This is a genomic window from Candidatus Auribacterota bacterium (genome assembly GCA_026392035.1).
Lineage (GTDB): Bacteria > Auribacterota > Tritonobacteria > UBA1439 > UBA1439 > JAPLCX01.
In genome coordinates this window covers 1-57,338 of sequence record JAPLCX010000054.1, presented here as the reverse complement: position 1 = coordinate 57,338, position 57,338 = coordinate 1, and the positions used below count along the sequence as shown (strand labels likewise).

At 56.2% G+C, this 57,338-nt stretch carries 50 protein-coding genes and 1 pseudogene; 9 read left to right on the top strand and 42 right to left on the bottom strand.

Annotation, left to right across the window (positions count from 1 at the left end):
* Window positions 1–155: 155 nt before the first annotated feature.
* The 14 genes from NTX71_05205 to NTX71_05140 form a co-directional block, all read right to left on the bottom strand.
* Window positions 156–1,058: an ABC transporter permease gene (locus NTX71_05205; GenBank protein MCX6339301.1), complete on the bottom strand. Its 903-nt coding sequence runs from the start codon at window positions 1,056–1,058 to the stop codon at window positions 156–158.
* 153 nt (window positions 1,059–1,211) lie between these two features.
* Window positions 1,212–1,985 (bottom strand): TatD family hydrolase, encoded by a 774-nt coding sequence (locus tag NTX71_05200; protein MCX6339300.1) that lies wholly within the window; start codon window positions 1,983–1,985, stop codon window positions 1,212–1,214.
* Window positions 1,986–2,090: 105 nt separating this feature from the next.
* A complete protein-coding gene (gene metG / locus NTX71_05195; protein ID MCX6339299.1) occupies window positions 2,091–3,620 on the bottom strand; it encodes a methionine--tRNA ligase in 1,530 nt (509 codons plus the stop codon).
* Entirely contained in the window at window positions 3,613–4,434 is an 822-nt protein-coding gene (locus NTX71_05190; GenBank protein MCX6339298.1) for a stage 0 sporulation family protein, read from the bottom strand. Before NTX71_05190 ends, metG begins: the two co-directional genes overlap by 8 nt.
* Window positions 4,435–4,712: 278 nt before the next feature.
* A complete protein-coding gene (holB, locus tag NTX71_05185) occupies window positions 4,713–5,870 on the bottom strand; it encodes a DNA polymerase III subunit delta' (protein ID MCX6339297.1) in 1,158 nt (385 codons plus the stop codon).
* Between the two features lie 23 nt (window positions 5,871–5,893).
* Window positions 5,894–6,544 (bottom strand): dTMP kinase, encoded by a 651-nt coding sequence (tmk, locus tag NTX71_05180; GenBank protein ID MCX6339296.1) that lies wholly within the window; start codon window positions 6,542–6,544, stop codon window positions 5,894–5,896.
* Window positions 6,545–6,682: 138 nt separating this feature from the next.
* Window positions 6,683–8,155, bottom strand: coding sequence for a cysteine--tRNA ligase (cysS, locus tag NTX71_05175; GenBank protein MCX6339295.1), 1,473 nt, complete (start codon window positions 8,153–8,155; stop codon window positions 6,683–6,685).
* A gap of 297 nt (window positions 8,156–8,452) precedes the next feature.
* On the bottom strand, window positions 8,453–8,935 hold the full coding sequence (gene ispF / locus NTX71_05170) for a 2-C-methyl-D-erythritol 2,4-cyclodiphosphate synthase (GenBank protein MCX6339294.1): 483 nt from the start codon (window positions 8,933–8,935) through the stop codon (window positions 8,453–8,455).
* Between the two features lie 100 nt (window positions 8,936–9,035).
* A complete protein-coding gene (gene ispD / locus NTX71_05165) occupies window positions 9,036–9,749 on the bottom strand; it encodes a 2-C-methyl-D-erythritol 4-phosphate cytidylyltransferase (protein MCX6339293.1) in 714 nt (237 codons plus the stop codon).
* Window positions 9,750–10,022: 273 nt separating this feature from the next.
* Window positions 10,023–11,399: a DNA repair protein RadA gene (gene radA, locus NTX71_05160; GenBank protein ID MCX6339292.1), complete on the bottom strand. Its 1,377-nt coding sequence runs from the start codon at window positions 11,397–11,399 to the stop codon at window positions 10,023–10,025.
* 371 nt (window positions 11,400–11,770) lie between these two features.
* Window positions 11,771–14,230: an ATP-dependent Clp protease ATP-binding subunit gene (locus NTX71_05155; protein MCX6339291.1), complete on the bottom strand. Its 2,460-nt coding sequence runs from the start codon at window positions 14,228–14,230 to the stop codon at window positions 11,771–11,773.
* A 78-nt stretch (window positions 14,231–14,308) separates the two neighbouring features.
* Window positions 14,309–15,397, bottom strand: coding sequence for a protein arginine kinase (locus NTX71_05150; GenBank protein ID MCX6339290.1), 1,089 nt, complete (start codon window positions 15,395–15,397; stop codon window positions 14,309–14,311).
* Between the two features lie 59 nt (window positions 15,398–15,456).
* Window positions 15,457–15,996, bottom strand: coding sequence for a UvrB/UvrC motif-containing protein (locus NTX71_05145; GenBank protein ID MCX6339289.1), 540 nt, complete (start codon window positions 15,994–15,996; stop codon window positions 15,457–15,459).
* A 300-nt stretch (window positions 15,997–16,296) separates the two neighbouring features.
* Window positions 16,297–16,701, bottom strand: coding sequence for a hypothetical protein (locus tag NTX71_05140; GenBank protein MCX6339288.1), 405 nt, complete (start codon window positions 16,699–16,701; stop codon window positions 16,297–16,299).
* On the opposite strand from NTX71_05140, the gene NTX71_05135 reads away from it, so the two are divergent.
* The gene (locus NTX71_05135; GenBank protein MCX6339287.1) at window positions 16,694–16,897 is read left to right on the top strand and encodes a hypothetical protein; all 204 of its coding nucleotides are present in this window, start codon (window positions 16,694–16,696) and stop codon (window positions 16,895–16,897) included. The two genes, NTX71_05140 and NTX71_05135, sit on opposite strands and share 8 nt — an antisense overlap.
* Window positions 16,898–16,964: 67 nt before the next feature.
* Here the strand turns inward: NTX71_05135 and NTX71_05130 are convergent, their stop codons facing one another.
* The 5 genes from NTX71_05130 to NTX71_05110 form a co-directional block, all read right to left on the bottom strand.
* Window positions 16,965–18,170 (bottom strand): ISL3 family transposase, encoded by a 1,206-nt coding sequence (locus tag NTX71_05130; GenBank protein MCX6339286.1) that lies wholly within the window; start codon window positions 18,168–18,170, stop codon window positions 16,965–16,967.
* Between the two features lie 218 nt (window positions 18,171–18,388).
* Window positions 18,389–18,625 (bottom strand): hypothetical protein, encoded by a 237-nt coding sequence (locus tag NTX71_05125; GenBank protein ID MCX6339285.1) that lies wholly within the window; start codon window positions 18,623–18,625, stop codon window positions 18,389–18,391.
* A gap of 184 nt (window positions 18,626–18,809) precedes the next feature.
* A complete protein-coding gene (locus tag NTX71_05120) occupies window positions 18,810–21,131 on the bottom strand; it encodes a molybdopterin-dependent oxidoreductase (GenBank protein ID MCX6339284.1) in 2,322 nt (773 codons plus the stop codon).
* Window positions 21,128–21,589 (bottom strand): (2Fe-2S)-binding protein, encoded by a 462-nt coding sequence (locus tag NTX71_05115; GenBank protein MCX6339283.1) that lies wholly within the window; start codon window positions 21,587–21,589, stop codon window positions 21,128–21,130. Before NTX71_05115 ends, NTX71_05120 begins: the two co-directional genes overlap by 4 nt.
* Window positions 21,586–22,452, bottom strand: a complete 867-nt coding sequence (locus NTX71_05110; GenBank protein MCX6339282.1) for an FAD binding domain-containing protein — start codon at window positions 22,450–22,452, stop codon at window positions 21,586–21,588. Before NTX71_05110 ends, NTX71_05115 begins: the two co-directional genes overlap by 4 nt.
* Window positions 22,453–23,808: 1,356 nt before the next feature.
* Here NTX71_05110 and NTX71_05105 point away from each other — a divergent pair.
* A complete protein-coding gene (locus tag NTX71_05105; protein MCX6339281.1) occupies window positions 23,809–24,819 on the top strand; it encodes a hypothetical protein in 1,011 nt (336 codons plus the stop codon).
* 7 nt (window positions 24,820–24,826) lie between these two features.
* Here NTX71_05105 and NTX71_05100 read toward each other — a convergent pair whose 3' ends face one another.
* On the bottom strand, window positions 24,827–25,402 hold the full coding sequence (locus NTX71_05100; GenBank protein ID MCX6339280.1) for a flavin reductase family protein: 576 nt from the start codon (window positions 25,400–25,402) through the stop codon (window positions 24,827–24,829).
* Window positions 25,403–25,597: 195 nt separating this feature from the next.
* Window positions 25,598–26,257 (bottom strand): HAD family hydrolase, encoded by a 660-nt coding sequence (locus tag NTX71_05095; protein MCX6339279.1) that lies wholly within the window; start codon window positions 26,255–26,257, stop codon window positions 25,598–25,600.
* A gap of 416 nt (window positions 26,258–26,673) precedes the next feature.
* Between NTX71_05095 and NTX71_05090 the strand changes: the two genes are divergently transcribed.
* Both NTX71_05090 and NTX71_05085 read left to right on the top strand, forming a co-directional pair.
* Window positions 26,674–26,988: a hypothetical protein gene (locus NTX71_05090; GenBank protein MCX6339278.1), complete on the top strand. Its 315-nt coding sequence runs from the start codon at window positions 26,674–26,676 to the stop codon at window positions 26,986–26,988.
* Window positions 26,989–27,076: 88 nt separating this feature from the next.
* On the top strand, window positions 27,077–28,528 hold the full coding sequence (locus NTX71_05085; protein ID MCX6339277.1) for a glycosyltransferase family 39 protein: 1,452 nt from the start codon (window positions 27,077–27,079) through the stop codon (window positions 28,526–28,528).
* Window positions 28,529–28,605: 77 nt separating this feature from the next.
* Here the strand turns inward: NTX71_05085 and NTX71_05080 are convergent, their stop codons facing one another.
* The 13 genes from NTX71_05080 to NTX71_05020 all read right to left on the bottom strand — a co-directional run bounded on the left by NTX71_05080 (window position 28,606) and on the right by NTX71_05020 (window position 43,820).
* Window positions 28,606–30,408, bottom strand: a complete 1,803-nt coding sequence (locus NTX71_05080; GenBank protein ID MCX6339276.1) for a hypothetical protein — start codon at window positions 30,406–30,408, stop codon at window positions 28,606–28,608.
* Window positions 30,409–30,850: 442 nt separating this feature from the next.
* Window positions 30,851–31,222, bottom strand: coding sequence for an EamA family transporter (locus NTX71_05075; protein ID MCX6339275.1), 372 nt, complete (start codon window positions 31,220–31,222; stop codon window positions 30,851–30,853).
* Window positions 31,223–31,242: 20 nt separating this feature from the next.
* Window positions 31,243–31,638 (bottom strand): EamA family transporter, encoded by a 396-nt coding sequence (locus NTX71_05070; protein MCX6339274.1) that lies wholly within the window; start codon window positions 31,636–31,638, stop codon window positions 31,243–31,245.
* Window positions 31,639–31,682: 44 nt separating this feature from the next.
* Window positions 31,683–32,552 carry an SPFH/Band 7/PHB domain protein gene (locus NTX71_05065; protein ID MCX6339273.1) on the bottom strand — a complete coding sequence of 290 codons (870 nt, stop codon included), beginning with the start codon at window positions 32,550–32,552 and terminating at the stop codon, window positions 31,683–31,685.
* Between the two features lie 150 nt (window positions 32,553–32,702).
* The gene (locus NTX71_05060) at window positions 32,703–33,044 is read right to left on the bottom strand and encodes a DMT family protein (protein MCX6339272.1); all 342 of its coding nucleotides are present in this window, start codon (window positions 33,042–33,044) and stop codon (window positions 32,703–32,705) included.
* 296 nt (window positions 33,045–33,340) lie between these two features.
* The gene (locus tag NTX71_05055; protein MCX6339271.1) at window positions 33,341–34,591 is read right to left on the bottom strand and encodes a M48 family metallopeptidase; all 1,251 of its coding nucleotides are present in this window, start codon (window positions 34,589–34,591) and stop codon (window positions 33,341–33,343) included.
* An 85-nt stretch (window positions 34,592–34,676) separates the two neighbouring features.
* Complete coding sequence (gene ssnA / locus NTX71_05050; protein ID MCX6339270.1) at window positions 34,677–36,026, bottom strand: putative aminohydrolase SsnA; 1,350 nt, start codon at window positions 36,024–36,026, stop codon at window positions 34,677–34,679.
* Between the two features lie 116 nt (window positions 36,027–36,142).
* Window positions 36,143–36,871: an isoprenylcysteine carboxylmethyltransferase family protein gene (locus NTX71_05045; protein ID MCX6339269.1), complete on the bottom strand. Its 729-nt coding sequence runs from the start codon at window positions 36,869–36,871 to the stop codon at window positions 36,143–36,145.
* Between the two features lie 57 nt (window positions 36,872–36,928).
* Window positions 36,929–39,454 (bottom strand): FAD-dependent oxidoreductase, encoded by a 2,526-nt coding sequence (locus NTX71_05040; GenBank protein MCX6339268.1) that lies wholly within the window; start codon window positions 39,452–39,454, stop codon window positions 36,929–36,931.
* A gap of 153 nt (window positions 39,455–39,607) precedes the next feature.
* The gene (locus NTX71_05035; GenBank protein MCX6339267.1) at window positions 39,608–40,459 is read right to left on the bottom strand and encodes a xanthine dehydrogenase family protein subunit M; all 852 of its coding nucleotides are present in this window, start codon (window positions 40,457–40,459) and stop codon (window positions 39,608–39,610) included.
* On the bottom strand, window positions 40,456–40,923 hold the full coding sequence (locus NTX71_05030) for a (2Fe-2S)-binding protein (GenBank protein ID MCX6339266.1): 468 nt from the start codon (window positions 40,921–40,923) through the stop codon (window positions 40,456–40,458). The genes NTX71_05035 and NTX71_05030 overlap by 4 nt, the downstream gene beginning before the upstream one ends.
* 298 nt (window positions 40,924–41,221) lie before the next feature.
* Window positions 41,222–43,498: a xanthine dehydrogenase family protein molybdopterin-binding subunit gene (locus NTX71_05025; protein ID MCX6339265.1), complete on the bottom strand. Its 2,277-nt coding sequence runs from the start codon at window positions 43,496–43,498 to the stop codon at window positions 41,222–41,224.
* 94 nt (window positions 43,499–43,592) lie between these two features.
* Window positions 43,593–43,820 (bottom strand): MoaD/ThiS family protein, encoded by a 228-nt coding sequence (locus tag NTX71_05020; protein MCX6339264.1) that lies wholly within the window; start codon window positions 43,818–43,820, stop codon window positions 43,593–43,595.
* Window positions 43,821–43,910: 90 nt separating this feature from the next.
* Here NTX71_05020 and NTX71_05015 point away from each other — a divergent pair, with 90 nt between their 5' ends.
* The 3 genes and pseudogenes from NTX71_05015 to NTX71_05005 all read left to right on the top strand — a co-directional run bounded on the left by NTX71_05015 (window position 43,911) and on the right by NTX71_05005 (window position 45,158).
* Window positions 43,911–44,741 (top strand): hypothetical protein, encoded by an 831-nt coding sequence (locus NTX71_05015; protein ID MCX6339263.1) that lies wholly within the window; start codon window positions 43,911–43,913, stop codon window positions 44,739–44,741.
* Window positions 44,742–44,936 (top strand): annotated as a pseudogene (locus tag NTX71_05010) (type II toxin-antitoxin system HicA family toxin).
* Between the two features lie 3 nt (window positions 44,937–44,939).
* The gene (locus tag NTX71_05005; protein MCX6339262.1) at window positions 44,940–45,158 is read left to right on the top strand and encodes a type II toxin-antitoxin system HicB family antitoxin; all 219 of its coding nucleotides are present in this window, start codon (window positions 44,940–44,942) and stop codon (window positions 45,156–45,158) included.
* 45 nt (window positions 45,159–45,203) lie between these two features.
* On the opposite strand, the gene NTX71_05000 is transcribed toward NTX71_05005, so the two are convergent.
* The 3 genes from NTX71_05000 to upp all read right to left on the bottom strand — a co-directional run bounded on the left by NTX71_05000 (window position 45,204) and on the right by upp (window position 47,603).
* The gene (locus NTX71_05000) at window positions 45,204–46,004 is read right to left on the bottom strand and encodes an XdhC/CoxI family protein (protein ID MCX6339261.1); all 801 of its coding nucleotides are present in this window, start codon (window positions 46,002–46,004) and stop codon (window positions 45,204–45,206) included.
* A 53-nt stretch (window positions 46,005–46,057) separates the two neighbouring features.
* A complete protein-coding gene (locus NTX71_04995) occupies window positions 46,058–46,642 on the bottom strand; it encodes a nucleotidyltransferase family protein (protein ID MCX6339260.1) in 585 nt (194 codons plus the stop codon).
* 292 nt (window positions 46,643–46,934) lie between these two features.
* A complete protein-coding gene (upp, locus tag NTX71_04990; protein MCX6339259.1) occupies window positions 46,935–47,603 on the bottom strand; it encodes a uracil phosphoribosyltransferase in 669 nt (222 codons plus the stop codon).
* Between the two features lie 196 nt (window positions 47,604–47,799).
* On the opposite strand from upp, the gene NTX71_04985 reads away from it, so the two are divergent.
* Window positions 47,800–48,909, top strand: coding sequence for an inositol-3-phosphate synthase (locus NTX71_04985; protein ID MCX6339258.1), 1,110 nt, complete (start codon window positions 47,800–47,802; stop codon window positions 48,907–48,909).
* A 36-nt stretch (window positions 48,910–48,945) separates the two neighbouring features.
* Here the strand turns inward: NTX71_04985 and NTX71_04980 are convergent, their stop codons facing one another.
* The 3 genes from NTX71_04980 to NTX71_04970 all read right to left on the bottom strand — a co-directional run bounded on the left by NTX71_04980 (window position 48,946) and on the right by NTX71_04970 (window position 52,538).
* Complete coding sequence (locus tag NTX71_04980; GenBank protein MCX6339257.1) at window positions 48,946–49,356, bottom strand: response regulator; 411 nt, start codon at window positions 49,354–49,356, stop codon at window positions 48,946–48,948.
* Window positions 49,357–49,395: 39 nt separating this feature from the next.
* Window positions 49,396–49,824, bottom strand: a complete 429-nt coding sequence (locus NTX71_04975; GenBank protein ID MCX6339256.1) for a response regulator — start codon at window positions 49,822–49,824, stop codon at window positions 49,396–49,398.
* A 185-nt stretch (window positions 49,825–50,009) separates the two neighbouring features.
* On the bottom strand, window positions 50,010–52,538 hold the full coding sequence (locus NTX71_04970) for an ATP-binding protein (protein MCX6339255.1): 2,529 nt from the start codon (window positions 52,536–52,538) through the stop codon (window positions 50,010–50,012).
* A 729-nt stretch (window positions 52,539–53,267) separates the two neighbouring features.
* Between NTX71_04970 and NTX71_04965 the strand changes: the two genes are divergently transcribed.
* Window positions 53,268–53,981 (top strand): CDP-alcohol phosphatidyltransferase family protein, encoded by a 714-nt coding sequence (locus tag NTX71_04965; protein ID MCX6339254.1) that lies wholly within the window; start codon window positions 53,268–53,270, stop codon window positions 53,979–53,981.
* Between the two features lie 667 nt (window positions 53,982–54,648).
* On the opposite strand, the gene NTX71_04960 is transcribed toward NTX71_04965, so the two are convergent.
* Together NTX71_04960 and NTX71_04955 are read right to left on the bottom strand one after the other, a co-directional pair.
* Window positions 54,649–55,698, bottom strand: coding sequence for a radical SAM protein (locus NTX71_04960; protein ID MCX6339253.1), 1,050 nt, complete (start codon window positions 55,696–55,698; stop codon window positions 54,649–54,651).
* 6 nt (window positions 55,699–55,704) lie between these two features.
* The gene (locus NTX71_04955) at window positions 55,705–57,312 is read right to left on the bottom strand and encodes a radical SAM protein (protein ID MCX6339252.1); all 1,608 of its coding nucleotides are present in this window, start codon (window positions 57,310–57,312) and stop codon (window positions 55,705–55,707) included.
* Between the last annotated feature and the right edge of the window lie 26 nt (window positions 57,313–57,338).

The window sequence follows — 57,338 nt, the reverse complement described above, 5'->3', positions numbered from 1 at the left end:
ACACAATAATTAGTACCAGTCAAGTTAGGCCGCGAGCCCCCATGGGGGCTCCTCTCTTCCCTCTGTCAAAGAACAGGATACTCCTTACACCAGTCCGGTTTTAATTGTTCCCACTGTCCGGTTTTAATTGTTCCGGAACAGCATTCTACATATTTTTACCTCAACTGCGGATCAATCGCATCGCGGAGGCCGTCGCCGAAAAAGTTGAGCGCGAGGAGCGTCAGGGCCATGGCGGCGCCCGGGAAGACGAGCAGCCACCAGTAGATTCGCAGCATGTTAATGCCGGAGGCGCCATCGGCGATGAGCGTTCCCCATGAGCTTGAGGGGGGCGGGACACCGAGGCCGAGGAAACTCAAAAACGCCTCCTGGAGCATCACGGCGGGGACCGTCAGCGTCATATAGACAACCACCGGGCCCAGCACATTCGGGAGGAGATGATTGACAATAATCCTGAGGTGCCCCGCTCCCACGGCGTGACTCGCCTGGATGAATTCCTTTTCCCTGATGGAGAGCACCTGGCCGCGCACGATTCGGGCGACCGTGAGCCACTGGACCGCCCCAAGCGCCAAGAAAAGGAGGAGGACGCTTCGCCCGAACACGGCGACGAGGATGATGACAAAGAACATGTACGGCAGCGAGTAGATAATGTCCACGATGCGCATCATGACGTTGTCAGCCTCACCGCCGGCATAGCCTGATACCGCTCCGTAGCCGACACCGATGACGACGCTCACAAGCGTCGCCACAAGGCCGATGCTCAGCGAGAGCCTCGCCCCGTACAGAACGCGCGTCAGGAGATCGCGTCCGTGAATGTCCGTTCCCATGAGGTGCTTCGCGGAGGGCGGCTGGAACTGCGCAGCGGAGGTCTCGTCGTAGCCATACGGAGAAAGCCAGGGCGCGGCGACGGCGAGCACGGCCATGGCAACAACCACAATCCCTCCGCCCACCGCCATTTTGTTTCTGAGGAGCCTGCGCCATGCCTGGTGCCAGAGGCTTCTTCCCCTGGGTGTACTATCTTCGTGTAGTATGACAAGTTGTTGTTTCTGTACGCGCATCATGATCGTACGCCTGAGAAATCAAAATCTCAAACTTCAAATCTCAAAATCCAAAATAAATCCAAAGCTCGAAACTTCGATATTGACCATGCGGCCTATATTCGTGATTTTGCATTCGTGATTTGGAATTTGTTTTGAATTTTGGCTTTTGAAGTTCTATTGCCTTATTTTGTTAAACAACTTAAGGGCATTTGACGTGGTGATCGATTCGATCTCCGCGACCGTACTACCGCGGAGCCGCGCCAGCCCCTCTACTACAAATGCCAGATACGCGGGCTCATTCCTTTTCCCGCGATGCCCCTGCGGCGGAAGATAGGGGCAGTCGGTCTCCACAAGAATGCGCTCCAGCGGCAAATGCCGCACAATGCTCCTCAGCAAGGCATTCCCCGGATAGGTCAACGGCCCGCCGACAGAAATATAATATCCCATCTCAAGGAGCGCGTCCGCATCCCCGCCGTTCCCCGAAAAGCAGTGGAGCACCCCCCGCACGCCCTCGCCACCGGCCTCTCTTAACAGAGCGATCACGTCTGCATAGGCATCACGGCAGTGCACGATCACCGGCAGCCCCTTCTCAATCGCAAGCTGCAGCAATCTCTTGAACAACTTCACCTGCGACTCGCCAGAGGCCGACCGGCGATAGTAATCGAGCCCCGTTTCGCCGATGGCAACAACCGTAAGATCATCTGCGAGACGCGCGATTCCCTCCAGGTCCGTCTCCGAAGCGCCCGCGGCGTGGTGGGGGTGGATTCCCACCGATGAAAAAATATTCCTGTGCTGTCCCGCGTGCGCGAGGCACCGGCGCGACGTGGCGAGGCTCTCCCCCACATCGATGATGGCGGAAACACCGTTCTCCTCCGCCCGGGCAATCACCTCGTTCAGATCGCCGCTGAACTTATTGTCAGTGAGGTGCGCGTGAGTATCAATGAGCATGGATAGCAACCAGGATTAAGGATTAAGCAGTAAGCAGTAAGCAGTAAGCAAATACATATATTCCATACCACGTATAGCTTAATCCTTACGGCTTAATCCTTACCGCTACTCTTTCCTGGGGAATATCGGCCTGACCTCCCCTATCTTCGCTCCCGGAGTGAGCATGCCCCAACGCCCCGCGTCGCTCCAAGCGCCCGCCGACGACGCCGGGAGGCCCAGCTGCGCCCTGATCGCCGCCGCCGCCATCGGCATAATGGGCTGGATAAGGATAGAGAGGATACGCAGCGACTCGCAGAGATTATACACTACCGCCGCGAATCGCGCCTGCTGCCCGGCATCCTTGCGGAGCCTCCAGGGGGCGGATTCATCTATATACCTGTTGCAGTGGGCCACGGCCGACCAGATCCTTTCAAGCGCCGCGCTGAAGCGGAGCCCCTCCATATCGCTGCAGAACGGTTCCCGAATGCCAGCGAGGACGCCCCGCAGCGCTCCGTCCGTATCCGCGACATCCGCCGAAGGCGCCGGTATCGCGCCGTCAAGGTATTTCATGACGAGTACGAGCGTCCTCTGGCAGAGATTGCCGAGATCATTCGCGAGGTCAGCCTGGTATCTCGTGAGGAACTTCTCCATCGTGAACTCACCGTCCCGGTCGAAGGGGACCTCCCTGAGGAGGAAATAGCGCAGCGCGTCGGCCCCGTACTCTCGCGCGATGTTCACCGGATCCACGGCGGTCCCCCTGGTTTTGCTCATCTTCTCACCGCCGAGACGCACAAAGCCGTGCCCCCAGACCGACTTCGGCAGGGGGAGGCCGGCGGCCATGAGCATCGCCGGCCAGATCAGACAGTGGAACCGGGTGATGTCCTTTCCTATGATGTGCACGTCCGCCGGCCAGCGATGCGCGTACGCCTCCGGTTCATCCAGATACCCCGCCCCAGAAACGTAGTTTATCAGGGCGTCAAACCAGACGTAGATCGCCTGCGATTCATCGAAGGGGCACCGGATGCCCCACGCCACCCCGGCGCGCGAGACGCTTATGTCCTCCAGCCCCTCCGAGAGGAAACGCACGATCTCATTCCTCCTGATTTCGGGGCGGATAAAGGAGGGGTGATCCTCAATGTGCTTCCTGAGCGCACCCTGATAGCGCGAGAGCGCAAAGAAATAGTTCTCCTCCTCGATCCACTGGGGCTTCTTTCCATGCGAGGGGCAGAGACCGTCGACAAGATCAGAATCCTTGAGGAACGCCTCACACGAGAGGCAATACCACCCGCGGTACATCCCCCGATAAATTTCGCCCTTTTCATATATCGTTTTAAAAATCGCTCTCACCGTTTCAACGTGAGTACGCTGGGAGGTTCTGATGAAACGGTCATACGATACCCCCAGCGCGCGCCAGACAGCCTCAAACTCCCCGCTCATCTCATCGCAATACGCCTGCGGCGACATACCCTTCTCGCGCGCCTGCCGCTCCACGTTGGCGCTGTGCTCGTCCACGCCCATGAGAAAATAGGTCTCGACGCCCTTGAGCCGCATGAAGCGCGCCAGCGCGTCCGCGCCTATCTTCTCATAGGCCGTCCCGACGTGGGGGAGGGCATTCACATAATCAATCGCCGTGGTGAGATAGAATGCCTTACTCATTCGTCCTGCTCTTCCCCTTGGGCCTGTCAACGCCCTTGACATCCACCTGGACGATGCGCCCGTTCTCCAGCTCGACCGACACGCTCTGCTTGAGAATGTTGATATCCGTAACCCGCCCCTCGCCGTACGCCGTGCTCACCGTCGTCCCCTCCTTCGGCATGGCGCGCTGCAGCTCCTTATAGACCTCAGACTCGTAACGAAGGCAGCAGAGGAGGCGTCCGCAGAGCCCCGAGATCTTGCTCGGGTTGAGGGGGAGCCGCTGCTCCTTTGCCATGCGGATATTGACCGCTTCGAAATCCTTGAGGAACGTGGCGCAGCAGAGCTGCCGCCCGCAGCAGCCGATGCCGCCGAGCATGCGCGCCTCATCCCGAACGCCGATCTGCCTGAGCTCGATGCGCACCTTGAAGCGGGATGCGAGATCCCTGACGAGGTCTCTGAAGTCAACCCGCCCCTCTGCGGTGAAATAGAAGATGATCTTTGCACGGTCGAACGAATACTCCACGTCGATGAGCTTCATCGGGAGCTTACGCTCAACGATCTTGCCGTTGCAGACCTCCATCGCGGTTTTGGCGTCCCTGCTGTTCTCCGTGATCTTTTGCTCGTCAGCGGGGGTGAGCCGCCGGATGATGTTCCGGAGGGGGTGCTCCACTTCGCTATCCAGGATCATCTCGGCTTCGGACATGACGAAGCCGTAGTCCTCACCGCGGTCCGCCTCCACGATCACATACTCGCCGACGGGATAGTTCTGTTGCCCGCAGTTGAAATAGTGCATCCTTCCTAATTCTCTGAGCCTCACCTCAACGACCTTATACACGATTGCCTCCCTATATTTATACCACTGAAGACACTGAATATACTGAGAACACTGAAAACATTGTCTATTCTTCGGTTTTCAGTAAATTCAGTGCCCTCAGTGGTTAAAACATTGAAATTCCCAGACATCAAGCTATCCCTTCGACTTCGCTCCCCTCGCAATGCTCGGGACAAGCAGGGCAAGCTCGCAATCGAGCACGTGAGTGATACGCTCACGCGCTGATCCCCCATTGAGCCCCTGCCTCCTTCACTCCTCACGGGCTGCGCATTGACGGGCCCTCACCGCATCGCCACCAACTGCACGAGAAGGTTCTCCACCGCTGTGCGGAAATCGGTATTGCCTCTCACGGAACGAAGGGCAGTCTCAATGAGCTGGATCGACTCCTGAATGCAACTGAGGTTCATGCCCCCTGCCGTGCGGGCCGCCCGAACAGCCCCTCCCGCGCCTACCAGCAGCTCTCCCGAGGCCGTGAGCTTCCAGACCATGAGATCCCTGTACCATGTGAGAAGCTCCTTCAATAATTCCTCCTGCCTGCGCCTCACCTCGCCCGCGGCGAACGCCTCGCGCTGCTCCTCGACATCTTCTCCCTCCTCTTCACGCGCGGCAGTCCTTTCTTCACTGCGCCGCGCCCGTATCCCCTTTTCCGCAAGCTCCCATTCAACGGCTTCTTCAGTGCGCATCACCGAACTGTCGATGACGCTGAGGAGTTTCGCAACCGTGCTCCAGTATCCCCTGTCCCCATCCGCCAGGCGCGCCGTCAGCTCTCTCGTCCCGCCGAGCCGTTCCTCGCGCAACGCCCTCACCGCCTCTCCCAGTCGCCCCTCCATGAGGCGGCTGAGATCTCCCGCCTCTGCCCGAGCGAGCGAATACTCGCTCCTGAGTATCCCCTCAAGGGTCTCCTGGGGCATGGCCTCGAACCGCACCGCCTGGCAGCGCGAGATGATCGTCGGGAGAAGCATGTCGGGACGCGAAGTAACAAGGATGAGCAGCGTGTGCGCGGGAGGCTCCTCGAGCGTTTTGAGCAGGGCTCCCGCAGCGTCTCTCTGCAATGCGTGGGCGTCAGTGAAAATTCCTACCTTCCATCTTCCCATGTACGGCTTCAGCGAGACGGTTCTCTGGAAATGCCTCACTGTACCTTTCTTAGGGTTGTCCGGGTCGCCTATGGGAATCACGCGGCCCTTCCCCTGTGGCCGCAGCCAGATGATGTCGGGATGGACGTGTTTCTCCGCGGCAACGCAGTCCTCACAGAAGTCGCACGCGTCGCCATGGCTCGGAGAGCGGCAGTTGAGCAGCTTTGCGAAGTTCTTCGCGGTGAGCTCCTTCCCGATACCCTCAGGCCCATAGAAAAGGTAGGCGTGCGCCAGCCGCCCTGCGGCGAGTCTCTTCTTCAAAAGACCCACTGCTCGCTCCTGCCCCTTGATCTCACTCAGTGCCATTCGAGTTATCCCTTGCTTAATCCTTACTGCGTAATCCTTACCACTGCATCCACTGCCTTCCTGATGGCGGCGCTCACCTCATCGATGGTCCCGCTCCCGCCTATTACCTTCACACGCTCCGGCTCCTTGTGCGCGAGATCCAGGTAGCCCTGTCTGACCCGTTCGTGGAATCCGATATCCTCGCTCTCGAGGCGGTCACCCTCGCCGCTCCTCGCCTCGGCTTTTTCCACGCCGAAGGCGCGTCGGAGGCCTGTGGTGACGTCGATGTCGATCACGAGCGTCAGATCAGGCGCCAATCCTCCCGTGGCAATTCTGTTGATCCTCTTCAGCAGATCGATGTCAAAACCACGCCCGCACCCCTGGTAGGCGATCGTGGCGTCGGAGAAGCGGGAACAGATCACCATCTTCCCTTCCTTGAGGCCGGGCCTGATCTTCTCAAGCACATGCTGGGAGCGGCTCGCCGCCATCAGCAGCAGCTCCGTGAGCGGTACCATCTCCTCATACTTCGCATCGAGCACGAGCGCCCTGATCACCTCCCCGATCCTCGTCCCACCAGGCTCGCGCGTAAGAATCACCTCATACCCCTGCTCCTTGATATGCTGGACTAGAATATTCGACTGTGTCGTCTTGCCGCACCCCTCGGGCCCCTCGATGGTAATAAATTTGCCCCTCATGGATCATCCCCCGTTTCTCGATCATCGGACTGGTTGATATCGTTTGAACCGTTTCAACTGTTCGAATCGTTTGAGCCGCCAGACGCACTACCATTAAACGGCTCAAACCGTTCAACCGGCTCACACAGCTCAAACGGTTCAAACCTTCCTTTTCATGCCCTTGCGTGCCATGCTCCCTTTCCCCTTATCGTCCCTCACCTCATATCCCATCGCCTGGACTCTCAGCCTGATCCGGTCAGCAAGAGAAAACTCCTTCCGGGCCCTCAGGGCGTTCCGTGCCTTCAGGAGCTTCTCGACTTCGGCCTGGCTGAGCGATTCCCGTCCGAGCAGACGCTCGATCCCTTCCCTGTCAAACGCCTCCTCCGCGGCGGTCACGCGCACGGCCTCGCCCGTGACCAATGGTATCCCCAGCACCTCGCAGCACTTACGAATATCCGCCGCGATCCTGCGGGCGCTCTCAGCCCAGCCGGTTCCCCTCCCGTCAAGTTCGACATGAGCCCTGCTCACCAAATTGAACACAACGCCGAGCGCCTCGGTCGTATTGAAATCCTCGTCCATCGCTGCGACGAACCGCTCCGGGCATGCTGCCGCCGGTTCGATCACCCCCCCCACGGCTTCCTGAGCGCGCGCAACGCACTCATCAAGGCGGCGGAGAGAAACGCGCGCCTCGGACAGGCTGCTCTCGGAAAAATCTATAGGGGTGCGATAGTGTTTGCTCAGGAGAAAATATCTGACCACGTGCGGGTCATATTTCTGGAACACTTCTTTTAGCGTAAAAAAATTACCGAGAGACTTTGACATCTTTGTCTCGTCCACCATCACAAGTGCGTTATGCAGCCAGTAACAAGCTAGGGGATTCCCCGTCGCGCCCTCGGACTGCGCGATTTCATTTTCGTGGTGCGGGAAAATGAGATCCTGGCCTCCTCCATGGATATCAAACGTCTTGCCAAGATACTTCGTTGACATGGTTGAGCACTCGATATGCCAGCCAGGCCTTCCGGGTCCCCACGGGCTGGGCCACTGCGGCTCGCCCGGTTTCGCGGACTTCCAGAGGACAAAATCAAGCGGGTTCTTCTTGCGCTCGTTAATCTCCACCCTGGCGCCAGCAAGCAACTCATCGGTATTTCTTCTTGAAAGTTTCCCGTAATTGGGGAACCGGCTCACATCATAGTACACATCGCCATTAGCCTCATAGGCGAAGCCCTTCTCCCAAAGTGCGGAAATCAGTTTTATCATCTCCTGGATGTGAGCCGTGGCCCTCGGCTCAACCGTCGGATTTCTCAATGCAAGCCTGTCCATATCCTTATGGAACTCTTCGAGATAATGCTCCGCAAGCTCCGAGCACGGCATTCCCCGTTCCGCAGCCCGCTTGATAATTTTGTCGTCGATATCAGTAATATTAAGCACATACTTTACCTTGAAGCCACGGTATTCAAGCCATCGGATGACCACCTCAAACGCCACCATCATCCTCGCATGCCCCATGTGGCAGTCATCGTACACTGTCGGCCCGCAAACGTACATCCCCACTTCTCGGGGTTTGAGAGAGTGGAACTCCTCCACGCGCCTCGTGGCGGTGTTGTACACCTTGAGCTTCGATTCCTGCTGCATCTGTTGTTTCCTACCTAATGCGTACTGCTTAATCCTTACCACTTACAGCTGAAATTGCTTTCTCAAGCCGTTGCAGGATTCTCTGCTTCCCCATCAGTTTCAGTATATCCTTGAGCTCCAGACCGCTCGTCTGACCGGTGAGTGCACACCGGAGAGGAGCATAGAACTGCGCTCCCCTTGTCTTTTTTGCTCTCGTCCCTCGTCATGCTCTTCAGACCCGGAAGGCTCACAAAAGGCTTGAACTGTTTGAGTCGTGTGAGCCGTTTGAACTGCAAGATATTATTGCTATTAAACGGCTCAAACTGTTTTTATCTTTTCCAGACAAACAACTGCCATCGCCGCAATGCCCTCGCCGCGGCCGCAAAACCCCATCCCCTCGGTGGTGGTCGCCTTGATCCCCACCTCATCCTCTGCGCACTCGAGCACTGCTGCGATATTCCGGCGCATCGCATTGACGTGCGGAGCCATCCTCGGCTCCTGCGCGATGATTGCCGCATCAATATTGCCCACGCGGTACCCTTTCCTCGAGACCATCTCTTTCACCTGGCGGAGGAGTTCGGTGCTCGCGATGTTCTTGAAACGCGCATCGCTGTCAGGAAAGTGAGCGCCGATATCTCCGAGGGCGAGCGCACCGAGCATCGCATCACAGATCGCGTGCAGGAGCACATCCGCATCAGAGTGCCCCTCCAGACCCTTCGGATGGGGGATGCGAACGCCGCCGATGACGAGCTGTCGCCCCTCGACAAAACGATGCGCATCAAAACCTATCCCGATTCTCATCTACCCCTCCATAATCGACTCTCAAATGATAACATAATCAACAGCAGCAGTAGGTCTTCGAACGCGGTAGATTGCAGGCAATTCGCTAATCCTGCTCCGCTCATCTTTGGGATTTGGGATTTGGGATTTGGGATTTTTGTTTTAGTATCTTCTCTGCCAATTCCAGATCGTCCCGCAGGGTGATCTTGATATTGGCGCGGCTCCCCTCAACCACGGCGACCTCATGCCCGATGAGCTCGACAAGCGCGGCATCGTCCGTGGCCGTGATCCCGGCTTTCTCCGCGTTGCGGTATGCCCGCCGCAGGAGCTCTGCGTCAAACACCTGGGGGGTCTGTACTGCCCGCAGCTTTCCCCTGTCGAGCGACCGGCCCACGATTCCTGAGTCTGTCATCTCCTTGATCGTATCCACAACCTCAATCGCCGGGATCGCCGCGCCCCTCACTCGGGCGGCGGCAATCAGCCTCTGCAGTAGCGCGCCCGTGATAAAAGGGCGTGCCGCATCGTGCACGGCGATCAGTGACACATCACCTGGAACAACGTTCAGCGCCGCGGCGACGGAGTCCTGCCTGCGCGCTCCGCCGGCGACCCAGGCGAAGATCTTCTCGAACGGCCACCGGATCGAGGATTCCTTTTTAAACGAGTCCATGAGCTCCGGTTGCACGACGACACATATGCCATCGATGAGGTCGGATTTTTGCAGCACCTCGAGTGAGTAGGTGAGGATCGGTTTGCCGCTGATGTCGAGGAGCGCCTTGCACAGGCTCCCCATCCTGCGGCCCGCTCCCGCCGCCACGACTATCGCCACTGTTTCCATGTAGTTATGTTTTTAAACCGCGGATTAAACGGATTCCGCGGATTTGGAAATAGAGAGAAGGATCTCCAGCACACCACACCTGACAGCTACTGGATTCCTGCCTGCCTGCGCGAAGCGCCCCGCCGCTAAAGCTCTGGAGCGTCGGCGACCGCTTCGGCTTAGGCAGGCTTCCACAGGAATGACACACTCCATCAGAACTTCTTACAGCCACGACAGCGCTTTTATTACTAATTCGTGTGCATCCGCGCTCATCCGCGGCAGAACATATTCCGCTCAATCTGCAGCGTTACTTGTTACCACCGCTTTTATTGCCTCCCCGACGGTTTCACACGGCACGAGTTTCAACCCGAAGCGCTCCATTCCCTCACCGGCGCTTGAGCGAGGGAGGATGGCGCGCCTGAAACCGAGCTTGCCCGCCTCACGCAGGCGACGCTCGGTATGCTGGCACCCCCTGAGCTCTCCGCCGAGGCCGACCTCCCCGATTGCGATCATATCCGGCGCGACCGATGCCCCCCTCAGACTCGACGCGAGGGCGAGCGCGATGGCGAGATCAATAGCCGTCTCTTCGACCGTCAGGCCTCCCGCGACGCTGACGAACACATCACGGTCGCGGAGGCTCAAACCCGCGCGCGTCTCAAGCACCGCGATCAGCATGCAGAGCCTGTTGTAATCAACTCCCAGGCTCCTCCGCTGGGGGACGCCGAAGCTGCGAGCCCCGACGAGCGCCTGGATCTCCACCATGATGGGACGGGTCCCCTCCATGGCGGGTGTCACCACGCTCCCCGCATTTTCCGGCCTCCGCTCCTGCAAGAACAGTCTGGAGGGATCACCGACCTCTTTCAGCCCTCCGGGCCCCATGGAAAATATACCCACCTCCTCCGTGGAGCCGAAGCGGTTTTTCCGAGTCCTCAACACGCGGTACGCCTGGTGCCGATCACCTTCGAAGTAGAGGACTGTGTCAACCATATGCTCCAGCATGCGCGGGCCGGCAATATCGCCTGATTTTGTCACATGCCCCACGATAAAGATGCTGATGCCCTGGCTCTTCGCCGTCCGCATGAGCGCGGCCGCGCACCCCCTCACCTGATTCACGCTCCCCGGGCCGGAGGGGATCTCAGGATGATACACGATCTGGATGGAATCAACGACCACGATTGACACATCCGTTTTTTTCGCCTCCGCGATGACAGCCTCTATATCTGCTTCGCATAAAATGAATAGCGTCTCCGCCTCTGCCCCTATCCGCTGGGCGCGCAACTTCGTTTGCGGGAAAGATTCCTCAGCGCTCACGTAGAGCACGCGCGCGCCCCCTTTCGCAAGGGCGGCCGCGACCTGGAGCATCAGCGTTGACTTCCCGATCCCCGGCTCACCGCCGATGAGGATGAACGAGCCCCGCACAATCCCGCCACCCAGGAGCCCATCAAATTCAGCGATACCGGTGCTCGTCCGCTCCTGTTTCGACTCATCGAGGTCTCCGATTCTCCTCGCCGGCTCCCCTGAAGCGGGCGGATGGCCCTTTCCCTCCTTCCGCGCCGCCTCTTCCTCGAGTGAATTCCAGGCTCCGCAGCCGGGGCATTTCCCGACCCACCGCGCTGATTCATGGCCGCAGGCCTGGCACACAAACACGGATCTTGCTTTTGAGTTTTTCATCACAGGTAGAATCTTCTATGGAAATACGAGCAGGGGGGACATACGTCCCCCCCGCCTGAATCGTCGTATTGTGCCTCGGGGCGTCATGAGGTGCTGCCGATGGAGCCCCCACGCACATCACCGTGATATTCCGCCGAACGGATTGGAAACTAACTACAACCAACATAGAAGATCGACATATAAAAACCACGGTTTAATATAACTAGCCACAGATGAACACGGATGAACACAGATTGCAAAACAGCAAAAAGCCCAAGGCATAAAGTATGAGACGCGCGCTCCTTTTTACACTTTTGACCTTACACCTTTAACTGTAGCGCACAATCTGTGTTTATCCGTGATTACAAATTAATTTACGTGTTCGGTGGAAGTTAGTTCAGGTCCGGGAATAGCAGCTCCTTCCCGTCAGAGCTGACCGCCACGTTCGATCCCCTCTTGATCCTCCCCCTGAGTATCTCTTCCGCGAGCTTGTCTTCGATGCCTCGCTCGATCGCTCTCCTGAGCGGCCTCGCGCCGAATTGGGGGTTATACCCCTTCTCGATGAGGTAGTCCCTGGCCTTATCATCGAGCGTGATGTGCACACCCTGATTCTGCAGGCGCTCCTCCACCTTCCGCGTCTCAATGTCCACGATCTTCATCAGATCATCCCTGTTGAGCGCCCTGAAGACGACCATGTCATCAACACGGTTGAGGAACTCCGGCTTGAATATTTTCTTGACCTCACCCATGATTTTGTCTTTCATCCCCCTATAATCAGAGGCCTCATCCGCCGCGCCGAACCCGACGGTGCTCTGCTTCTTGAGGAGCTCCGCGCCTATGTTGGAGGTCATGATCACCGCGGTATTCCTGAAATTCACCGTGCGACCGAGGCTGTCGGTAAGCTTGCCCTCCTCGAGGATCTGGAGCAGCACGTGCATGACATCGGGGTGAGCCTTCTCGATCTCGTCGAAGAGCACGATGGAATAGGGCCGCCGGCGCACCTGCTCGGTGAGCTGCCCGCCCTCCTCGTAGCCAACGTACCCCGGCGGCGACCCCATGAGCCGCGACGCGGAGAATTTTTCAGCGTATTCGGACATATCGAGCTGGATGAGGGCGTCCTCGTCGCCGAACATGAATTCCGCCATCGCTTTCGCGAGGAGCGTTTTGCCCACTCCCGTCGGCCCCAGAAAAATGAACGAGCCGATGGGGCGCCGGGGGTCTTTGAGCTGCGCGCGAGAGCGTCTCAGCGCCTTGGATATCGTGCTCACCCCCTCACCCTGGCCCACGACGATTTTCTGGAGCTCCTGCTCCATGCGCAGCAGCTTTTCGGTCTCCGCCTCCTCGAGCCGCGAGACCGGGACACCGGTCCACTTCGAGACGATCTGGGCGATATCATCCTCCGCCACCTTCACCACCCTGTTGACCTGTTCTTCGCGCCACTTCGTGAGGACGGTCTGGAGGCTGCCCCGCTTCTTCTTTTCCTGGTCTCTCAGGCTCGCGGCTTTCTCGAAGTTCTGATCTTTGATCATCTCCTCCTTACTCTTTCTCAACAGCTCGATCTCCCCCTCGGTCTCCTTAAGATCGGGCGGGCGGGTCATCACGGAGATCCGCGCCTTGGCGCCGGCCTCATCGATAAGATCAATCGCCTTGTCGGGGAGGAAGCGGCCGGTCACGTAGCGATCCGAGAGCTCGGCGGCGGCGCTCAGCGCCTCATCCGTGTACACGACCTTGTGGTACTCCTCGTATTTCCGGCGGAGCCCCTTCAGGATATCCACCGTCTGAGCTACCGTGGGGGGGTCAACAATGATCGTCTGGAAGCGCCTCTCCAGGGCGGCATCCTTCTCGATGTATTTCCGATACTCATTCATGGTGGTCGCGCCCACGCATTGGAGCTCGCCGCGCGAGAGCGCCGGTTTGAGGATATTCGACGCGTCGATGGCGCCCTCGGCCGCCCCCGCGCCCACGATCGTGTGCAGCTCGTCGATGAAGAGAATGACATTCTGCGCCTTCCTCATCTCATCCATGACCGCCTTGATCCTCTCCTCGAACTGCCCGCGGTATTTTGTCCCCGCCACCATCAGCGCGAGGTCAAGCGTGATGAGCTCCTTGTCCCGAAGGAGCTCGGGAACCTCTCCGCAGACGATCCTCTGCGCCAGGCCCTCCACGATCGCCGTTTTCCCCACCCCCGCTTCGCCGAGCAGCACGGGGTTGTTCTTCCTCCGCCGGCATAAGACCTGCACAACCCGCTCTATCTCCATCTGCCGCCCGATGATCGGGTCGAGCTTTCCGGCTCTCGCGAGCTCGGTGAGGTTTCGGCCGAACGCCTTGAGGGCGGGGGACTTGCTCTTGGTTGCCGGCTGCGCCTGATCTTCTCCCTCGGTGCCCCTTTCTTCCTCCTCTCCCTGCTGCCCCATCGTTGACTGGAGTTCCCTCAGGACATCCTGCCGCGTCTTCTCAAGATCAACATTGAGGCTGCGGAGAATTTTCGAGGCCACGCCCTCCCCCTCCTGCAGGAGTCCCAGGAGGAGGTGCTCGGTGCCGATATACGTGTGGTTGAGATTCCTGGCCTCCTCGACGGCGAGCTCGATCACCTTCTTGGCCCTGGCGGTGAGCGGGATGTCCCCGATGACCTTGGTCTCCGGCCCGCTTCCCACCGCCTTCTCCACTTCTATGCGAATCGTCTCGAAGTCAATGCCCATGCCTCGCAGGACATTCACCGCCACGCCCTGGCCGAGGCGAATCAGGCCGAGAAGGAGGTGCTCGGTGCCGATGTAGTTGTGATTGAACCGGTCCGCTTCCTTGCGGGCAAGGATGATCACCCGCCGCGCCCTGTCGGTAAAACGGTCAAACATTGGTTACTCCTTCATTATAAGCCCTAAGGATTAAGCATTAAGCGGTAAGCTTATTACTCATCGCTTAATCCTTAGTGCTTAATCCTTACTACTGGGGTTTTGAGATTTGCCTCTCTTCCCCTTTTCTCCGAGCCTCGCGCGGATCAGGTCCGCGCGAACGACATCACGCTCCTCCGGTTTCAAGTCCCTCCCCGCCAGTTTCTGGAGGTGCGCCGGCTGGGTGACGATAAAGAGCTCATTGATCGTGCCCAGATCGATATCAACAATATGAAAGTCGATTCCCATCTTGAGCGCAGAGAGCAGATCGATCGTTTCCTTGGAGGTGATAATCCGGGCGCCGGTCAGCATGCCGTAGGCCCTGCATACCCGGTCTTCGAGCGCTTTGAAGTTCTTTCTGAAAAGCGCCTGCTGAGCCTTTTTCTCGTGTTCCACGATCTGGTTGATGACCTTTTCCAGGTTCTCGACGATATCCTTCTCCGCCATGCCGAGGGTGATCTGGTTGGATATCTGGAAGAGATTTCCCGATGCCTCTGTCCCCTCTCCATAGAGGCCTCTCACCGCCAGCCCCAGCTTCGCGATCGCCTGCACCACCTGATTGATCTGATTTGCCACCACCAGGCCGGGGAGATGGAGCATCACCGACGCCCTCATGCCGGTACCCACATTCGTGGGGCAGGAGGTTAGATACCCGACGGTCGGGAGGAAGGCGTATTCGATGGACTTCTCCAATTCGTCATCCATCTCATTGATCTCCGCGAGGGCTTCCTTGAGCTGGAATCCTGACCGGAGAATCTGAAGGCGGAGGTGGTCCTCCTCGTTGACCATCAGGCTCATGATCTCTTTATCGCCGATCGCCAGCGCGCTCCCCTCGTCGCCCCTCGCGTGTTCACGGCTTATCAGATGACGCTCGACCAGGAATTGCCTGTCCAGTTCCCCGAGCTCATCAAGGCGCACCGAGAGAGACCCCTGCATGAGCCTGGAACGCTCGATGCTCTCCTCGATGAGTTCCCGGACCCTGTTTCGCGTCTCGGTGTCCGCGCGGCCTGGAAATACGAAGCCGCGCACATTCCTCGCGAACCGCACACGGCTGCTCACCACGATCTTGGCATCAGGGCCTCCGCCCATCAGCCATTCAGCCTCCCGGTTCAAAAGTATTTCAATGCTCATTGTTCCTGCTGCTCTTTCAGGCCGCACCTATCTTATCTGTTCCGGCACGAGGCATGTCCCTATCGCTCTTTTGCATCCCTTGTCCGCTCCCGCTTTGGCATCCTGCCTCCGCCCCGAACCTCTTTTTTCAGCGCCTGGAGCTTATCCCTGATACTCGCGGCCTTCTCGAACTCCTCCTTCTCCACCGCCGCGCACAGCTTCGCTTCCAGGTCCTTCAGCATGGTCAACTCATTGATCTCCATGCGCGCCCGCGAGGGGACCTTGCCCACGTGCGTTGTGCTTCTATGAATCGTTTCCAGCAGCCCCTGGAGGCTCTTCTCGAACGCCTTATAGCAGCCATCACAGCCCAGCCGCCCCGTCTTCCGGAAGTCAATGTAGGAGAGTCCGCAACCCGGGCACACCTTTTTCAGATCTTCTTCGGCGCGCAACCCGAGATCAGCCAGCCCTGAGAGCAGGTCAGCGATCGTGAACGGGGACTGGATGGTCACACCCTTCTTCTTGGCGCACTCCTCGCAGAGGTTCATTTTGATGATCTTCTTGTTTACCACCTCGGTATAGCGCACCGTCGCTTCGTTTTTTTTGCACATCTCGCAGTTCATTTATCTCACCGTCCTGCCTGCGCACATGGCAGCAGACGAAATTATATCAAATGAGAGGGATAAATCTATCCAAAATCAGGGGTTTCGGATACCGGTTTTTGCTGAGCATTTAGGCCGGTTGCATTTTCTACGTGGTAACTTCGATAAGATCTGGTGGCGCGAAAACAAAATGGCCGTATTCCATTCCACAACAGCTTGTTATGACAGGCGAAGAACAGGGGCGCGCTACGGCGCGTCTCTCGGCGGGAAATGGATTGAACCAGTTTTAACTTGCGTTTCAGACCAAGCTAATTGTAGCCACTAATTCACTATGGCCGGCTTCTTGTCCAACATAATCACATACTGCGTATCGGGCGTGAGATCCGAAAGTTTCTTCACCGGAGGCATCTTGCCTGCCTCAACCACAACGGCGTAGAAGGTGATCGTCTTCCCCTTCATGGATGCGGGGATTCTGACCGCAGGGCGAACTGTCTTGGAAAACCCCGCACGAAGCTGGGGCACGCTCTTGTAGAGCGGCATGATCCCCTTCTTGATCTTGCCGTTCAAATAAATCGTGTAGACTCCGGCAGGAGTCTCGGCGAGGAGATAGAAGTCGAATGGCCTGGTGATATTCTCATTTGATGCGATGCCAATCGTGAAGGGCTGCCCTGCCGTCAGCAGCCCTGGATCAACGACCAGCGGCGGTATCGATGTGGCAGTGGGCATCGGCGTGAAGGTTGTCGTTGGTGTAGGCGTAATCGTGGGGGTCGCCGAAGGTGTCGCGGTCGGCGTTATCGTGGGCGTATTCGTTATAGTTGGAGTGGATGTGATCGTGGGTGTACTTGTAGTAGTCGGAGTTTCAGTGGGAGTAGGTGTAACTGTTGCGGTCGGCGTCAAGGTTGGGGTTGCCGTATTAGCATAAATGGCATATAGAGTGTCATCCAACCATGGGTTAATATAAATGGTTCTCTTCCGTTTTGTGTGGGTAATTATTCAAAGCATAGTTTACCTGCCACCAGGTAAACAACCGTTTTTAAGTAGCTCGGCTCTTTGAAACCATAGGCACGCTTCATGGCGGTCTTGATCTTTGAATGGAGGCCTTCCACCACGCCATTGGTAATATGTGAACGGGTGTAATTGATCACCCCATACCAGTAGCGTTTGATGGTTCTTGCTACTTGCATGATCGGTTCAAGCCGGCTGTGTGTTGCCCAGTAGTACCACTTTCTGAGATATTGCTCTGCTGTTTTCAGGGATGTGATATCCCAGAAGCGCGACAACGCCAGCTTAAGCTGATATGCCCTAGCAGTTTTTAGATCAAGCTTTGTAAGTTGCATAAGCCAGTCACTTTGTCTGCCGGTCAGATGAATCGGGTTTTTTAACCAGATAAATCGGCTGTTTTTCAGGCCGGGAACATGTTGCTGTTCCTCCCGGCGCACGTTATCAACCGCTTCGTTCATTTGTTTCATGATATGAAAACGATCAAAGATCACACTTGCATGAGGAAGATGCATGCCGATACCGTTCAGATAAGGATCCCACATGTCGCAGCAGATGAGGTCAATGGCCCGAGGATCGTAGCCGCGAGACAACAGATCCTCAGTAAACTCTCCAATGACCTCTTTTCTACGGGTTTCCGTGACATATACGACGCGAGCGGCATCGATGTCGCTGAAGGAAGTCATATACGTATGCCCTTTGCAGAGAGAGAATTCATCAATGCCAAGAGTATGGAACCCGGAGAGATCGGCTGCTCGGCGGGCACGGGCAACATAGTGCTGAAGTATACGCCATATACGGTTGGATCGAGCGTGAACAGTGCTTGCCACCGCATCAACGGCCATCTCCCGACTTAGCTGGAGCACGAGCATTTCAAAGAGCAAGGTAAAACCACTTCCTGGGCGGGCCCAGGGAACTTCAACTTGTTTGATGCCGCAGTCGCCACAGTTAATCCGTGGGACGCGGCCATGTATATATGTCTCGTACTGAAAGAAATTGAGATGCCTCCAGGTGCGCTCCTTTGTATCATGAAGCGGGCACTCGCCTTTGCCACACGTGGGGCAGAGGAACGTGGCACCACGGAGAAAGTCTATTTTAAGATCGAGTCGTCCAGATTCTTTTGAGAATACAACATTAACAACGTTCCAGGGCTTCGTAAGCCCCAATGCCTGGGTAAAAAGGGTTAGTTCGTCCATCGGGCAACCTCCTGTGGTTGATGGTAACCACCGGATGGTACCTTGTCTCGATGGCCTTATAAACCCCTTTTACCCACACAAAACGGAAGAGAACCATATAAATAGTACCATCTGAATCTATCGCCGGGGATGAATGTATATTGCTATTTGTTACGAAACTCCAGAGCATGCTCCCATTCGAGTTTAGACAGATAGGGTCAAACCCGAAGTTCTAAGCATTACCCACCTCCAATAATCATCATGATTTTGAGCGCACATCCATCTTCAAGAACCGCGGATGGCTTCACGGGTTTTCCGTTGATGCAGTAGGAGAGTAATCTCACGTGACTGGGATTATAGCCGAGCTTCCCCACCATAAACCGCTCAATGGTGGTCCCCTCCCCTACTTCCACATCAACCGGCCCCTGCCCCAGGGGCTTCTTCATGGCCCCGAGCATCTCAAGAGTGATTTTCATGGTTCACAATTATTTGCCGCAGTGCAGAGGCAGTATAGCGTTTTAGCCGCGGATTGACGCAGATGAGCACGGATTGAATTACACTAAAACCAAAGTATGAGAGCAGGTTGTATCAGCGTACATCCGCGTAAATCCGTGGCAAAAAATATACAGTTAGTCTCTGTTCTCTCTACGGTAAAAATAATTACTCTTTTTTACTTTTCAACGTTTTGTATACAACCTCAGGAGAGTACGGCGGCTTGCGGTGGCGAATCCCCACCGCGTCGAAGATGGCGTTTGATATGGCGGGGCATGGGCCGTTGATGCAGACCTCGGCGATGGACTTCGCGCCGAACGGCCCCGTGGGCTCGTAAGTGGGGACAAGGAACGTACATATCTCCGGCAGGTCACGCATGAAGAAAACGCCGTAGGTGCCGAAGGAGGGATTGAGCAACCTCCCCTTTTCGTTGTAGATGTAGCGCTCGGTGAGGGCGTAACTGATTCCGTTGAGCAGGGCGCCCTCGACCTGCCCCTCCGCGAGCAGCGGGTTGATGGCGACACCGCAATCCGTGGCGGTGATGTATCTCACCACCGTGACCTTCCCGGTTTCAGTATCCACCTCGACCTCGGCCACATGGGCGGAGAACGGCGGAGGCGACTGGTCTGAATAGGCGGACGCGAACGCGGCTATCTGGTGCTGGTCCTTCTCGTAGAGGCTTCGCGTCCCGACCTGTGCGAGGGTCACCTCGCCCCTCGCGCCGATCGCCTTGCCTGCGTCAAACCTGATCCGCGCCGCATCCTCCTCCAGCATCTCCGCCGCAACTTCTCTGACCTGGTCCGCAATACTTTCGGCGCACCTCTTGGCTGCCATGCCCGACAGGTACGTAGTGCTCGAGGCGTATGCGCCCACATCAAAGGGAGTGAGATCGGTATCGGAGGAGTAGACGATGATGTCGTTCGTCCGCACACCCAGAACTTCGGCCGCGATCTTCGCCATCACGGTATCGGAGCCGGTCCCGATATCAGTCGCGCCGCAGAGGAGGTTGAACGAACCATCCTCATTCATCTTCATCGAGCAGGAGGCCATGTCAATTTTCGGTATCGAGGAGCCCTGCATCATCACGGCCATGCCGAGGCCACGGCGGATAATTCCCGTGCCCGGTTTATTCCGCTTCTCGGCCCACCCGCTCTCCCTGACGACGATATCGATGCACTCGCTGAGGCCGCAGGAATTAATGGTCATGGCGTGCCCCTCGGCCCCTTCTCCCAGTGCCGCAAACACCGGCGAGCCCTCCCCCTGGCGGATATGGAGCTTTTTGTAAAGGTCGGGCGGGTCCATCCCGATCGCGCGCGCCATCTCGTCCATCTGAATGTTCACCGCAAGGCCGGACTGTGTGCCGCCGTAACCGCGGTAGGCGCCGCCCTGCGAGAGGTTGGTGTACACGGACCACGCGTTGAATCTCACGTTGGAGCACCTGAAGAGCGGGAGTATTTTTGAACCGGTGTTCGTGAGCACCGTGAGTCCATGAGTCCCATACGGCCCCGCGTTCTGGAGACACTCCATCTCTATGGCGGTCAGCGTCCCGTCTTTTTTTATTCCGGTCTTCAGCCTCGTGATGGTCTGGTGGCGTGTGCGGGATGAGGTAAATACTTCCTCCCGGGTGAGCTGGAGCCTCACCACCCTCCCGGTCGCGAGGGTGAGCGCGGCGCAGAGCGGCTCCGTGACGATGTCCTGCTTCGATCCGAATCCCCCGCCGATGCGCGGCTTGATGACCCTGATGCGCTTCACGGGCAGCTCGAGCGCGCGCGCCACGATCCTGCGGACGTGGAACGGCACCTGCGTGGAGGAAATGATCACAAGCCTGTTATCGGGATCAAGATAGCTTATCGTGGTGTGCGGCTCGTTGGTGACGTGCTGGGCGTAGTGGTTCTCGTATTCGTTTTCGAACACCAGGTCCGCATCGGCAAACCCCTTACCCATGTCGCCGATGGTCACATCCGCCCGCCCGCAGAGATTCTTCTTCGGGTCCATCTCGACGGGGATGGGGATCAGCCACTCCGGCTCGTCGTGTATCACGGGCGCGCCCGCCCTCATCGACTCCCGCGGGTCGAAGATCGGCGGCAGCGGCTCGTAGTGAACCTCGATGAGCGTGAGCGCCCTCTCCGCGATCTCCGTCGTCTCGGCGGCGACCACCGCCACCTCGTCGCCCACGAAACGCACCTTGTTGTCGAGGATGAACTTGTCGTAGGGGGATGGCTCGGGGAAACCCTGCCCCGCCTCGGTGATGATCACTCTCGGCACATCTTTCCAGGTGAGCACCGCGCGGACACCATCGAGCGCCCGTGCCTTTGAAACGTTTATTGATTTGATGCGGGCGTGGGCGTGCGAGCTGCGGAGCACCTTCGCGGAGAGCACCCCGGGCATGTCATAGTCATCGGTGAAGAGCGCCCTCCCCGTCACGAGACCGATGCCGTCCACCCTCCGGCGGACCTGGTTGACCTCGTTGAACTTCTTCCCGGTGCTCATCTCCTCATCCTCTTCGCCGCCAGTTTCACCGCATCCACAATCTTCACGTAGCCCGTGCACCTGCAGTAGTTTCCATCGAGCGCCTGCTTTATTTGGCTATCCGTCGGGTTCGGTTTCTCATCGAGAAGTGCCTTCGTCGCGAGTATGAAACCGGGGGTGCAGTATCCGCACTGGACAGCCCCTGCATCGAGGTACGCCTCCTGTATCGGATGCAGCCTGTCCACAGCCCCCACCCCCTCTATTGTGGTGATATCCCTGCCTTCTACGAGCCCCACGAGCAGGAGGCATGAGTTCACCGGCTCGTTGTCCAGAAGAACGGTGCAGGCGCCGCAGAAGCCATACCCGCACCCGAACTTCGCGCCCTTGTAACCTTCTCGCCGGAGCACGTGGAGCAACACCTCGCCCGGCTCCGCCTCCACTATTTTCTCCGTACCGTTTATTTTCAACATGAGCTTCATTTCTTACCACCTGCCAGACGAAATGCGTTCTCAAGAACCCTGCGGGCGACGGTCGATGCGAGCTCCTTCTTATACTCGTCGCTGACCCTGATATCCCTGACCACTTTCACCGCCCCCACTGTCGCCGCGGCTGCCTTCTGTATAAGTTCTGGTGAGGCAATGTGTCCCTCAAGGATGCGCGCTGCCTCTCCGGATACCCTCGGCAATAACCGGAGCCCTCCGATGACAAGCCTCGCCGAAGCGCACCTCCCCGAGCTGCCGAGCGTCACGCACGCCGCCGCTGAGACAAACGCGAACGTGTTTGACGTCTCCGAAAACTTCTCAAATGCGCCCCCTGAACGATGATCGGCGGCGGGAATGATTATCTCCTCAAGGAACTCCGTGTGCTTCAGGACAGTGAGCGGCTGGGCTGCGTAGAACTCATCGCAGGAGATTTTCCTCATGCCTTTCGTGCCTCTCACCTTGAACACCGCTCCCATGGCGCAATAGACGGAGGGGAGATCGGACCAGATGAAAAGGCGGATGGCATTCCCGCCCACGGTGATAAGATTCCTGTTGGTAGTCGCGGCCACCCGTGAAGCGGCAGTAGCGAGCAGGCCATTCCTGAAGCGTGCCGCATCCGGCGAGGCCGCCAGCTGTGCGATGGTCACCATGGCGCCCAGCCGGAGGCCATTTTGGCCACGGACAATCCTGTCCAGCCCGAGAGACCTGAGGCTTGCGAGCTCAACAATCTTCGGCGGGGAAGAAAAAGAAAACGACACGCCCCCACCTACCGGGGCGATGCGGCCCTTGCCCTTGTCAAGGAGGGCGGTGAGTTCCCTTGCGCTCCGCGGGTAGTGGATCATCTTGATTCTGGTCGCCATGTCGTTTTCCAAGAGAAAAGTATGGGGAGCCCGTAAAAAAATCGAGCCGGCAGAGACCCAACCTTTACACTGGAGGCAACTCTAGCAAATGAATGCCGAGGTTGCAAGGCGAATGAGGCATTTGCGCAATGGCATACGCTGCAAAGAGATACAATGTAAAGAGAGATTCGGCGACTGCTCACTATTGTGAAACATGGCTGAGGCAATAAGGCAAAAGGAATCCGATCCCAAATTTGACGTCCTGAAATTTGACAAACACAGAAAATCATGCTAATATTACGTAGGAGTTAGGGAGGTTAAATATGCTTATAAGGGTGGCGTCTCAACTGGCTAAGTTTGTTCCTCCGACTCTCCTCATCATCCTGGCATTTATAGTCAGGGATTACCATATGTTCCGATGTTATGACAACTAAATCATACGTAAAAATAGCATCATCTCTTCTCACCGTAGTCATTATACTATGCTCGGCTCGCGCAGTCATACCGAGCGACAATGGCCATTCCGCCCTTTCTTTACACATCAATAAAAACGATATTTACCCCGAGGAACCGTTGATGCTGTCATTCGACATCAGCGCCGTTCCTCTACGCGTATCCGGATACATAGTTTTTGTTACGCCCGGCGGCGAAACATATTCATTGCGTGGTGACGGTTCATTTGCTCAAGGGATTCATCCTATTATCACGGGTGCGGGTCCGATAGACCGACCTCTTACAATAGATATCCTTGCCCTACCTCCCTGCACGATCTCCGCCGGTTCCTATAAAGTTTATGCGGCGCTCGTCGCATACCCAAGCGAATTATCGAGGAGCGGATATCTTGGCTTCGACTCGGCTGAATTCAATGTAACAGAAAAATCTACTGCCGCAGAAGCGGCGCGTGGATCCTCCAACATACTGACTATTCTTACCTATGGTCAGGGTTATTATGAGGGCCATCTAATTACCTTTCCTGATTCGACAACAATGTCGATCGATTGCGCGAGTGGGACCATCACTACTAAATCTCATTTCCACACCGATCATTGTGCCGCTTGCGGCTCCGGAAATTATAATAGAAATAACGTTTACCCCGGGCAAGTCATCTACAACAAGGACGGTGTAACAGTGACCGTCGTTGCCGCCAACGGCATGGTCATTGGACAGGGGTCGGTGAATGTGGCATGCCCTGCGGACGACGAAAATCAAATGAGCATGGCTCTGTGGGTCAAATATGGAGGATTCGACTATTTAACTACAGGTGACCTGTATGGTTCCGTTGAAGTCCCTCTGGGTTCTGCGCTTGTGGCGTTACACGTAAATGTGGATGTTCTTAAGGTAAGCCATCACGGAACTAGCACTAACTCAAGCTCAAGCTTGAGTTACCTCCAAAATATCTCGCCCGAGTACGCCGTCATCTCTGGTACTGCGACATCCCCTAAATCAACGACATTAAGCAATTTAGTATCCGCAGGGGTAAATACAATCTATTACGCCGATAACTATTCTTTGGATGTCCCCGAGGTCTACAGGGCGAATGGCAACATCGTGATCACCACTGATGGCTCTACGTATTCCTTTTCGGGAGGGAATCCTTCTTTTAGCCATGGCCCCTTTCAGGTAGATGAAGTTGTCGGGCCAACGTCAACTCCGACATCCACCCCCACTCCAACCCGGACGCCGACGTCAACGCCCACGCAGACACCCACACGGACGCCCACTTCAGTACCAACCCAGACACCGACGCCGATACCACCGGCAACACCAACGCGGACACCCACCTCAGTACCAACCCAGACACCGACGCCGATACCGCCAGCGACACCCACCCGGACGCCCACTTCAATACCAGCTCAGACACCCACGCCCGCACCCACATCTGCCCCGACAGTTGCCCCCACATCCGCTCCTACAGACGTGGTCACACCCGCCCCTCCTCCCACGGCGACACCACTGCCTGATGTCTCACCAACTCCTGCACCCCCGGCCCCGGAACCGATGACGCCGATTCCTGAACCATTCCTCGTCGTCGTTAAATTGAATCGGGAAAGCGCTCTGCCAGGTGGGGCACTCAGTGTTCTCGCAGTCATCCAGCCCGTTGATCAATTGGTAGATGCTTATCTTGCCTTCAGGTCACCCGATGGTATGTTCTATTTCTGCAGCGCCAGCGGGATCAGTACAGAACCGAAAGCATACCTGGGCGGTGTCCGCTTCCCGCAAGGATGGTCAGGGAAAATTCTCGATATGCGCATTCCTGATGGCGTCTCTCCCGGCGTGTATACCTGCTACGGCGCCCTGTTCCCCCCGGGACAGCCGCCCCGGCTGAATGGTGGTGCGATAGGTGGGATTGCGCCATCGTATTGCGAAGTGAAGCGTGCTTCGCCCTGAAGGCCCGTTATTTTTTTTGGATGTCTCGTCCGATAAAAAACGCTCTCCCGATCTCCTCTCCGATCCCGCGATAGCGATGGTGCTCCGGCAAAAAAATAAACGGCCGCACTCGTGCAATGTCGGGAAGACCATCGCCGCCCATGCAATTGTCATCCACCTTCACATCCATTATTTCCCCGATGAACTGCGTGTGCAAACCGATCTCAATGGTGTGGAGCACCCTGCACTCCAAAACGAGTGGAAATTCTTTCACATAGGGAGCGTTTACCAGGTCGCTTTTCACCGGCGTGAGCCCTGTACGAGCGAATTTATCTTCGTCTCTCCCGGATGCGATCCCGAAGTAATCCGCTTCCTTCACATAATCCTCGGAGGGGATACTGATGGTGAAGGCCTCCTGTTCGATAATGTTTCCATAGGAATAGGTCGCCTTCCTGAGGGATATCGCCACGCAGGGCGGCTTCGAACAGCAGATTCCTCCCCACGCGACCGCCATCGCATTCGGCTTCCCCCCTCTATCATACGTGCCGACGACAAATACCGGAGTGGGATACACCAGCGTTATCGCGCCAAGAGACTTTTTCATGGGCCCTCCCTGTTTTGAGCTTTAACTATCATCACAGATGTGCACAGATATACACAGATGCCCACCACAGTTCAAAGCGTAAAGCTGAAAGTTGAAAGAATGCTTCGTGCCTTATACTTTACACCTTTTACTTTAAGCTTGCGGCTGTGGCACGCATCTGTGGTTATCCCTAGCCGTGGTCAGAGCGTTTTCACATCACTTATTAAATAGCGTAAGAACTCCCGTGACGTCGTCGAAGATATAGTCCGCCCCCGCCGCCCTGAGGTCGCGCTCCGTGCCGCTCCCCGTCAGGACGCCCGCCGTCCTCATGCCGAACTGCCTGCCTGTCTGAATGTCGAGGGGATGATCTCCCACCATGAGCCCCCGGGGAGGTTCTGATCCGAGGATCTCAAAGCACCTCTCGAGATGCGCGGGATGGGGCTTCACATGCGCCACCGCTTCACGCGGCAGAAAGACATCACAGGCATCGTCTATCCCGTCGAAGGCTATCCGCGCGGCGGCCCCTGAGTTGCGCGTCACTATTGCCACGGCGACTGCGCGGGAACGTAAATCCGCGAGCATTAAAGGGACACCGCTGATGAGCTTCGCGCGCCGCGCCGCCTCTTGTTCAATTGACTCGATAGCCTCATACGCCTCCGCACGCATCTGTGACGCCGCTCCCCCGCGCTTCTCCAGACAAATGGCGGCCTCATTCACCAGCTCCCAGACGCGGAGACTGAAGAGGGCTGGATCGTCCACGCCGTGTGAGCGCACGATGGCGATCATCTCATCCCGCATCCTGCCAAAATCGATCGCCAGGTGGACGAGTGTGCCGTCGAAATCAAATATCACCACTTCAATGGGGACACTCTTCATAATATCCTCATGTCCAGCCGGAGCGCAGCTACACAGTATCATCATCATGGCAACTGTACAACGCGATTCCGCGGGATAAGGTAACCCCTCAGTTATAGTGGGGAAACAGTATGGACGATCATCCACTGATTTCACGGATGAGCGCGGATTTTATTAATGGGAGTGCCTAATCTTTTACCCATCCACGCGCTGTCATTGCGATCCCGCAAAGCGGGAGAAGCAATCTCTTGCCCCTCAATAAGTTGACAGATTGCTTCGTCGTCCCGCTTAGCGGGACTCCTCGCAATGACGTGTCAAACATTTATAGTCCAGCGGATATGCCCTTTGTCTCCGTGCCCAGATTATGCTATCGTCAATGGAGGTGGTGGTCTTCTACATCCTCTTCTAAGCCTGCCTCAATGAAAGGAGCGGCCGTTATGAAATTGACTTTCTCCCTCGCCTGTTTCGTGATCATCTTTTCCTGGAACGTCGCCGCACTGCTCGCCGGCGACAAGGAGTACGGCTTTGCTGTCTCGAGCGACGGATTCCTTCCGCCGGCCAGGCACGACGCCTACGGCCCCGGCATAGAAGCCGACGCCTCGGGGAGACCTTTCTTCTGGTCGCCGAAGACCGAGGGATTGAACGCACCCCCCGCATCCCCCGACGCAACGCTCCGCGTCAAGCCCGACGCCTACGGCCCCGGCCTGGGCGCGGACCAGTACGGCAGGCCGGTGGAGAGGAAACGGTTCTAAACCCTATGTATCCATTCACATGAATGCCCCACGGATGACCGCCCGCCAGACATCACTTTTCACACTAGCTGCCCTGGGCATTAGTGCAATGGGAATATTGCTCAGGCTTTATGGTCTGGGGTACAGGTCGCTCTGGTTTGACGAAGCACGCCTTGCCAATGGCATTATTCACCACAGCCTGGGAACAATCCTCACCTACCCCTATCAGGCCAAACCTCCCTTTATGTTCGCTGTAGCCGCCCGGTGGCTTGTTGTCGTCTTAGGCCATTCCGAAATCGTACTGCGCCTTCTTCCCGTACTCATGGGGATTGGCACGATACTTCTCATCTATTGCCCGATCAGAAAAATCTTCGGTCCCGATCTTGCTCTCTATGCTTCTGCCCTCGTTGCCTTTTCCCCTTCTCTGATATACTACAGCAAGGAGTTCAAGCAGTACTCCGGCGAGGCATTTTTCACCGTGGCACTTTTCCTCGCAGGCCTCACAGTTCTGAGGCACAGAGAACGCCCCGGCGCATACTTTTTATATACCATCCTCGGCACCCTCGTCATTGGTTTCTCATACAGCGCCGTCTTCACCCTCTTAGGAGTAAATATCGCCCTCCTCACAAGCATATTTCTGTGCGGAGGAATGTTTCCCCTCAGGCGGCTAGGCGCTGCAAACGTATGTGTCATTACCGCCTGGCTTTTAATGTTCACGCTGTACGCATCCAAAAACGCCACCCCAGTACTCGCCGAGTATTGGGCCAAGGACTTCGCGGATACACAGTCGCTTGGTGGTTTTGCGCAGTGGAACTGGGAAAAACTTAAAGACATGAGCCAGTTCTTCGTCCCCGTCAAAGCAGGCGGGATATTTTTAGCCACGTCACTCGTCTTCGGTTTAGCGGTGTGGAAGCCACAAGAATATTGCTACCTCAACGTGTGTTTCCTGGCGACGCTCTTCTTGATCCTTGCGGCATCGGCGATGAAAGCATATCCCGCCGGGAACAGACTCATGCTATTTATCGGCCCCCTCCTCTATCTCGTCATGGCAAAAGGTGTGGCGACCGCAACACGACTCATCAAAAAATCCAAACGACGCGCCCTCGTGTACTTCGTCGCCGCTCTCGTCCCCATCCTTATGTTGTCTTATGCGGTTGAAAATAACATACTGCGCCCCCAGGAACGTGAAGAAATGAGGCCAGTGGTGAGGTATCTTCAAAAAAATATGCGCCAGGGCGACAGGGTCTACGTCTACTATGGCGCCGCACCGGCATTCACATATTACTATTCCGGCACTGACACAAACGTGACTACCTGTCCGCCGCCCCGCAATGATCCAGAAATATACATTGATGACCTGGATATATTTCTCAGAGACCAGAGTGCTGACCGCTTCTGGATTGTTTTTTCGCACTGCAGGGGAAAGGTGAATGAGCGCTCACTCATTCTCAAGAACGTAAAAAAGAAATACACGCTGGTTGATAAGTATGCGAGGAAGGGGGCATACCTTTACTATTTTAAAATCGGGGGCGGAAATGAGAACAGTCTTAAAAGGAAATAGCACGCGCCCAGGGCGCGGACATGAAGGCATCAGAGGCAACTAGATACATGCGAGGCCGTAAGGGCGGGGCGGCGCTCTTATTTCACCGAGAGATGCTCGACATCGTATGCGAAGGCGCTGGCCGGGCCTCTCACCTTGCCTCCGGCGTCCACGAGACCGGCGACAACCCGGTAGTCGCCCGACACACCCTGCGGTACGGTCATGTTCAGCAGCACCCCCGAATAGCCCTGCGGCAGCGCTGGGATATCCCGGACGATGGGAATGATCCACCGCCGCAGGTGGTTTCCGGATTGAATTGAAAATGTCCCTGCCTTGCCGGCAATCACCGCGTATGCGTCGAACGGCCTGCCGGTGACAGGCTGTACCACCACGCTCACGGTGAGCATCTCACCCGCTGCGAGGTTTGACGAACTGAGAACCAGCTCGACCAGCGGCGGCGTGGGCGGCGGCGGCGGGATCGGTGTAGGTTCCGGCGGAGGTGTGCCCTCGGAATTGGTCGGAGATATCTGCCAATCCGCCTTGCTGTTTGTGTCTATCTTAGTGATGCGCTGGGCGTAGCCGTCCCTGATATTGCCTACGGCAGGCCCCTCGTTGGTGGTCGAAAAGGAGCCGCTGCCGGCTGTCGGATCGCCCCAGTGATACGCCCCGATCAGATAGTTTCCGTTGGCAACCTGATCGGCAAGCATCGAACCATCGTCGTTTGACCATACCACCGCGTCAATAATGGTCTCCGGGGCTGGTTTTATTGATTTCTGTGAGCAGATGGCAAACTGATCGTCGTAGGCATTCCATGTCCCGCTCCAGGGGTTCTCAACATAGATATCCCACCATCCGTTTGACCGCTTGCCGGTCGTATCGTTCTCGCTCGGGCCGGGTGCATCGTGGAGGATCACCACATCTCCCGGCATGATGGTCACGGTGCTTGTTGCCGCGCGCTGTACCTCGTCGAGATCCGTCCAGTAGAGATCGCTGAGTTTGATAGAGCTGGCATCCAGAGGCAAATACAGCTCGATCCAATCGTGGTTCTCTGGGGCTTGGTGCGTACCAAGCGCAACCTCGGTAATTAGCAGATGAGGGGGGATCACGTCGGGAGGGACATATTCATCTACCTGAAAGGGGCCATCGTTAAAATTCGGCGCGGAAAAGGAATACGTGGAGCCATTGGTACTGATCGTGATGTCGCCGCCCGAGTACTTGAACTGGGGGTCATTTTGATCGTTATAGGTGTCATAGATTATTTTTACCCCTGCGTTTTTTAATCTGGCCAATGTATCAGATTTAAGGTTTGACGCATGACCAGAGACAACGGCGTACTCGGGCGAGATGTTTTGGAGGAAACTCGAACTTGAGCTACCGCTACTTCCGTGATGGTGTACCTTAAGAACATCTATTTTTACGCCTCTCGCCGCAAGCGCAGAACCCAGACGGTCTTCAGGGGAAGCTGTCAGGTCACCTCCACTTAAATAGTCGAATCCCTTATATTTGACCCACAGGACCATGCTACATGCATTTTCGTCGTTCGAAGTGCAGCTACCGTCCGCATCTCCGATTTTCCTGCCGTTGGTGGCAACGACGGTCACTGTCACTGCGCCGTCAGCACTTGTGTAGATGACCTGGCCGAGGGAAACGTTATCTCTGTTGTACTGTTGGTTGCCGCTACAATGATCATCGTGGTAATGGGATAAAGTAGTAATGATCCCGGTCCCGCAATCGATTCCCATTGTTGTCGAATCGGGAAAGGTAATTACATGGCCCTCATTACCTCCCGTATAGGTAGTAATAGTCAGTTTGTTGGAGGATTCACGCGCCGCTTCTGCGGCACTGGATTTTTCTGTTACATTGAATTCAGCGGCGTCGAAGCCGAAACAGGCGCGCGGCACAAAGGCACCCGTCCAGGGCAACGCGAAGCATAGAGAAATGATTACTACTCGCGTTATTAGAAAAAAGCCCTTAGTTATCAGTCTGATATTCATATGCCCCCTTATTGATCATGGAGGTAGTTTCAACGCATATTGTAGCACATTAAAAGAGGCAGTAGTCAATTAATATTTCCACCCATCAGCCCTCAATTCGCCTTGCCCTATATCAAGGACCAGCGCCTATTTTCCTGATAAATCGTCTCATATTGCCGGGTGGGAATTGTCAGGAAAATGTAAAAAGAATGTAATATCCGCGCCCATCCCACTCAGCAGGGCGCACAAGCTCTTGCGTTCAGCCACCGCTCAAGCGGCGGGCTACGAAAATATTACATTCTGTAGTCCACGGCTTGAGCCGTGGCTGGTATGGCACGAGAAAAGAGGAACGCGCACCTGAAAACTACGCTCAGCTCACCGTGATTAGGACTATCCCCGCGATCACAAAGAGCGTGCCGGCGAGTTTCATCGCGTCTATCCTCTCATGCAGGAATAGCCTCGCGGCAATGAGTATCAGGATGTACTGCGCGCTTTTGATAGGGAAGGCGAGGCTGAGCTCCGTCTGGGCGAGGGCCATGAGCCATACCACCATGCCCACCGCAATACAACAAAACCCGAGCCAGATCTTGGGAGTCTTGAAAATACACCGCACGAAATTCAAATACGAGGCCGCGCACCGCAGCCTCGGCGGATCGAGCGAGTTCACGCTCTTTTTGAAAAGAATCTGGCCGGCGACGCCCCATAACTCCGCAACGAGAATCAACAGCAGTGGTTTCAGCATGATCTGTCCCGAATGGCCGTTTAACTCCTCGCGCTCCGGGAGAGGAAGTGGATCCCCGCAATGATCAGCGCCACCCCGGCCCACCTGACGAGACTCACGTGCTCATTGAGGAATATCACCGAAAGGATTGGGACAAAGAGGTAACTGGTGCTCGCCACCGGCAACGCGATGCTCAAATCGACTCGCGAGAGCGCGGCAATCCAGATGAGAAAGTTCACCACGTACACCGCGACCCCGCACCAGATCAAGCACGAGGAGGCATTGCGCGCGACGAATTCCAGGAGGTTGTCGAGGCTCACCGAAAGGATGCCGGTGTGCAGGAGCCCCTTCTTCAGCAACAGCTCCGCGATGCTCTCCCCGATGTCGGTCATGATGAGCATGACAAAGACAACGAAGGTGAGTCTGTTTTTCCTCATCTGGTTCTACCGGGGAGCGCCTGATCAAGAGTCGTCACGCTCGCCTACTTCTCCTGCCGCTGCTCCCGTTTGAGCGGGATCACCCCGGCGAGCTCGCCGATCACATTGATGAGCTCCGTGTCGGAGGGGAGCACCACCTTGGCATTGTTCTGGAGCGACTTCTCCACGGCCTCGAGCTGCCTCAGGACCTGGGCGTTCCCGACAAAGTATTTTTGCGCGGCTTCATTGACCAACCTGATGGCTTCGGCTTCCCCTTCCGCCTTCAGTATCATGGCCTGCTTGATGCCCTCGGCCTGCTTGATCTGCGCTCTCTTCTGGCCATCGGCCGCCGTCTCGGTCGCCGTGGCATAATCTATCGCGGCGATCTTTTCGTTCTCGGCCTTCACCACCTTGTTCATCGTCTCCTGCACGTCCTTGGGCGGGTCTATCTCCTTCAACTCCGTCCTCACAATATCGATGCCCCAGTTATGCGTCTCCTCGCACAGCGTTTTGTGGAGTTCCTCGTTGATCTTGCCCCGCTCGCTATTGGCTGATTTCAGGGTCAGGGTGCCGATGATGTTCCTCAACGTCGTTCTGGCCAGATTCACGATCTGCCACTTGTAATTGTTCACGTTGTATTGGGAACTCTTCACGTTCTCTTCGTCTAACTTCACCTTGAAATACACCTGGGCATCCACGCGCGCGTTCAGGTTGTCGTTGGTGATGATCTCCTGCGGCTGCGCGTCAACCATCTGCTCGGTGGTGTTCACCTGATACATCCGGTCGATCAAGGGAATGATCCAGTGGAACCCAGGCATGGCGAATCTGTGATACTTGCCGAGCCTCTCGATGAGGCCGCGGTGCGTCGGCCTCACAATCCTGATCCCTGCAAAAAATATGACTATAATTGCGACAACCAGCGTGTGGATGCCCATAGCGCTCCTCCTTTTCAGCGGGCAGAATAGCGCATTCTGCTCATAAAATTCGCCATCAGCCCTTCTCTAAAACACGATAGCGCTCGCCAATCCGATTGTCAACCGCAAAGCACGATCGTGAAAAATCCTCTTGTAATCATATCGCAAGACCTAACCGCGGAATATGAAATAGACCGCCCCCATCAGGCACAGGCCGGCCCAGGCATAGTTCAGCTTCACCGGCTGGTTCATGTAGAGGAGGGCGAACGGCACGAAAACCGAGAGGGTGATAACCTCCTGGATAATCTTGAGCTGCGGGAGGTTCAAAACGCCATACCCGATCCGGTTCGCCGGAACCTGGAGGAGATATTCGAAGAGCGCGATCCCCCAGCTCGCGATTGCGGCGATGAACCATTTCTTGTCGTAGAGATTCCTGAGGTGGGCGTACCAGGCGAAGGTCATGAAGACGTTCGAGAGGACAAGAAGCACAATTGTTTTTACGATAGTGGGCATGGCAAACTCCTTCGTTTTTTTCCCGTGACCCGGCGAGGAACGCCCCTCCCTCCGGGGGGTGGATAGTATAGCGCACTGCCCGGAATCCGCAATGGGATCTCTGCGGATGGCGATGAGGGATAGTATATGCAGTAGTGTGAACTTTGTACGTGAACATGTCATTGCGAGGGAGTGGAACGACCTAAGCAATCCCACAATGCAATCACTCTGATTATAGAGATCGATTGGTTCATCACCGCGCTGCACGCAATGACGTAGAGGCGCTCTCAGCTCCCGTGATGATTATCATGAACGCCTCACTCGGCACGCACCGAGGAGTACTTTTGCAGGGCGGCAATCCGCTGGAGCACGGGGGGATGGCTGTAGTCCAGAAACACCTTGAACGGATGGGGCGTCAGATTAGAGAGATTGTCGACACTCAACTTCTTCAGGGCAGAAATCATCGCTCCCGGCTTTCCATAGGTCATTGCTGCGTATGCGTCGGCTTTATATTCATGCCGCCGAGAGAGGATCTCGCCGAATATGGAGAGTGCCGTTTGTATCGGAATAAAGAGGAAACCGAAAAAGAAGATGCTCGCATAAATGGAGATATGACTCATCCCGAAGGCTTCAAAAAGCCCTCTATTATTAATGAAGAGGGAAAGGATGAAGAACATGAGGCCTGTGGTCAGCACCATGAAAAGAGTGGATGTGAGCACATGCCGCTTTTTGTAGTGACCCATTTCATGCGCGAGGACAGAAACAAGCTCGTCCACTGTGTGTTTCTGAATTAACGTGTCGAACAACACGATCCTCCGCAGCTTTCCAAAGCCGGTGAAAAAGGCGTTCGATTTGCTGGAGCGCCTGGAGGCGTCCATTCTGAATACGCCTTTCATTTTGAAGTTTTGAGATCCGGCGTAGCCCTCGATGGCGGTCTTAAGTTCTCCGTCCTCCAGCGGTGTGAATTTGTTAAAAATGGGCATGATGACCGCGGGTGCTATAAAAATGATGCCGAGCTGAAACAGCGCTACAACACCCCAGCAGTAGAGCCACGCCAATGGGCCGGCCGCGCGGAAGATCCAGATGACAGCTGAAAACAGAATGCCCCCCAGGAGTGCGCCGAGAAGCCATTTCTTAAGAATATCCGTGATAAAAGTTCCGGGAGTGGTTTTGTTGAACCCGAACTTCTCCTCGATGACAAAGGTGTGGTATGCGTCAAATGGAACATGGCATAACTGAGATAAGAGCATCACCCCCCCGGCAAATATAAGGCCGGTGGAGATCCGGCCGAGGCCGAAACTCCTGGCGAAGCGGTCAACGCTGTCGAAGCCGCCGAACAGGATAAATCCTATCGTGAGCGCCGTCATCAGACCGTCGGCCATGAGCGAGAGCTTTGTGTTTTCTCTGAGGTAATCCTGCGATTTTCCGTACTTTAACGGATCGTATACGTCCTTGAATTCATTTGGCAGGCAAGGGTCGATATGCCGGAGGTTCAAGAGATCGGCAATCAGATCCAGGAGGTAGCTCCCAATAAGAATGGCCAGAATCGCCACGAGATAGATATTCATATCATATTGATCTGCAAAGGATTAAGGAGCTATCCACAGCCGTAGCCGACACTTAAGTGTCGGCTACGGGGAGGAAGGCGGATCCTTAGAATCGCCGCCAGAATGCCTGGGCGAGTGCGCGGGACTTCGCGCAGATCTTCTCCTCGTCCACGGTGAGCAGATCCCCTCCGCGCATGAGGACTTTCCCGTTCACTATGGTCGTATCAACCCTCGCCCCGCAGAGCCCGAAGAGGAAGTGGCCGAGAAACGTGCCCTCATTGAGAGGAGTGGGCGGATCGTAGTCAAGAATGATCAGATCGGCGTATGCCCCCTTTGTGAGCGAGCCCACCGGCTTTGCGAAGTGGCGGCGCGCGATTGCCGCGTTGTTCCGGAGAAGAAGCGCGCAGGATTCGACGAAGAAGACGCGCGGATCCCTCGCGGCAAGCTTGTGGAGAATGTTCGCCACGCGCACCTCATCGCGCATATTTGCGGTCATCCCGTCGGTCCCGAGGCCCACCAGGACGCCCTTCGCGAGCATTTTTATGACAGGCGCCACCCCCACCGCGTTGTTCATGTTGGACTGCGGGTTGTGCACCACGGGAGTCTTGGTGTTCCTCAAAATATCCATCTCAGCGGAGTTCACGTGCACGCAGTGGACGGCGAGCGATTTCGGGCCGAGGCCGCCCGCCCTGTTCAGGCGGCGCACCACGCGCTGGCTGTACTTTTTCTCATTGACTGCCTGGTCGGCGGCGTCCTCGGCCACATGGACGTGGATGCCGACGCCAAGGTCGTCCGCCGCGGCCACAGACTCCGCGAGCGTGCCCTCCCCCACCGTGAATAGTGCGTGGAGGCCGAACATGGCCGACACCAGCTCATTTCCATTCTTTTGCTTCTTCTGGATATTTTTTATAAAGCGGATGTTCTCTTCAATCCCCTCCTTCCCCCTGCCATAGCGGTCGGAGACGCCGAGGCAGAGGCAGCCGCGCACTCCTGTTTTTCGCAGGGCGTCCTCGATCGGGTCGAGGCAGCCCTTCTGATACCCCTGGCTCTCGTGGTGGTCGAGGATGGTCGTGGCGCCGCTCCGGATGCACTCGATGAGGGGGATGAGAGCGCTGTAGAAAATATCTTCTTTATTCAGCGCCTTGTCGAGAGGCCACCAAAGCCGCTCCAGTATCTGCACGAAGTTCGCCGGGGGCGGCTGCTTGGGTAACAGTCCCCTCGCGAACGTCGAGTAGAGGTGCATGTGCGCGTTGATCATCCCGGGCATGACGACCTTGCCCTTGGCGTCGATGAACACCGCCCCGGCCGCCTTTTGCCTGAGCGCAGCGGTCTTCCCCACTGCCTCTATGACTTCTCCCCTTATCCACACCGCTCCGTCATGTATAACCTTATTGTTCTCGCCAAGCGTAATGACGATGCCGTTCCCTATAAGCATCTCCCCGGTTTTACCTGTCATACTATCCTCCCCTGGAATTAGTTACAAAATTATTCAGATCCGCAGGGAACCCTTAAGCGTTCCCTGCACTACGCACGCCTCATCCCTTTTCTGGTAGCAAATTAGTAGCCCTCACCTTACTGTAGGTATGACTTCTTTTTCAGGCTTCTCAGAACTATGTATACAATCAAACCCATCACAAAGATCACAGCCCACACGGGATCGAGCACAAACCTGCCCTCTGCATAGATATCACCGATAATCTCCAGCAGTGTGAAAGATGTGATAATGGCAAAAAAGGCTGAATATTCACGCCTCATTGCCTTCCTCCATGAGAATGGCATACTCGGCGGGCGCCAATTTTTGAGCCGTGGAATGAAAAGCGGAGTATTCGCCGCCCATTCTAAATAAACCGTTCCGAACTTCCTCCGCAGGAATTCTTCTTCCGCAAACATTATTCCCTCATAATAGATGAAGAACAAGAGGACAACCGTCAGCGTCATCCACCATGACCGCATAAATAATAAAATCCCGAGCACGATGAAAAAATTTCCCAGATAGAGCGGGTTTCTCACCACAGAATACATCCCGCTGGTATTGAGCGCATCGGCGACTTGCCCTGATATGGTATTTCTTCCAGATGTGCGCTTCGGCGTCGAACCTATGGTGACGACCCTGATGCCCAATCCGAAAAAGGATATCGCCAGACAGAAGATTTCCCAGCACTGATCCCAGAATTCACTATTCCATGGATATCGAAAATGTTTCAATTCGAAAAAAAACAAGGCAATGAGCAAAAGGGGCACGTAGCTGCGCCACCTGAACAGCCAATTGCCGAATTTCTCATATTCTTCCCGCAGCGCCATTGCTGCTCCTCCTCGCGTGATGCGAGATGTCCCACACATCTATGCGTCCACCATGCCTTATTTTCCGGCCGCCTTCTTCTCCCTCGGCGTGCGCTTTCTGAGAGAGAGGGCTCCGACAAAGCACTGTAGCACGCAGAGGCCGCAGCCGACGCACTTCTCGGCATCGGTGACCGGGTGCTTATCCTTGTCGAGCGTGATCGCCATGTAGGGGCAGCGCGTGCAGTTCCCGCAGCTCACGCAGAGGTCTGGATTGGTTTCTGAAACCTTCTTCTCCGCACCCAGCGCCATGAAGTCCCTGATCGGCCTTGTCTGCGCGATTCCCACGAGCTCGCGAACGGACTGTATACCGCGTGCCGCCATCAGGTGGCTCAACCCCGATTTCAGTTCGTCAATGATACCGTAGCCATACTTCTCGACGATCGTGCAGAACTGCACCGTCCCTGTGCCGAGCGCGAGGAAATCAGCGGCCGCCCTGTAGTCCATTGGGCCGGCGTTCCCCGAGATGGGGACGCCCATCCGGCCCGCGCTGGCGAGACAGAGATAACTGATCGGCGTCACTCCCGCCCCGCTCATGCCGACGACAATGCCTTCCTCCCACTCCTTCTTCTCCCCCGGTTTGAAGGCGAGCGTTGGAAACGTGTTCGCAAGGGTTACCCCCGCCTTTTTGTGCGGATATTTGTCCAGCACCTTCTTGACCTCCCTGAGGATTACCTTGATGTCGGTGACTGCGCTGGTGAGCTTGAAGAGCTTGGGGATCTCCGGTTTCCCCATCTCCGTCACCCAGTCGATGATCTTCGCAGTGAGCGCGGCGTTCTGCGATACAATGTCGCCCTCGGCTCCCTCTCCCCCCTGGGGGCAGGATAGGCTGTACTCGATGAACCTCGCCCCCGCATTCTCCAGTTTCCTGGTGTTGTTCTGCCATGATCTTTTATCTGCCACGTCATTTCCGGTGACAGTTCCCCCCGTGGAAGCACCCGTGAGCCTGTCAGGATACATTTTGATGAGCTTTTTAATCTCCGTGCAAACCCTGTCCAGCGTGTGCTCTGAAACGTTATCGCAGTTGCCCCAGGTCTTCTCGGTGAAGCAGTTCATGTACTCTGCGGGGATGTGGATCGGCAGGTTGTCAAACGCGGTCTTCAGTATCGCCCCCGGCCAGCCCGCGTCGTAACCAGCCTTCACCTGCTCGAATCCGTCCGTCGCGGGCGATGCCGACAGGAGGAACGGCGAGCTGAGCTTCATCCCGAAGAAATCAGTCTCGAGTGGGACAGGTTCAAAGTCATAACCCGGCACCGCAACCGGGCTTTTCATGGGCTTCGCGACCCTTGGTTTCTTGCCTCCGGTCAGGAAGAAGTCCACATCAGCGGCGGCGTTCTTGCCTGATGCTGTCGCCTCAACAACCGTGGAGGGGCCGTTGACCACATCGCCGGCATGGAATATCGCGCGATGTTTTATCCGCTTCACCTCCGGACGCGCCCCTATCGCGATCACCACATGCTCGATATCGCTGCGCTCCTGCTCAGTCCCCGGTGCTTTCTTGATGTCCCTGAGGTTGAATTTCTTCCCCGGCGGGAGCGCTACTTTGATAGTCGAGAGACCCGCGATCTTTTTCCCCTTGACCCTTATCGCCGTCACGCGCGTGCGACCGCTCACATCGATTCCGTGCTCGAGGAGTTCCTGGCGTTCCCTCGGAGTGAGCGGCATCTCGCCGACACTCTCACATGCGAACATCTCAACCCTCGTCGCGCCCTGCCGCTTCGCCGTCACCGCGCAGTCAAGCGCGCTCGCCCCACCCCCGATCACCGCCACGTGGCCCCTCAGCCGATAGCTCCCAGGCCTTTTAAGGTAGTCAAGGCCGAAGATTGCTTTCTCCTCGTTCGGTATCCCCATCCTGACAGGCGCCCAGAGCCCCGTCGCCACCACTACTGCATCATATCCCCTGGGGAGTAGTTTTTCCGGATCAGTGATTTTCCTCCCCGTGCGCAGTTTTATATGCTCCATGGAGAACACAAACTTGAGGTCCCCTTCCAGCACCATCTTGGGCAGGCGGTACTCGGGTATGCACGAGCACATCCCGCCGGCCTGGCGCTCGCTCTCAAAGATATCCACCGCGTACCCCTCTTGGGCGAGTACGATAGCCGCACCAAGACCCGCAGGCCCGGCCCCGATAACCGCCACCTTTTTACCTTTGAGGGGCGCTCGTTCAAACTTCGGCATCACGCCCATTGCCTTCGCCTTCGCAATGATGGTCGCCTGCACGGCGGGGATATTGACTGCGGAATCGAATCGCTCGTGGACACACGCCTTCATGCAGTGCCAGTCGGGGCACACCATCCCGCAAATCCCCCCAAGCGGGTTCTGACTCAGAATCAGCGCGGCCGATCGCTTAATGTCTGATGGATTCCCCACCTTTGCAGCCATAATGAAATCAAACGGAGAGCAGTCGCACGGACACGTAACTTTGCATGGCTTCTCGGCGCAGTATTCGCACTTTTCTATTTCGCTCTTGAGTTGCGCATCCGTGAGCAACACATTGTTCGGGTCGGTTGTGTCCGCCAGCACGCTGCGTATTTTCGACCTGATCATTCTGTCTCCTTCCTTGTAAGAGAAATATATATGCCAACCACTATAACACGACGTATGGCCACAGATGGACACAGATACACACGGATGAACACAGATTTTTTAGTCACCGCTTTCTTGACTTATGATGTTATCTGTGTTTATCTGTGGTTCTAGTCAAACCATAACTCGGGCGAGGCCCCGGAGCAGCAACGCACCGGCCATCTTATTGCGATAATCAGCCGTGGAGCGTAAATCGGTGATCCCTCTGGACTCTCCCTCGGCTATCCTGGCGGCCTGTGCAACAAGATCCTCAGAGTAGTTTTTCCCTTCCATGAAAGCTGCGGTGCGCGGAGCCATGATCACCGTCGGGGCGACCGCACCGAGTGCCACCGCGACGCCGGACATCCTCTTCCGCTCAACCTTCGCCCGGAATGCCACTCCCACTTTCGAGATTGAGAGGAGCCTCCGCTGCCCCAGCCTCTCGTAAAAACTGACCTCTCCGGCTCCTGGTCTATTAAATGAAATATCAACAAGAAGCTCATCAGGCCGCAGCACAGTCTTCCCGGGTCCGGTAAAAAACTCGGCGACGGGGACGCACCGTTCGGCCGAGCGAGACCTCAAGGTCAGCACAGCCCCCAGCACCATCAGGGGAGGAATCGAATCGGCCACGGGAGACGCATTCGCAATATTTCCCCCGATCGTCGCGATATTTTTTATCTGTGGGGAACCGACGAGAAAGGCCGCTTCGCAGAGGAGCGGCGCGGCGCGCCTTATTACCGGTGATCTTTCTATTTCCCGATGAGTGGTGAGAGGGCCAATCCTGATCGATCCATCTTCCTTTTTTATGTAGCGGAGCTCATCGAGATGGCTGATATCAAGGAGGGCGTGTGGTTCCTTCTTCTTTTCAAGAACCTGCACAATGAGATCTGTCGCGCCGGAGACGACTCTGATCTCCGGGCCATGTTCCGCGAGCATCTCTAGCGCTTCTAAGAGTTTCCTGGGTGAATATGTTTTAATATCTCTCATCGTGCCAATCTCTGTGCGGCGAGCGCGACCGCATCAAATATCTTCACGTAGCCCGTGCAGCGACAGATATTTCCGGACAGCCCCTCCTTGATCTCCTCAGGACGCGGCTTCGGATTCTCGGCAAGGAGCGCACGGGCTGACATCAAGAACCCCGGGATACAGTAGCCGCATTGGACGGCACCGGCTTCCACGAATGCGTCCTGGAGCGCCTTGCCAATCCGGTCCTCCGCGAGCCCCTCGACGGTGAGAATCTTACGACCCTCGATCTGCGCCGCCAGCACCAGACACGATGTGACGGCCTTCCCGTCCATGACGACCGTGCAGGCGCCACACTCTCCTTTTGCGCATCCTTCCTTCGTCCCGGTGAGGCCGAGATCCTCGCGGAGGATGTCCAGGAGCGTCCGGGTCGGAGAAGTCTCCACCTCCACCCTTTTACCGTTCGCAATGAATCGCACTTTTATCATTTCCTTTTTTCTCTGCATTCAAGGTGAACCACAGATGAACACAGATTCGCACGGATAAACACAGATTATTTCTCACCACTGAAAACACTGAATACACTGAGGTACCGTTTGTTTGAATCTTTCAGTGCCTTCAGTGTCTTCAGTGGTTATGTCTTTCTCTGCAGTGGTTCCCCTCTCCACTCAATCCGTGGCCATCCCCGTCCATCCTGTTCCCATTATCTGTGTCCATCTGTGTCCATCTGTGTTTATCTGTGTTTATCTGTGCCGAACGTTAATCTCCGTGGTTCCGTGGTGATAATCAATCTTGCTTTTTCTCTGCCAGCGCCGCGATTATCTTCTCCGGCGTCACCGGCAGCTCCGTGAACCTGACGCCGATCGCGTCATAGAGCGCGTTGAGTATGGCGGGGGCGGTCGGCGTGGTCACCACCTCGGCGACGCTCCTCGCGCCAAACGGGCCCGATTCCTCAGGCACCTCCACGGGGCAGGTTTCCACCTCGGGGGCCTCCCAGCTCGAGGGGAGGATATACGTGGAGAGGCTGGTATTTTTGAAATACCCCTTCTCGAGCAGATTCTCTTCATAGAGCGCGTACCCCATCCCCATGACAATCCCTCCCTCACTCTGCCCCTCCACATTCAATGGGTTGATGACTGTCCCGCAGTCGGGGATCGCCACAACTTTCTTCACCTCCACCTCACCCGTCAGGGTATCGACGTCGAGGAGTACGATCTGCGTGTTGGAGCAGAATACAAGGTGGGGAAGACCGATTGAAAACTCCTTGTCCGCGAGAGGAATATTGAATACCCCTTCCGCCTTGAGCGGCTCCTTGAGCGCACCTGCGACTTCGTGGTACGTTAAGGATTGTTTTCCTCCTTTGACGCGGATTGCCTCTTCCTCCACGACCAGCATGTCAGGAGACACGTTCAGTTTCTTCGCCGCCTCTTCTTTCAACCTCCGTATCATTTCTCTCGCCGCGAGAAGTGTCGCCTTGCCCGCGGCATACATGACCCGGGAGGCCGTTGTTGTCCCCGAATCCAGCGTCTTTTTTGTGTCGCCGCCTACGAAGTGGATCCGATCGAGGGGCACATCAAGGATCTCAGCCGCTACCTGGGCGATCCCCGTGTAGCTCCCCTGCCCGATCTCTATCGTGCCCTGGAAAAGATTGATCGATCCGTCCGTGTTCAACTCGAGCGTGGTGGCGGCGTAGTCCGGCAACCCCTTCCCGAGGCCGCTCCCCTGGAAGGAGCACGCGACGCCGATCCCGCGCCTCTTCCATCTGTTATTCACGCTGCCGTCATTGACCTCACGCTTGAGGCGCTCGCGCCCCTTCCAGAGTGGGTGCTCCATCGCCTTCTCCAGCGACTTGTCGACCCCGAACGCCATGACCATATCCTGGCCGATGCCGAATATGTCCCCTCGCCTGATCACATTCCTGGCCCGCAGGGAGAGTGGATCCATACCCAGTTTCTCCGCCAGGATATTCATCTGCGATTCCATCGCCACGTGGGCTTGCGTGGCCCCGAATCCCCTGAACGCTCCGCTCATGCCATTGTTGGTATAGACCGCCCAGCCATCCACCTTGAGGTTGGGAATCAGGTACGGGCCGCAGCAGTGCTCGACCACCAGGCAGAGCACCGGCCCGCTCAGGCTCGCGTAGGCACCCCCATCCTGAAGTGCCCACACCTCATGGGCGATGAGCTTTCCTCCCCTCGTGGCGCCCGTCTTCACCCTCATTTCTACGGGATGGCGGTGCGTGCACGAGATGAAGTGCTCCTCCCGCCCGAACCAGATCTTCGACGGCCTGCCCGTCTTTAGCGCCAGCAGGGCCAGGAGTATCTGGACGGTCACCTCGTCCTTGCCGCCGAACGCGCCGCCGGTGTATGGTTCGATCATCCGTATTTTTTCCGGAGGGTGGTCGAGCGCCCGGGCTATCTGTGTCACGTCTCTGAATGCGTACTGGCCGCAGGAGTGAATGGTGAGTACGCCGTCCATGTCAACATAGGCGAGGCCCGCCTCGGTCTCCAGGAAGGCGTGGTCCATCATCTGCATTGAGTACGTGTTCTCGACAATGACATCCGCTTGAGAAAAACCCTTCTGTATATCGCCGCGCGTGAAGTGGAGCTCGTGGACGATATTCCCCTTCTCGTGAAGTTTGATTGTATCTTTCTCCAGGGCCCTTCGTGGATCATCGACCAGAGGAAGTTGTTCGTAGTCAACTTTGATCAGGCTGAGCGTCTCTTCGGCGATCTCTTTTGTCTCAGCGCCCACGAGCGCCACCGCGTCCCCGACATAGCGGACCCTGTCCTCGCAGAGCACCGGTTGATCCTGGCGCTCGATGCCGAACCGATTGGAACCCTGTATGTCTTTGTGCGTGAGCACCGCCACCACACCGGGCAACCGCTCCGCCTCAGAGGTGTCGATCGACTTGATGAGCGCGTGAGGATATCTCGCCCTGAGCACCCTGCCCCAGATCATACCCTCCACGTAGAGGTCGGAGGGATACTTCAAGCTCCCATCAACCTTCGGCCTGGCGTCAATCCTCGCGATTCTCTTGCCGATATATTTGTATGTGCCCATGACAAACCTTCTTGTGCACTACCCGTAGGGGCGTGATTCATCACGCCCGTTCCTTATCACTGCGGGCTGGATAAATCCAGCCCCTACAAAAATATTAGCCCCCGCCCACTGGTTGGAAGAACGAAACCCTGCTCCCTTCATGTAATTCATGATCAAGCGATGCGCGCTTCCCATCCACGAGCACCCAGAGCGATGGAGAGCGCGGTATGCCTAGCTTCTCAACGATGGTGAGCGCGGTCCCCTGCTCGGGTATCTCGATCTCGAACTCTGCCTCGCGGGCGTATTTTCTATACTCACCAAAAAGTGAAACGGTTATTATCATAACCAGCTATCTCTCCGACGAGGCAATAGTATATCCCAGCACAGTCTAATTTTCAATCCACGACTGCAAACGGCCTACATATGAGCTATAATGTCAATTGTGAAACAGGAAATTGTAGATGATATTCGAAGAGTTGCTCGCAATATCGGGTTAAAACCAGGCGATGAACTCGGCAAGCGGGACTATCTCAATCATGGAGCACAGTTTTCTGATTATCAAATTCGGGAAGGCGGAATAACATGGTCGGCCTACTGTACAAAGGCCGGTTACAAGCCGAAGATAAGAAATAAATTCATCCCTGATGAAATATATTTTGTCCGTCTCCAGGAAGCGATTAATCAGCTCGGCAGATTCCCAAAGACCCTAGAACAAAAGAAATTCAAGTTGTGGTTTCCCAAAAAGCGCTGGTTGACCTTAGGAGTATTTATCGAAAACGCTATTCTACAAGGCAAAGTCAGATTGCCAGCTTCTTTGAAGATAAAACCTGCTGCCGAGAAGCCAAAAGAAGATAATCAGGCACCCAAGGAAGAGCATTACGAACCAATTAAGGAGCAAGCGCGGGCGATTCCCCCAATACCTCAAAGGACAAGGAGAAAGAAATGGGAGAGAACAGGGATGGAGGGATTTCCTTATGCCCCACAAGATGAATCGGGGGTAATCGCACTATTTTCTATACTATGTGCTAAAGGAATTATTCCATGGCAGATTCTCGAATTGAACAAAGGCAAGGGTATCGACGCTGTATGCTATGATGATCGGAAAAATTGCGAGTTTAAGGTAGAATTAAAGTATATCTTGTCGCGCTCAAATTGGAATCATCCGCTAGATTCTTTTGATCGTTTAGTATGCTGGGAGAATCGCTGGCATGATTTTCCGAAACCTGTTCTAGAATTGCGGTCTTTACTAAAACAAATAAAGTGAATGAAAGTCCGTGATATAATTAAATTGATAGAGTCAGATGGTTAGTATCCTGTAAAAACAAAGGGAAGTCATTGCCAATATAAACATCCAGCCAAATTAGGTCGAGTGACCATTGCCGGACATCCAGGCGATGATCTGGCGCCAGGAACTCTGAACAGTATCTTAAAACAGGCCCAATTAAAGGAAAGGAAGTAATCCATGTATCGGTATTTAGTGGTTATAGAAAAGGCAGCGAAGAACTACTCGGCTTACTCACCCGATTTACCCGGTTGCGTTGCTACTGGTAAAACCGTAGAAGAAGTCGAGCGCAATATGCATGAAGCTATTGAAATGCATATAAAGGGATTACTAGAAGATAAGCTGCCCGTTCCGGAATCTCGCTCCCTGTCTGAATATATGGCTGTTAGCCTTGCTTAAAAGGGCTACTCCTTCAGTCATTTAGTGCCTACCTCTAGGCGACGTTCACGCCAGGCGCTTGTGGGCGCCGGTGCCTCCGGACATGAGCTTCACGATCTCAGCCATCACGCTCAGGGCAATCTGTCCGGGCGAGCTGTCGCCGAGGTCAAGACCGATAGGGCTGTACACCCGCTCGTCAACGCTGATCCCCTCCTCCTCGAGCTGCTCACGGAACAGTTGTGCCTTATTTTTGCTCGCGATGACGCCGATGTAGGCGGCGCTGGTCCCCAGCGCCTTCCGCAGGCAGAGCAGGTCGTGCGCATGACCGTGCGTGCAGATCATTATGCAGGTTTCTTTGCTTATCGGCAATGTATCGAAGGCTTTCTCATACGGGCCCGCATGGAGCGCGGCGGCCGAAGGGAAGCGCTCCCGATTTGCGTACTCTTTTCGGTCGTCGGCAATTATATAGGGGATCCCGATGAGCTCCGCGAGGCGGGCGATCTTCTCCCCAACATGCCCTCCGCCGAAAATCACCAGCGGTGCATGAGCACGAATCACATCAATGAAAATCTCTATCTCCCCGCCGCAACACATGGTGATGTTGTCGGGGTTTTGGGGATCGAGGCTGTACGCCACTTTAATGGGTCGGCCATCCGCGATGGCCTTCTTCGCCTCTCCGATCACAAGCGCCTCGAGCACGCCCCCCCCGATCGTTCCCGCAATCGATCCGTCAGCGTAGACGAGCATCCTCGCACCCGCCTTGCGGGGAGAAGACTTGTGCGTGGCGACGACGGTCGCGAGCGCAACGCTCCGGCCTCGCCTCTTCGCCTCGACGAGCTTCTCGAACAGATCCAGTTCGTCATCCATGTTTTACCCCCACCCCTTCCATAACGTCTGGCGATTTTAACGATTTAAACGACTTAAACAATTTTAACGAATTTTTTGTAGTCTTCCGGACTGTCAATATCGGCGACAATGCCCGGATCGTCAAACCCGATCCACCTCACGCGACCTGCATCCCTCATCAGGACGGCGCGCGCCCCCACCTCCGGCGGGGCCTCCATGAGCTCGCTGAAAAGCGCGCGCGGAAAAATAATCGGGTGCCCTCCCCTCCCCATGAACCGCGTGACGGCTATCTTCTCCGGCGAACTCTCCCACGCCGCTCTCAAGCCCCGGTATGTGGACGGTGCGACGAGGGGGTGATCCACAAGCGCCACGAGCGCGCCCGCAGAACGCTCATCAACCCCCCCCAACCCGCACTGAAGGGATGAGAGCTGGCCCCGACTGAATTCTCTGTTGATTACAACCCTCGCCCGTGGGAGGCGCACTGCGCTCATCACCTCATCGGCGTGAGCGCCCAGCACCACGATCACCTCATCCATCCGCGCCTCCCGGAGCCGGGCGCAGATCGTCTCGAGGAACGTGCTCGCCCCAAATTCCAGAATCGCTTTGGGGCGCCCCATCCTTTTCGATTCTCCCGCCGCAAGAACAATTGCAGATAACATAACTCGCATTTCACCACGGAGACACAGCGCGCCCGTTGGCCGCAACCAATTTTTACCACTGAACCTGCCTGCCGGCGGGCAGGGACACTGAATTCACTGAACACAACATTCTACGGTAAAGAAAGTTACGAATACCAAGCGAAAAACTTTCTCAAATTAAAAAAGTTTTGCACACTTGTAGTACGGGGAGGAGGACAGGAAACACAACAACATAACCGGCTTGACTTTTTACACAGAGCGAAAGAGATAACGAGAGGGAGCGTGTATCCATTATTATTCCTTGCCGGGAAAGCTATTCTCCGTGTTCTTTGTGTCTCCGTGGTGCAACACAGTATTTGTCCGTTCCGAAGATGCGGTCGCCTGCGTCGCCAATGCCGGGAACGATATAGGCATTCTTGTTGAGCCGCGCGTCAATAGACGCCGTGTGCACCCTGACCTCGGGATAACGCCGCTCCACACGCCTCACGCCCTCCGGTGCGGCAACGAGTGTGACCGCACGAATATCTCCCGCCTTTTTCTTTTTCAGCAGGGCGATCGCCGCGAGCAAAGACCCGCCGGTGGCGAGCATCGGATCGAGAATGATCGCTGTCTCCCCTGAAAGATTCTCCGGCAGGGAATGGTAATACTCACGGGGGCTGAATGTCTTCTCATCCCTACGGAGACCGATCATGCCCACGATTGCATCCGGGAAGAGGTCGAGGAGAGCCCCGAGCATTCCGAGGCCGGCCCTCAGTATCGGCACCGCCACCACGCGAGGGTCTGCGAGCACTTCGCCCCTGATCCGGCCGAGCGGCGTCGTTATCCTTGCCCGCTTCAAAGGGAAATCCCTGACCGTTTCGCAGATGAGCAGCAGTGCCGCGCGCCTGAGGTACTGGCGGAATTCCAAAGGGCCGGTACGACGGTTCCGTAGGTGAGCGAGACAATCGCTGATGAGCGGGTGTTCAGTCACGATAACCGGCATCACACACCTCACATTAAAAGTCGCGCCTGCGTAACGTCGTAGCCCCCCTCACACATAGAGCAGAGGGGAAAGTGGGCTATTTTAACAACTCATATTTACAAAGACCAGCGCAAAACGCCCATATGGCATCATAATTTTATTGCGGGATATATTCCGGCGTTGTATACTGGGGCTCTGCGGAAAGGAGACCTCTCTTTTGACGAACACGATACGAATCGCTATCGCCGGTGTGGGCAACTGCGCGAGCTCTCTCATTCAGGGGATTGAGTATTACCGTCGGAATAGCGATGCCGCACACGATACCGCGCTGGGGCTCATGCACTGGGAAATCCATGGCTACACGCCAAAGGACATCGAGGTGGTCGCCGCAATTGACATCGATAGGCGCAAGGTCGGCCAACCGCTCCACGAGGCGATTTTCGCCAAGCCGAACTGCACAAAAACGATCATCCCGGACATGCCCCCGAGCAGGGTCATCGTCCAGGCCGGCCCTCTCCTCGACGGCCTCTCCCCCCATATGAGGGAATATGACGAGGACAAAATTTTTCTCCCCTCTGATGCCAAGCCCTGCGATGTGGAAAAGCTCATCAGGGAAAGCGGCGCAGAGATACTCCTCAACTATCTCCCCGTCGGCGCCCAGAAGGCCACCGAGTTCTATGCCCGCTGCTGCCTCAACACGGGGGTGAGTTTCATCAACTGCATGCCGGTTTTTATTGTCTCCGACCCCGCGTGGGCCAAGGAGTTTCACGATCGGGGGATACCGATCGCCGGTGACGATATCAAAGCGCAGGTGGGCGCGACCATTGTCCACAGGACGCTCACGAAGCTCTTCGAGGACCGCGGGGTAAAGCTCGACCGGACCTACCAGCTCAACACGGGCGGGAACACGGATTTTCTCAATATGCTCAATCACGACCGATTAAAATCAAAGCGCATCTCCAAAACCGACGCCGTCCAGTCACAGCTCCGGACGCCGCTGGAACCGGACAATATTCACATCGGCCCCTCGGATTACGTGCCCTGGCAAAAAGATAACAAGGTCTGCTTCCTCCGCATGGAGGGGAGAGGATTTGCCGCCGTGCCCCTGAACATCGAGCTCAGGCTTTCAGTGGAAGACTCCCCGAACAGCGGCGGCGTCGCGATCGACGTCATCCGCTGCTGTAAGATCGCGAGAGAGAGGAAGATTGGCGGTCCGCTCCACAGCGTCTGCGCTTATGCCATGAAGCACCCCCCAGAGCAGATGTCCGACAACGAGGCACGGGAACACATGCAGGAATTTATCAGGGGGGGGAGCGCCCGGGCATAGGTCGCGGGCGGGTATCATGCATTCGCCCAGTGTGGATCAACCGCTCGTGTCAGTATCCATCCGCTTGCCCGCGAGGGCGTTGCGTATGCATCGGTCGAGCGAGATGCTGCTGAGCTGATCCTTCACCATGCACTCCTGAGCGCCACGCTGTTCCGCCTCTCTGCACACTTTCTCGTTGCCCGCCCCCGTCAGCACCACCACGGGGATTGCGGGGTGGGCAGCACGCAGCCTGATGAATGTATCCAGCCCCCAGCTGTCCGGGAGAGTCAAATCCAGCAGCACAAGATCAATCCCGCCTCCCGCGAGGCGCTCCAGCCCTTTTGAGAGCCGGTCGGCCCGCTCAATATGGAATTGAGCGCTCTGCACTTCAGAGACCATCTCCTCTATGAGGCGAGCCTGTAGAGGGCTATCCTCGATGAGCAGGATTCCGATTTTTGCTTCGCTCATAGATTCTCTCATCGATCACCATGACGCTCACCACAATCCTCATCCCTTCCCCTCGCCGGTCCCTCGCTCCCCCGGCAACTTCGCCACGGTCAACAAAAATTCCTGCATCTGCCGAACCACCCTGATAAATTGGTCAAGATTAAATGGCTTGATGATGCAGCAGTTCGCGTGGAGATCATAGGCCCTGTTGATATCCTCTTCTGCCTCAGACCCGGTGAGGACTACCACAGGGATCCGCCTCAACCCGAGATCCTCCTTTACCTCGGCAATCACCTCGTGCCCATTTTTCCTGGGAAGGTTTAAGTCAAGCACGATGAGGTTCGGCGTCGCTACGTGTGTATACGGCCCCTCCTGGCGGAGGAAGGCCATTGCCTCAACTCCGTCCCGGACAACGTTCAGGCGGATAGGCATCCCGCTCTCCTTCATGATTTCCTCGATGAGCCGCACGTCGCCTGGATTGTCCTCCACAAGCAAAATCTCGAGTGGTGTTGATTATTCTTTACACTTTTTGCCATGGTCATTGCGATCCCGCAAAGCGGGAGAAGCAATCTCCTGCTGCCCAAAGAGTTGAGATTGCTTCGTCGCTACGCTCCTCGCAATGACATGTCAGATATTTAATGCTCCCCGTGATAACTATGTTATCTCCCCATCACTCACGATTCACGGGTGGGAATCGTAAAATAGAATGTTGAACCGCTCCCCGGCGCTGACTCCACCCAGATGCGCCCCTCGTGCCGCTCCACTATTTTTCTGCACAGCGTCAGGCCGATACCGGTCCCCGGGTATTCATCCCGTCCGTGCAGGCGCTGGAATATCACGAAGATCCGGTCGTGAAATTGCGGATCGATGCCGATCCCGTTGTCGCGGACCGAGATAACCCACTCAGGGGGTCTCTGTTCAGCCGAGATATGGATGCAGGGAGGTTCCGCCGCCCGAAACCGTATGGCGTTGCTGATGAGATTCTGGAAGAGCTGAACGAGCTGTGGCGCGTCTGCCGTTACCACCGGCAGCACATCGTGAGTCACCGTCGCGCCGCTCTCGCTGACTGCCACCTGTAAATTGGCAATGGCGCGCTCGAGGGCAACCGTACAATCAGTTGGCTCCAAAAACAGTCCGATGGTTCCCAGGCGTGAATACTCCAGAAGATCATTGATGAGGGCCTTCATGCGGACTGCCCCATCGACGGCATATCGAATGAACTCATCGGCATCCGGATCGAGCTTGCCTTTGTAGCGCCGCGCCAGCAGCTCCAGGTAGCTCGCCACCATTCGCAGCGGCTCCTGCAGGTCATGAGAGGCCACAGAGGCGAATTGCTCGAGATCCTCGTTTGAACGCTCTAAATCCTCCGCGGCCCTTCTGAGCGCCTCTTCGGCCCGCTTTCGGTAGGTGATGTCGCGCGCGATGCCGGTGGTCCCGATCAACGTGCCTTCATGATCATAAATCGGTGTCTTGATCGTTTCTATCCAGCTCCTGTTTCCTGTGGCATCTACCAGCGGCTCTTCAACGCGCTTGCGCCGCCCGGATTGCATCACCTCGGCATCATCAGCCCGATACCGTTCAGCCAGGTCCCTCGGCCAGATGTCAAAGTCTGTCTTCCCGACCAGTCCCGCAGGCGCCACCCCGCACGCTTTACCGAACGGCTCATTCACCGCGATAAACTTGCTCTCCCTATCCTTCAGCCAGGCGATATCGGGGATATTGTCGAGTATCGCCTTCTGCCGACTCTGCCCCTTCCTCAATTCCTCCTCAGCCCTTTTGCGGTTGGTAATATCATCAAAGAGAAGGGCAAAATAGCCCTTCGCCGGGCTGTAGGCAGAGACCGAGTACCATCGGCCGAGGAACTCCGAATACCGCTCCACCCGCGCCACTTCTCCACCCAGGGCCACCCCGCCGTAAAACCCTATCCAATCAAAATCAGAATCCTGAATCCGCGGAAGCACCTCCGTAAACCTTTTATCAATGATCCTATCCCTCCTCAATCTGGTGATCTTCTCAAAAACGCTATTGACCTCGATGTAGACGAAATCCACCGGCTGCTCGCGGTCATCGACGACGATCCTGCAATACGCAAAACCGGTGAGCATATTCTCGAACAGTGCCCGATAGTCAGCCTGGCTCTTTCTCATCTCATGCTGTGAACGCTCCAGGGCGACGAGCATCGCATTGATCGAGGCGGCGAGTTTGGACAGTTCGTCCCTCCCTCCCAGTGCCACGCGCCCCGAGAAATCACCCGCCCGCCCTATATCATCAATCCGGGCATTGAGCTGCCTCAGGCGGGACAGCACTACCATGTCCAAGAGAAGAACTATGACTATTCCCAACAGAAGGCCGATTGTGAGGAGGGAGAAAACAAAATAGCGCACGGTCCTCTGCCCGTACGCGTAGATCGCCCTCGGGCTGTCTACCCGCACTATGAGGCCCGGCTTCCCGTAGAGATCCCGTATAAGGGTATAGCCTGCAATTAGATCCTGATTGAGTGGTTTGACAATGATGGAAGATTTTTGCGCTAACAAGGGGGCCACTGCGAGGACATCGGATGGCAACCCGCGAGCCGCGAATGGGAACACCTTGAGGGATAGATGGATCAGCGATGCGAGCTCTCTGATTTTCCGCGCATCCAACGAGCGACCCATGACAAGCGTGCCGCGCAGAGTCCCTTTGCCCTCTCCGGTCAGAATGGGGCGCACGGCAACAAGTACCGGGCCCGCAGGGAGCGAAATAATCCCGGTGACCTTATCATGGGGTTTATGAATCCCGAGCAGAAGGCTGGAGGAGCGGATATGCTGCTCCAATCCCTTTGGCAGGAAACTCCTGGTGTGGTGCTCCGGATCAAAACCTGTCGCAAAGACAACCCTGCCTGATGGATCGACGAACAGTATCGCATTGATCTTGAGCGCACCGAGGGTGATGTCGTTGAGATTGTTTTTTATGAACACTTCATTGCCATTTTGAACAAACGCACAGGTCTCATCCCACCACGCCCAGTCGCGCGTGGTGTAATCCAATTCCTCTATCTCCTTTGCCAGGGAGTCTCTCACGCGTTCAACATCCCTGGAAATGCTCCGCTCCCCCAGCTCCGCAAAGCTGCCGAGCAAAATAATCCGCGAGACCAGATAGAGGGTGGCGATTAAACCACCCACGATACTGCAAAAAGCTATGATTGTTTTCGTGCGTAAGGTCAATGACACGCCCTCCCTGACCATTTTCCGATATGGGCGAAACCCCCGAGTCGAGCACGCCGCACACCACTCAGACCGGCCTGAGACCCGGGGTGTTCTTCCTTCACTGTCTGCATGGTTATTATAGTAACGTCTCAGAAGGTGTGAAAAAATTGCCTCCTGGCCTTTTTTGTAGGGGTCGCCTGCCTGCCGGCGGGCAGGGATTTATCCGACCCGTCAGCGGGTTTGATAAAACTTGTCCTGAGCGAAGCCGAAGGATCAAGCCCCTACACGGTGGATTACATATGCCGAAGCGACAAACCGGATTTTTTCACACCTTCTCAATTGCGAGGGGGACCTGTCACTCCTGCGGAAGCCTGCCTATGCCGAAGCGGCTTCGCGCAGGCAGGCAGGAGTCCAGCTTAAAAGATTCCCACGCTGGATTCCTCCCGCTTAGCGGGATGGGAATGACACTCGCATCATTATTTAGTGATAACTGAGGGCTCGCCTATTATAGTAATGGGACAGTTATGGGGTTTTAGCCGCGGATTTACGCGGATGAACGCAGATAAACCTTTATGCAATCCGCGTGTATCTGCGTGTATCAGCGGCAAGAAACCCTACCTACGCGTACAATGCTTTCTTATCTGCGGCAAACGATTGTTGAATGCCACCCATAAGTGAGGCATTACCTATTATATTTCTTAGGCGTGGACAAGTCAATCGACCCGAAGTAGAATTTATCCGATTACTATGTACACCTATACTGAGTTTTTTCGACGGTGCGTGAACGCCTTCAAACACTCAGTTACCCGTCTCCTCGTGCGCGGGAAAGTGCCCGCAGACGCGATCACCCTCACCGGTTTTGTCTGCTCCTGCCTCGCCGCGGCGGCGTTCGCGTCCGGACGCTTCCCGTGGGGGGGGGGGATGATCGTCCTCGCGGGCGCATGCGATGTGTTCGATGGAGCAGTCGCCAAGGCGAGGGGACGCGTCACCCCCTTCGGCGGCTTCTTTGATTCCTGCCTGGACCGCTACTCGGATATCCTCCTCCTGGGTGGGGCGGGCGTGTACTACGCGGCACACGGCCCCCTGCGCAATGTCATCCTCGCGGTACTGGCCATCGGCGGGTCAACGCTCGTGAGCTACACCCGTGCGCGGGCGGAGAACATCGGCGTGTCGTGCAAGGTCGGATTCTGGGAGAGGACCGAGCGAACCTTCATGATCATGCTTGGGGGATTCTTCTGGCGCATGCCGAGCATCCTCTTGGAGCTCGCGATCTTCGCGAATATCACCGCCGCGCACCGCATCTACTACACGTGGAAACAGTTGAACAAACCCTCGTGGGAACCCCCGCGCATCCCCATCCTCAGCGCGATTCTTTTCTGGGAATACCCCCGCTACACGTGGCAGTACGATATCTACGTGGGGCTCGGGATCGTTCTGCCGCTGGTAATTAAACTGAATTAGCCCGTGGCTCGTGATTCGTAGCAATAGCAATTCCATCTGGAGTTTCCCCATTTTTCAGAAACCAAGGTAATTTTTCACAACGGACCTGCCTGCCGGCGGGCAGGGACACAGAGAGCACGGAGAAGCCACAGAGAAAAAACTACTGGTTCTCTTCCATTTTGTGTGGGCGATCTGCGTTGCAGGCTGAATCAGCTATGAATGCGCTACAGGTGCTCTTGTGTGTTTTTAGCCTGTAGGGGCTTGATCCTTCGGCTTCGCTCAGGACAAGTTTTATCAAGCCCGCTTTGATGCGGGTTCGATAAATCGAACCCCTACAATGAGAAGGTAAGGCGGCAGTATATGACCCTTTATCCACACAAAGTGCAAGAGAACCGAACTACTGTAATGACCTATTGTTTAGGGTAGTACGTTATCTCCGTGTCCTCCGTGCCTCCGTGGTGGATTATGCATCGGAATACACCTACAAAATATGATCTGTTTCACTTTGCAAATACTGTATCCAATTCCGACACAACGCATTGTGTATTTGGATGATACGTTTTTGGGGGATGTCCAGCAATTCCCTCTCCCTCGGAGGGGAGAGGTCCGCCTGCGGCGGATGAAGTCAGGGCTTGCCCGCCTATGGCGGGTGAGGATGTATGACGATTCACGAACGACGAGCCACGAATCACTTCCGGCGGGTGTGCGACCACGTGGAGAGTACTACGGGCATGGCCTTGAGGAACCCGCGCGGGTTATAGAGCGCTTCTATTTCGCCGCGGCAGTTATACCAGCAGGAGCGACAGGTGTTCGCGCGCCAGGCGGCATTGAGGCGTGAGAGTATTTCCAGTGCGGGATCGCTCACGATGCTCCCGAGCGGGTGCTCCAGGTCCTCGACGCATTTCGCGACCCTGCCGAAGTTATCAATATTGAAAAACCCTTTCCCCGCCTTGCACCCGGGGACCCCGCCGTCACGCGCCAGATTAAAACGCTCCAGAAAATACTCATTGGAGATAAAATTTTCGTATTTCTTGCGCAGCGTGAGCAGATGTTCGCCCACCGCACGATCGGGGGTGAATTCCTTTTCCCCTCCCTTGAGATTGCAATAGGGTTGCACCATGAAGAAGGCGCCATAACGGGCCGCGAGCCGGATGAGCGGCTCGATCTCATCCGCGTTGTCCCTCATGAGGACGGCCATGACATTGACCCGTTGGAACCTGCCGCAGCGCTCTCCGGCAAAATACTCGAGCGCCTTGAGCGCCCTGCGGTAGGCCCCCTTTATGCCGCGGGCGCGGTCGTGCTTTTCTTCATTCGCGTAGTCAAGCGACACGCTCGCTCCCCAGAGACCGGCGCGGTACGCATCACGGGCAGTCTCCTTCGTGACGAACCAGCCGTTCGTGGTGATGAGCGGCATATGGTAGCGCGCCAGGGCCTCGACAATCCGCGGCAGATCCGGGCGCATAAACGGTTCCCCGCCGCCGATGGAGATCATCAATGAACTGATCCTGGCGAGATTGCGGCTGCCGCGCTCGATGTCAGCCACGCTCAGCTCGTCCGAGGGTTTTACCCTGCACTTCCAATAGTCACAGAAGGTGCAGCTGAAGTTGCAACGATAGGTCACCTGCCAGGTGCACCAGACGGGCCTCCCGGCGAAGAAGCGCGTAAATATCTTGAACTTTTTATAAATCGCGGGATGGACAGTTCCCATAGTCGCAGGGGCGCTCTGGTTTTTATTCACTCTTCACTATCCACATTTCACTGTCTTTAAGTAGCCGTTGACCTTCTTCCACTCCTCGAGGGGGGTCGAATAGGCCCGCTCCACGCGCGTCCGGTACACAGGGCCGGAATTGTAGGAGCAGAAGGAGTAGAGCTTCCCATCGGGCGACGCGAAATGGATCACGCAGCGCTTGATGCGCGAGAGGTCGTAGTTATACGCATCCATGAAGTGCATCCCGCCGACCATCATGGTGCGGAAGGTCTTCACGTCTTTGCCGCGGCCCACCTTTTTATCGAGCATTCCATTGAGCGTCTGGAGGTACATGGTGAAGCTGAGTCCCTTCGGGGCTTTATCCTCATGGTAGAACTTCCTGAGCATATGCCATGCCTTGATCTTCGCGAATGACTTGAACCGCGATCGCTCCGTCTTCCCGGCGAGGCGGTACATCTCCGTCACGAGATTCTCCACATCAATGAACCGCGACATCGGGATCGCTTTCCCCTCGTCGTCGATCACCAGGTAGGCGCAGAGCGTGCAGTGTGGGTGGCAGGTGAAATTGGTGATCTGCTCTCCCCTCAGCGCGCCGATGAATTTGGAAAAGGGGCTCACAAAGGAGAGGGGGTAAAAATCGTCCCGGTTCACCAGGCCGGTCTGCTGCTCCAGGCCGATCATCACGTCGGGGAGCGTGATCCGCTTGCTCATCCGCTCCTCGTGCGAGATCCTGCCCGTGAAACAGACGGGCTGATAGCTGATCGCCGCGATCACATCGGCATTGGCGATGGCGAATTTGAGAATGTCGCCGACCGCCTGGTCGTTGACTCCCCGGACGATCGTGCAGACGAGCGCGATCTTCATGTCGGCCTTGCGAATGTTCTCAATCGCCCGCGCCTTCATGTCCACGAGGGGTTTCCCCCTCGTCACCCGGTAGATCCGGTCATCGAGGCCGTCGAACTGGAGGTAGATCGTGTGGAGTCCCGCCTCCTTTGCGCGCATCGCGAAATCGAGGTCCGTGAACTTGATCCCGTTGCTCGCGATCTGGATGTGCGAGAACCCCATCTTCCCGGTTATTTTCATGATATCGAGGAATTGCGGGTGGAGCGTCGGTTCGCCCCCGGAAAACTGGATGATCCTCCCCGCGACAGGGCGCTCGTTCCGGTACGTCTGGAGCATTGCCACCACCTGGTCGAGCGAGGGTTCGTAGACATAGCCGGTCACGTTCGCGTTGGCGAAGCAGATCGGGCAGGTGAGGTTGCAGCGGTTGGTGAGATCGATATTCCCCAGGACCGTGGGGTTCAGGTGCATCCCGCAAAGGCCGCAGCTGTGGGGGCAGTTCACCTCACCCGTGACATTGGGATTGCTCACACCATACCCTGTGTCAAACGCCCACCGCTCGCTCCGGAGATAAAGTTCTGCGTCACCCCAGTAGATGTCCTTGCACGCCCCGTGCGCCGGGCATGATTTCTCGAGCATGACCTTGCCGTCCTCCTCGTACAGCTCCGCGGGAATGACGATGAGGCACTGCGGGCAGAGAGACTGGATTGTCTTGGGCAGGCCCTTCTTCAGCGGCTCGCGGGGATACCCTGAGAGGGTTTTCTCCATCCTGTCCCCCGCCACGGCAAGGGGCAGCGGTAACATACTCACGTTTCAGACCCCACTTTCTT

Bases quoted from the DNA above. Each gene is read 5' to 3' on its own strand.
- cysS (MCX6339295.1), bottom strand. From the start codon at position 8,155: ATGCAGCAGGAATCGAAGCTCAAGGTGTACAACACCGCCACGAGGCGC.
- upp (MCX6339259.1), bottom strand. From the start codon at position 47,603: ATGCCGGTTATCGTGACTGAACACCCGCTCATCAGCGATTGTCTCGCT.
- NTX71_05145 (MCX6339289.1), bottom strand. From the start codon at position 15,996: ATGAACTGCGAGATGTGCAAAAAAAACGAAGCGACGGTGCGCTATACC.
- NTX71_05015 (MCX6339263.1), top strand. From the start codon at position 43,911: ATGTCAATTGTGAAACAGGAAATTGTAGATGATATTCGAAGAGTTGCT.
- ispD (MCX6339293.1), bottom strand. From the start codon at position 9,749: ATGGAAACAGTGGCGATAGTCGTGGCGGCGGGAGCGGGCCGCAGGATG.
- NTX71_05140 (MCX6339288.1), bottom strand. From the start codon at position 16,701: ATGCCCACTGCCACATCGATACCGCCGCTGGTCGTTGATCCAGGGCTG.
- NTX71_05205 (MCX6339301.1), bottom strand. From the start codon at position 1,058: ATGATGCGCGTACAGAAACAACAACTTGTCATACTACACGAAGATAGT.
- NTX71_05000 (MCX6339261.1), bottom strand. From the start codon at position 46,004: ATGGATGACGAACTGGATCTGTTCGAGAAGCTCGTCGAGGCGAAGAGG.
- NTX71_04965 (MCX6339254.1), top strand. From the start codon at position 53,268: ATGTACACCTATACTGAGTTTTTTCGACGGTGCGTGAACGCCTTCAAA.
- tmk (MCX6339296.1), bottom strand. From the start codon at position 6,544: ATGAGGGGCAAATTTATTACCATCGAGGGGCCCGAGGGGTGCGGCAAG.
- NTX71_05040 (MCX6339268.1), bottom strand. From the start codon at position 39,454: ATGATCAGGTCGAAAATACGCAGCGTGCTGGCGGACACAACCGACCCG.
- radA (MCX6339292.1), bottom strand. From the start codon at position 11,399: ATGAAAAACTCAAAAGCAAGATCCGTGTTTGTGTGCCAGGCCTGCGGC.
- NTX71_05200 (MCX6339300.1), bottom strand. From the start codon at position 1,985: ATGCTCATTGATACTCACGCGCACCTCACTGACAATAAGTTCAGCGGC.
- ispF (MCX6339294.1), bottom strand. From the start codon at position 8,935: ATGAGAATCGGGATAGGTTTTGATGCGCATCGTTTTGTCGAGGGGCGA.
- NTX71_05090 (MCX6339278.1), top strand. From the start codon at position 26,674: ATGAAATTGACTTTCTCCCTCGCCTGTTTCGTGATCATCTTTTCCTGG.
- holB (MCX6339297.1), bottom strand. From the start codon at position 5,870: ATGGCACTGAGTGAGATCAAGGGGCAGGAGCGAGCAGTGGGTCTTTTG.
- NTX71_05025 (MCX6339265.1), bottom strand. From the start codon at position 43,498: ATGGGCACATACAAATATATCGGCAAGAGAATCGCGAGGATTGACGCC.
- NTX71_04995 (MCX6339260.1), bottom strand. From the start codon at position 46,642: ATGTTATCTGCAATTGTTCTTGCGGCGGGAGAATCGAAAAGGATGGGG.
- NTX71_05070 (MCX6339274.1), bottom strand. From the start codon at position 31,638: ATGAGGAAAAACAGACTCACCTTCGTTGTCTTTGTCATGCTCATCATG.
- NTX71_04955 (MCX6339252.1), bottom strand. From the start codon at position 57,312: ATGTTACCGCTGCCCCTTGCCGTGGCGGGGGACAGGATGGAGAAAACC.
- NTX71_05030 (MCX6339266.1), bottom strand. From the start codon at position 40,923: ATGATAAAAGTGCGATTCATTGCGAACGGTAAAAGGGTGGAGGTGGAG.
- NTX71_05020 (MCX6339264.1), bottom strand. From the start codon at position 43,820: ATGATAATAACCGTTTCACTTTTTGGTGAGTATAGAAAATACGCCCGC.
- NTX71_05075 (MCX6339275.1), bottom strand. From the start codon at position 31,222: ATGCTGAAACCACTGCTGTTGATTCTCGTTGCGGAGTTATGGGGCGTC.
- metG (MCX6339299.1), bottom strand. From the start codon at position 3,620: ATGAGTAAGGCATTCTATCTCACCACGGCGATTGATTATGTGAATGCC.
- NTX71_05055 (MCX6339271.1), bottom strand. From the start codon at position 34,591: ATGAATATCTATCTCGTGGCGATTCTGGCCATTCTTATTGGGAGCTAC.
- NTX71_05150 (MCX6339290.1), bottom strand. From the start codon at position 15,397: ATGAGCATTGAAATACTTTTGAACCGGGAGGCTGAATGGCTGATGGGC.
- NTX71_05120 (MCX6339284.1), bottom strand. From the start codon at position 21,131: ATGAGCACCGGGAAGAAGTTCAACGAGGTCAACCAGGTCCGCCGGAGG.
- ssnA (MCX6339270.1), bottom strand. From the start codon at position 36,026: ATGACAGGTAAAACCGGGGAGATGCTTATAGGGAACGGCATCGTCATT.
- NTX71_05115 (MCX6339283.1), bottom strand. From the start codon at position 21,589: ATGAAGCTCATGTTGAAAATAAACGGTACGGAGAAAATAGTGGAGGCG.
- NTX71_05085 (MCX6339277.1), top strand. From the start codon at position 27,077: ATGGGAATATTGCTCAGGCTTTATGGTCTGGGGTACAGGTCGCTCTGG.
- NTX71_05155 (MCX6339291.1), bottom strand. From the start codon at position 14,230: ATGTTTGACCGTTTTACCGACAGGGCGCGGCGGGTGATCATCCTTGCC.
- NTX71_05045 (MCX6339269.1), bottom strand. From the start codon at position 36,871: ATGGCGCTGCGGGAAGAATATGAGAAATTCGGCAATTGGCTGTTCAGG.
- NTX71_04980 (MCX6339257.1), bottom strand. From the start codon at position 49,356: ATGAGCGAAGCAAAAATCGGAATCCTGCTCATCGAGGATAGCCCTCTA.
- NTX71_05095 (MCX6339279.1), bottom strand. From the start codon at position 26,257: ATGAAGAGTGTCCCCATTGAAGTGGTGATATTTGATTTCGACGGCACA.
- NTX71_05035 (MCX6339267.1), bottom strand. From the start codon at position 40,459: ATGAGAGATATTAAAACATATTCACCCAGGAAACTCTTAGAAGCGCTA.
- NTX71_05125 (MCX6339285.1), bottom strand. From the start codon at position 18,625: ATGAAAATCACTCTTGAGATGCTCGGGGCCATGAAGAAGCCCCTGGGG.
- NTX71_05110 (MCX6339282.1), bottom strand. From the start codon at position 22,452: ATGGCGACCAGAATCAAGATGATCCACTACCCGCGGAGCGCAAGGGAA.
- NTX71_05060 (MCX6339272.1), bottom strand. From the start codon at position 33,044: ATGCCCACTATCGTAAAAACAATTGTGCTTCTTGTCCTCTCGAACGTC.
- NTX71_05100 (MCX6339280.1), bottom strand. From the start codon at position 25,402: ATGAAAAAGTCTCTTGGCGCGATAACGCTGGTGTATCCCACTCCGGTA.
- NTX71_05065 (MCX6339273.1), bottom strand. From the start codon at position 32,552: ATGGGCATCCACACGCTGGTTGTCGCAATTATAGTCATATTTTTTGCA.
- NTX71_05130 (MCX6339286.1), bottom strand. From the start codon at position 18,170: ATGGACGAACTAACCCTTTTTACCCAGGCATTGGGGCTTACGAAGCCC.
- NTX71_05005 (MCX6339262.1), top strand. From the start codon at position 44,940: ATGTATCGGTATTTAGTGGTTATAGAAAAGGCAGCGAAGAACTACTCG.